Annotated in this window: 52 protein-coding genes (1 of these 52 running past the window's edge); 16 read left to right on the top strand and 36 right to left on the bottom strand. The window is 69.3% G+C overall.

Features of this window, described 5'->3' with window-relative positions; all coding sequences use genetic code 11:
• From ACGFH6_RS22390 to ACGFH6_RS22350, 9 genes are all read right to left on the bottom strand, one after another.
• Positions 1–1,568: the 5' portion of an ATP-binding protein gene (locus ACGFH6_RS22390; RefSeq protein ID WP_393386880.1), read on the bottom strand. The gene continues 1,492 nt to the left of window position 1, outside the view; the window shows 1,568 of its 3,060 coding nt (coding positions 1–1,568); the start codon lies at positions 1,566–1,568; its stop codon lies beyond the left edge, outside the window.
• Positions 1,569–1,601: 33 nt separating this feature from the next.
• Positions 1,602–2,768, bottom strand: a complete 1,167-nt coding sequence (locus ACGFH6_RS22385; RefSeq protein ID WP_393386877.1) for an NAD(P)/FAD-dependent oxidoreductase — start codon at positions 2,766–2,768, stop codon at positions 1,602–1,604.
• Positions 2,765–4,000, bottom strand: a complete 1,236-nt coding sequence (locus ACGFH6_RS22380) for an NAD(P)-binding domain-containing protein (RefSeq protein WP_393386876.1) — start codon at positions 3,998–4,000, stop codon at positions 2,765–2,767. The genes ACGFH6_RS22385 and ACGFH6_RS22380 overlap by 4 nt, the downstream gene beginning before the upstream one ends.
• Before the next feature lie 32 nt (positions 4,001–4,032).
• Positions 4,033–4,605, bottom strand: a complete 573-nt coding sequence (locus ACGFH6_RS22375) for an OsmC family protein (protein WP_393386873.1) — start codon at positions 4,603–4,605, stop codon at positions 4,033–4,035.
• 106 nt (positions 4,606–4,711) lie between these two features.
• Entirely contained in the window at positions 4,712–5,749 is a 1,038-nt protein-coding gene (locus ACGFH6_RS22370; protein ID WP_393386870.1) for a LacI family DNA-binding transcriptional regulator, read from the bottom strand.
• Positions 5,746–6,693, bottom strand: coding sequence for an NAD(P)H-dependent flavin oxidoreductase (locus ACGFH6_RS22365; RefSeq protein ID WP_393386867.1), 948 nt, complete (start codon positions 6,691–6,693; stop codon positions 5,746–5,748). Before ACGFH6_RS22365 ends, ACGFH6_RS22370 begins: the two co-directional genes overlap by 4 nt.
• A gap of 69 nt (positions 6,694–6,762) precedes the next feature.
• Positions 6,763–9,666 carry a preprotein translocase subunit SecA gene (gene secA / locus ACGFH6_RS22360; protein ID WP_393386864.1) on the bottom strand — a complete coding sequence of 968 codons (2,904 nt, stop codon included), beginning with the start codon at positions 9,664–9,666 and terminating at the stop codon, positions 6,763–6,765.
• 184 nt (positions 9,667–9,850) lie between these two features.
• Positions 9,851–10,999 carry a winged helix-turn-helix domain-containing protein gene (locus tag ACGFH6_RS22355; protein WP_393388736.1) on the bottom strand — a complete coding sequence of 383 codons (1,149 nt, stop codon included), beginning with the start codon at positions 10,997–10,999 and terminating at the stop codon, positions 9,851–9,853.
• A 100-nt stretch (positions 11,000–11,099) separates the two neighbouring features.
• Entirely contained in the window at positions 11,100–11,612 is a 513-nt protein-coding gene (locus ACGFH6_RS22350) for a ComEA family DNA-binding protein (protein ID WP_393386861.1), read from the bottom strand.
• A gap of 134 nt (positions 11,613–11,746) precedes the next feature.
• Here ACGFH6_RS22350 and ACGFH6_RS22345 point away from each other — a divergent pair, with 134 nt between their 5' ends.
• Positions 11,747–12,562 carry a S1 family peptidase gene (locus tag ACGFH6_RS22345; RefSeq protein WP_393386858.1) on the top strand — a complete coding sequence of 272 codons (816 nt, stop codon included), beginning with the start codon at positions 11,747–11,749 and terminating at the stop codon, positions 12,560–12,562.
• Between the two features lie 115 nt (positions 12,563–12,677).
• Here the strand turns inward: ACGFH6_RS22345 and hpf are convergent, their stop codons facing one another.
• From hpf to mtrA, 5 genes are all read right to left on the bottom strand, one after another.
• Positions 12,678–13,301: a ribosome hibernation-promoting factor, HPF/YfiA family gene (gene hpf / locus ACGFH6_RS22340; RefSeq protein ID WP_202873214.1), complete on the bottom strand. Its 624-nt coding sequence runs from the start codon at positions 13,299–13,301 to the stop codon at positions 12,678–12,680.
• Between the two features lie 249 nt (positions 13,302–13,550).
• Positions 13,551–14,240, bottom strand: a complete 690-nt coding sequence (locus tag ACGFH6_RS22335; RefSeq protein ID WP_393386855.1) for a ComF family protein — start codon at positions 14,238–14,240, stop codon at positions 13,551–13,553.
• Between the two features lie 67 nt (positions 14,241–14,307).
• On the bottom strand, positions 14,308–16,098 hold the full coding sequence (locus ACGFH6_RS22330) for an LpqB family beta-propeller domain-containing protein (protein ID WP_393386852.1): 1,791 nt from the start codon (positions 16,096–16,098) through the stop codon (positions 14,308–14,310).
• On the bottom strand, positions 16,095–17,753 hold the full coding sequence (mtrB, locus tag ACGFH6_RS22325) for an MtrAB system histidine kinase MtrB (RefSeq protein WP_393386850.1): 1,659 nt from the start codon (positions 17,751–17,753) through the stop codon (positions 16,095–16,097). Before mtrB ends, ACGFH6_RS22330 begins: the two co-directional genes overlap by 4 nt.
• Positions 17,754–17,872: 119 nt before the next feature.
• Positions 17,873–18,550: an MtrAB system response regulator MtrA gene (gene mtrA, locus ACGFH6_RS22320; protein WP_393388732.1), complete on the bottom strand. Its 678-nt coding sequence runs from the start codon at positions 18,548–18,550 to the stop codon at positions 17,873–17,875.
• A 245-nt stretch (positions 18,551–18,795) separates the two neighbouring features.
• Here mtrA and ACGFH6_RS22315 point away from each other — a divergent pair, with 245 nt between their 5' ends.
• Genes ACGFH6_RS22315 through ACGFH6_RS22295 form a run of 5 tightly spaced genes read left to right on the top strand, consistent with a single transcriptional unit; the run spans position 18,796 to position 23,865 of the window.
• On the top strand, positions 18,796–19,827 hold the full coding sequence (locus tag ACGFH6_RS22315) for a hypothetical protein (protein WP_393386847.1): 1,032 nt from the start codon (positions 18,796–18,798) through the stop codon (positions 19,825–19,827).
• Positions 19,824–20,462 carry a DUF4129 domain-containing protein gene (locus ACGFH6_RS22310; protein ID WP_393386845.1) on the top strand — a complete coding sequence of 213 codons (639 nt, stop codon included), beginning with the start codon at positions 19,824–19,826 and terminating at the stop codon, positions 20,460–20,462. The genes ACGFH6_RS22315 and ACGFH6_RS22310 overlap by 4 nt, the downstream gene beginning before the upstream one ends.
• A complete protein-coding gene (locus ACGFH6_RS22305; protein ID WP_393386842.1) occupies positions 20,459–21,601 on the top strand; it encodes a DUF4350 domain-containing protein in 1,143 nt (380 codons plus the stop codon). The genes ACGFH6_RS22310 and ACGFH6_RS22305 overlap by 4 nt, the downstream gene beginning before the upstream one ends.
• The gene (locus ACGFH6_RS22300) at positions 21,598–22,569 is read left to right on the top strand and encodes a MoxR family ATPase (protein WP_360438203.1); all 972 of its coding nucleotides are present in this window, start codon (positions 21,598–21,600) and stop codon (positions 22,567–22,569) included. Before ACGFH6_RS22305 ends, ACGFH6_RS22300 begins: the two co-directional genes overlap by 4 nt.
• Before the next feature lie 3 nt (positions 22,570–22,572).
• A complete protein-coding gene (locus ACGFH6_RS22295) occupies positions 22,573–23,865 on the top strand; it encodes a DUF58 domain-containing protein (RefSeq protein WP_393386839.1) in 1,293 nt (430 codons plus the stop codon).
• Positions 23,866–23,886: 21 nt separating this feature from the next.
• Here the strand turns inward: ACGFH6_RS22295 and ACGFH6_RS22290 are convergent, their stop codons facing one another.
• From ACGFH6_RS22290 to ACGFH6_RS22260, 7 genes are all read right to left on the bottom strand, one after another.
• Positions 23,887–24,705 (bottom strand): VOC family protein, encoded by an 819-nt coding sequence (locus ACGFH6_RS22290; protein ID WP_393386836.1) that lies wholly within the window; start codon positions 24,703–24,705, stop codon positions 23,887–23,889.
• Complete coding sequence (locus tag ACGFH6_RS22285; protein ID WP_393386833.1) at positions 24,702–25,037, bottom strand: ArsR/SmtB family transcription factor; 336 nt, start codon at positions 25,035–25,037, stop codon at positions 24,702–24,704. The genes ACGFH6_RS22290 and ACGFH6_RS22285 overlap by 4 nt, the downstream gene beginning before the upstream one ends.
• Positions 25,038–25,227: 190 nt before the next feature.
• Positions 25,228–26,175, bottom strand: a complete 948-nt coding sequence (locus tag ACGFH6_RS22280) for an ABC transporter ATP-binding protein (protein ID WP_393386830.1) — start codon at positions 26,173–26,175, stop codon at positions 25,228–25,230.
• Entirely contained in the window at positions 26,159–27,127 is a 969-nt protein-coding gene (locus tag ACGFH6_RS22275) for an ABC transporter ATP-binding protein (RefSeq protein ID WP_393386827.1), read from the bottom strand. The genes ACGFH6_RS22280 and ACGFH6_RS22275 overlap by 17 nt, the downstream gene beginning before the upstream one ends.
• Positions 27,127–28,011, bottom strand: a complete 885-nt coding sequence (locus ACGFH6_RS22270) for an ABC transporter permease (RefSeq protein ID WP_393386826.1) — start codon at positions 28,009–28,011, stop codon at positions 27,127–27,129. The genes ACGFH6_RS22275 and ACGFH6_RS22270 overlap by 1 nt, the downstream gene beginning before the upstream one ends.
• Positions 28,008–29,039: an ABC transporter permease gene (locus ACGFH6_RS22265; RefSeq protein WP_393386823.1), complete on the bottom strand. Its 1,032-nt coding sequence runs from the start codon at positions 29,037–29,039 to the stop codon at positions 28,008–28,010. Before ACGFH6_RS22265 ends, ACGFH6_RS22270 begins: the two co-directional genes overlap by 4 nt.
• The gene (locus ACGFH6_RS22260; RefSeq protein WP_393386821.1) at positions 29,036–30,832 is read right to left on the bottom strand and encodes an ABC transporter substrate-binding protein; all 1,797 of its coding nucleotides are present in this window, start codon (positions 30,830–30,832) and stop codon (positions 29,036–29,038) included. Before ACGFH6_RS22260 ends, ACGFH6_RS22265 begins: the two co-directional genes overlap by 4 nt.
• A 178-nt stretch (positions 30,833–31,010) precedes the next feature.
• On the opposite strand from ACGFH6_RS22260, the gene ACGFH6_RS22255 reads away from it, so the two are divergent.
• From ACGFH6_RS22255 to ACGFH6_RS22240, 4 genes are read left to right on the top strand one after another with little or no spacing between them, the layout of a single operon-like run.
• Positions 31,011–31,619: a TetR/AcrR family transcriptional regulator gene (locus tag ACGFH6_RS22255; protein WP_393386818.1), complete on the top strand. Its 609-nt coding sequence runs from the start codon at positions 31,011–31,013 to the stop codon at positions 31,617–31,619.
• A 2-nt stretch (positions 31,620–31,621) separates the two neighbouring features.
• The gene (locus ACGFH6_RS22250; protein WP_393386815.1) at positions 31,622–32,518 is read left to right on the top strand and encodes an ATP-binding cassette domain-containing protein; all 897 of its coding nucleotides are present in this window, start codon (positions 31,622–31,624) and stop codon (positions 32,516–32,518) included.
• The gene (locus ACGFH6_RS22245) at positions 32,515–34,104 is read left to right on the top strand and encodes an ABC transporter permease (protein ID WP_393386813.1); all 1,590 of its coding nucleotides are present in this window, start codon (positions 32,515–32,517) and stop codon (positions 34,102–34,104) included. Before ACGFH6_RS22250 ends, ACGFH6_RS22245 begins: the two co-directional genes overlap by 4 nt.
• 38 nt (positions 34,105–34,142) lie before the next feature.
• Positions 34,143–34,901 carry a DUF899 family protein gene (locus tag ACGFH6_RS22240; RefSeq protein ID WP_393386810.1) on the top strand — a complete coding sequence of 253 codons (759 nt, stop codon included), beginning with the start codon at positions 34,143–34,145 and terminating at the stop codon, positions 34,899–34,901.
• Here ACGFH6_RS22240 and ACGFH6_RS22235 read toward each other — a convergent pair whose 3' ends face one another.
• Together ACGFH6_RS22235 and ACGFH6_RS22230 are read right to left on the bottom strand one after the other, a co-directional pair.
• The gene (locus ACGFH6_RS22235; protein ID WP_393386807.1) at positions 34,902–35,669 is read right to left on the bottom strand and encodes a DUF1206 domain-containing protein; all 768 of its coding nucleotides are present in this window, start codon (positions 35,667–35,669) and stop codon (positions 34,902–34,904) included.
• Positions 35,670–35,699: 30 nt separating this feature from the next.
• Positions 35,700–36,695: a stage II sporulation protein M gene (locus tag ACGFH6_RS22230; protein WP_393386804.1), complete on the bottom strand. Its 996-nt coding sequence runs from the start codon at positions 36,693–36,695 to the stop codon at positions 35,700–35,702.
• Positions 36,696–36,775: 80 nt separating this feature from the next.
• Here ACGFH6_RS22230 and ACGFH6_RS22225 point away from each other — a divergent pair, with 80 nt between their 5' ends.
• Positions 36,776–37,711, top strand: coding sequence for an RDD family protein (locus tag ACGFH6_RS22225; RefSeq protein WP_393386801.1), 936 nt, complete (start codon positions 36,776–36,778; stop codon positions 37,709–37,711).
• A 54-nt stretch (positions 37,712–37,765) separates the two neighbouring features.
• Here ACGFH6_RS22225 and ahcY read toward each other — a convergent pair whose 3' ends face one another.
• Positions 37,766–39,202: an adenosylhomocysteinase gene (gene ahcY, locus ACGFH6_RS22220; protein ID WP_393386798.1), complete on the bottom strand. Its 1,437-nt coding sequence runs from the start codon at positions 39,200–39,202 to the stop codon at positions 37,766–37,768.
• A gap of 121 nt (positions 39,203–39,323) precedes the next feature.
• Here ahcY and ACGFH6_RS22215 point away from each other — a divergent pair, with 121 nt between their 5' ends.
• Complete coding sequence (locus tag ACGFH6_RS22215) at positions 39,324–39,683, top strand: MerR family transcriptional regulator (RefSeq protein ID WP_393386794.1); 360 nt, start codon at positions 39,324–39,326, stop codon at positions 39,681–39,683.
• A gap of 7 nt (positions 39,684–39,690) precedes the next feature.
• Here ACGFH6_RS22215 and ACGFH6_RS22210 read toward each other — a convergent pair whose 3' ends face one another.
• The 8 genes from ACGFH6_RS22210 to ACGFH6_RS22175 form a co-directional block, all read right to left on the bottom strand.
• Positions 39,691–40,650, bottom strand: a complete 960-nt coding sequence (locus ACGFH6_RS22210; RefSeq protein WP_393386791.1) for a cation diffusion facilitator family transporter — start codon at positions 40,648–40,650, stop codon at positions 39,691–39,693.
• A gap of 33 nt (positions 40,651–40,683) precedes the next feature.
• Complete coding sequence (gene manA / locus ACGFH6_RS22205; protein ID WP_393386789.1) at positions 40,684–41,856, bottom strand: mannose-6-phosphate isomerase, class I; 1,173 nt, start codon at positions 41,854–41,856, stop codon at positions 40,684–40,686.
• Entirely contained in the window at positions 41,850–42,926 is a 1,077-nt protein-coding gene (locus ACGFH6_RS22200) for an SIS domain-containing protein (RefSeq protein ID WP_393386786.1), read from the bottom strand. Before ACGFH6_RS22200 ends, manA begins: the two co-directional genes overlap by 7 nt.
• Positions 42,926–43,129, bottom strand: a complete 204-nt coding sequence (locus tag ACGFH6_RS22195) for a Trm112 family protein (protein WP_131352674.1) — start codon at positions 43,127–43,129, stop codon at positions 42,926–42,928. Before ACGFH6_RS22195 ends, ACGFH6_RS22200 begins: the two co-directional genes overlap by 1 nt.
• Positions 43,130–44,515 (bottom strand): phosphomannomutase/phosphoglucomutase, encoded by a 1,386-nt coding sequence (locus ACGFH6_RS22190; protein ID WP_393386783.1) that lies wholly within the window; start codon positions 44,513–44,515, stop codon positions 43,130–43,132. It lies immediately after the preceding gene.
• 37 nt (positions 44,516–44,552) lie between these two features.
• On the bottom strand, positions 44,553–45,296 hold the full coding sequence (locus ACGFH6_RS22185; protein WP_393386781.1) for a ThuA domain-containing protein: 744 nt from the start codon (positions 45,294–45,296) through the stop codon (positions 44,553–44,555).
• Positions 45,289–46,377 (bottom strand): Gfo/Idh/MocA family protein, encoded by a 1,089-nt coding sequence (locus tag ACGFH6_RS22180; protein ID WP_393386778.1) that lies wholly within the window; start codon positions 46,375–46,377, stop codon positions 45,289–45,291. The genes ACGFH6_RS22185 and ACGFH6_RS22180 overlap by 8 nt, the downstream gene beginning before the upstream one ends.
• 290 nt (positions 46,378–46,667) lie before the next feature.
• Positions 46,668–47,114 (bottom strand): metallopeptidase family protein, encoded by a 447-nt coding sequence (locus ACGFH6_RS22175; RefSeq protein WP_360438269.1) that lies wholly within the window; start codon positions 47,112–47,114, stop codon positions 46,668–46,670.
• A 31-nt stretch (positions 47,115–47,145) separates the two neighbouring features.
• Between ACGFH6_RS22175 and ACGFH6_RS22170 the strand changes: the two genes are divergently transcribed.
• The gene (locus ACGFH6_RS22170; protein WP_393386775.1) at positions 47,146–47,529 is read left to right on the top strand and encodes a DUF3499 domain-containing protein; all 384 of its coding nucleotides are present in this window, start codon (positions 47,146–47,148) and stop codon (positions 47,527–47,529) included.
• Here ACGFH6_RS22170 and ACGFH6_RS22165 read toward each other — a convergent pair whose 3' ends face one another.
• The 4 genes from ACGFH6_RS22165 to ACGFH6_RS22150 form a co-directional block, all read right to left on the bottom strand.
• Complete coding sequence (locus ACGFH6_RS22165; protein ID WP_393386772.1) at positions 47,530–49,005, bottom strand: DUF5719 family protein; 1,476 nt, start codon at positions 49,003–49,005, stop codon at positions 47,530–47,532. It lies immediately after the preceding gene.
• Positions 49,002–51,914 carry a glycosyltransferase gene (locus ACGFH6_RS22160; RefSeq protein ID WP_393386769.1) on the bottom strand — a complete coding sequence of 971 codons (2,913 nt, stop codon included), beginning with the start codon at positions 51,912–51,914 and terminating at the stop codon, positions 49,002–49,004. Before ACGFH6_RS22160 ends, ACGFH6_RS22165 begins: the two co-directional genes overlap by 4 nt.
• A 171-nt stretch (positions 51,915–52,085) precedes the next feature.
• On the bottom strand, positions 52,086–52,337 hold the full coding sequence (locus ACGFH6_RS22155) for a WhiB family transcriptional regulator (protein WP_020389877.1): 252 nt from the start codon (positions 52,335–52,337) through the stop codon (positions 52,086–52,088).
• A 352-nt stretch (positions 52,338–52,689) separates the two neighbouring features.
• Complete coding sequence (locus ACGFH6_RS22150; protein ID WP_393386767.1) at positions 52,690–53,946, bottom strand: hypothetical protein; 1,257 nt, start codon at positions 53,944–53,946, stop codon at positions 52,690–52,692.
• A gap of 114 nt (positions 53,947–54,060) precedes the next feature.
• Here ACGFH6_RS22150 and cofD point away from each other — a divergent pair, with 114 nt between their 5' ends.
• The 3 genes from cofD (at position 54,061) to ACGFH6_RS22135 (ending at position 56,812) form a co-directional block, all read left to right on the top strand.
• Complete coding sequence (gene cofD, locus ACGFH6_RS22145; RefSeq protein ID WP_393386764.1) at positions 54,061–55,038, top strand: 2-phospho-L-lactate transferase; 978 nt, start codon at positions 54,061–54,063, stop codon at positions 55,036–55,038.
• Positions 55,035–56,009: a coenzyme F420-0:L-glutamate ligase gene (locus tag ACGFH6_RS22140; protein WP_393386762.1), complete on the top strand. Its 975-nt coding sequence runs from the start codon at positions 55,035–55,037 to the stop codon at positions 56,007–56,009. Before cofD ends, ACGFH6_RS22140 begins: the two co-directional genes overlap by 4 nt.
• 125 nt (positions 56,010–56,134) lie before the next feature.
• A complete protein-coding gene (locus ACGFH6_RS22135; RefSeq protein ID WP_393386759.1) occupies positions 56,135–56,812 on the top strand; it encodes a DUF3105 domain-containing protein in 678 nt (225 codons plus the stop codon).
• Positions 56,813–57,413: the final 601 nt, after the last annotated feature.

Here is a 57,413-nt window from a genome sequence, read left to right as displayed (position 1 = left end):
GCGACCGTCGTGTCGGCCCCGATGACCATCCCAGAACGCTCGGCCTCGATCAGTACCGCCGGATCGCCCTCCGCGAGGCTCTCGGCCAGCCACCGTTCCGCCCGGGTCGGGATGACCGACAGGCGTTCGACCAGCGTTCGCACCGGAGCCGGGAGCTTGCCCAGGCGCGCCAGTACCGCGTCGCGGACCGTCTGCGGTACGTCGCCACCCCCACCGGCGGCGAGCACTTCGGTGACGAAGAACGGATTCCCCTGGGTGACCCGATGGATCTCCTCGGCCTGACTCGCGGTGGCGGGGCCGAGTTGCCGCACCGCATCGACGGTCAGCGGCGGCAGCGTCACCCGTCGTACCGAGGAACCGGTCAGGCTTCCGAGCAGCTGCCGCAGCGGGTGTCCCGGATCGATCCCGGTCTCCCGGAACGTCAACAGGAGCACGGCCGGGATGCCCGGGAACCTGCGGGCGAGGAAGCGGATCGCGTCGAGCGTCGCATCGTCGGCCCAGTGGATGTCCTCCACCACCACGACCGAGGGACGCTCGGAGAAGACGCGCAACAGCGCGCCGTCCGGCCGATCGGCCGACAACGCGGCCGCGAGCTCGGCGTCATGCTCGGCCATGTCGCGGAACGGCCCGAGGCTGCGTGGCGCGAGCAGGTCGTCACAGTCACCGATCGCCACGTTGACCGCAGGCCCCAGCCCGTCGAGGAACGCGTGCACCAAGGCCGTCTTACCGGCGCCCGCTTCCCCCGAGACCAGGATGACGACGCCGCGACCTTCGCTGACAGCCGCGCCGGCCGCGCCTCTGAGCTCCGCCAACTCGGCGTCCCGCTCGACCAGGGTCGAAGCCTGCGGTTCCGCGACCAACTCCGTCTGCTTCGACGGGGTCACGGACGTCAGAAGGCGTTCCCGCAGTACGACGGCTTCGGGACCCGGCGAGATGCCGAGCTCGGTGGCCAGGGCGCGTTCCATCCGGTCGTAGCGGCGGAGCCCGTTCGTTCGATCACCAGCCACGACCGCTTCGCGCAGGAGCTCGACGTGGGCCTCCTCGTTCGCGGGGTCCATCGCCAGGAGCTCCTCCCAGCGACCCGCGCACCGCAGCAGCCGCAGCACCCACAGCCGAAGCTGCTCGCGCGGTTCGTCCAGCCACGGCTCGGCCAGGTCGTCCGGTAGCAACTCACCAGCCAGGTCCAGAGCAGTGGTGCAGAGTTCGGGCGACGGCGGCTCGCCTGCGAGCGCATCCCTGGCGGCCGCTTCGAACTGCCCGGCATCGACCTCGAGAGACGCGTCGGGAAAGAGCGCGACGACCTCGTCCTTCAGTACGACGGCGTCCCGGTCGTCGAAGACGGCCCGGGCATAGTGGGCGGCCTTGTGCAGCCGCGGAAGGGCGGCATCCAGCGTGAGCTCCGGCCACAGCGCATCCACGACCCGGTCCCGGTGCAGTCTGCCGCCAGGTGCCAGCGCGAGCAGCTTGACCAGCGTGGCGGCCTGGCGGCGGCTCCATCGTGCGTTGGGAATCGGCGTGCCGTCGACAACGACGGTGAACCCGCCCAGCAGCCGAACGCTGACCTCCACATCTCGGATCGTAGGCGTCCGGACGAGCCCCAGCTACAGTCCGGCACCGCGGGCCTGAAGCAGGGCTGACGGCAGCGACTGCAGGTGTTCGACCTCGTCGCCCATCGCGGAGCTGACCTCCCGCAGCAGAAGCCGGACCTCGTCCATACTCCACGCGTACGACGCGACGCTCTCGGTGGCGTCGAAGAACCGGCGCGAGAGCTCGTCCCGCGTGGCCTGGTACTGCGTCAGCGCGACGGCCTCCGGACTCCGCAGGATCGCGGCAGTCAGTAGCTCGGCGTCCCGCAGACCGTCCGTCATGCCGTGCGTCGTAATCGGGTCCTTGTAGTAGCCAGCGTCCCCGACCAGCGCCCAGCCAGGGCCCCCGGACTGCCGCATGAACCCTGCGGCACCAGCCCAACCGTGCAGGCGGCCAGTCGGCTCTGCCGACAACACGCGCTCGGCCAGGCCGGTCTCCGTGAGCAGTGTGGCGAACGCTTCCTCGGCCCCGCCCCGGCGCAGAGCTCGCATCCGCACCGGAGTCGTCGCAACGAAGACGCAGGTCAGCTCCTCGTTGGTGGGCAGGAAACCGGCGCCCGCACCGGGCGCGTACGCCCACTCGAATCCCGCAGTCCGCAGCCCGGCGTAGTACCGATAGAGGATGGCGCTGCGCGACTCGCCCCGCCGTACGACGGGAGCGTCCACTGCGGACGCGACGACGGACCGGATGCCATCGGCGCCGATCGTCAACCTGGCCTGGAGATCCGCGGTACGCCCCGCACGATCCTGAACGTGAGCACCGGTGACGCGTCCGCTCTCGTCTCGCAGCAACATCGTGACCGCGGTTCGGTGCCGTACGTCGGCTCCAGCATCAGCGGCCGCGTCGACGAGGATCCGGTCGAGCACCTGACGGCGAGGTGCGTACAAGGCGTCCACACCACCCTTGGCACGGATCGTGACCTGCTGGGCCTCGCGATCGCTGTAGTGGAAGGTGGTCTCGCGGATCGGTGGTGTGCCGGCGGCGGTCAACGTGTCCAGCAAGCCCCACCTCGACAGCTGCAGAACGCCTGCGCGCATGAGGCCATGGGTGGAGACGGTGTCGCTGCCGTAGGCAGACCTCTCGACCAGAGCGACGCGTGCGCCTGCCCGCGCGAGCAGCATGGCGGTCGAGGCCCCTGCCACCCGTCCACCGACGACCAGGACGTCGTACGGCGTGCTCATCGCGCCGACTCCACCGTGCAGGCCGTCAGCAGATGCTGTACGACGGTGTGGGCGTCGTGACGAGCGCCGTCGATGAAGCCCGAGTCGCGCCGGTACTGGAATCGCTGCCCGACGACGTACACACCAGGAGCAGCAGTGATGCCGCGGTCCTGCTGGATGTAGCCGTCGGGACCGAGGATCGGCAACCGGAGCCACGGGTACTCGGGCCGGTAGCCGGTGGCGACGAGGACGGTCCCGATACCCGCCATCGACAGGTCGACGCTCTGCGCCGGTGCCACCAGGCTGGGTGGGCGGATGCCCGGCGGGACCTCGCTGGTGAGGCCGGTGCACGCGATGTACTCGTCGACCGCGTCGAGCAGCCGATGCATCCGCAGATCAGCGACCGCCGCACTGTCAGCCAGGTCCGGCCGAAACAGCGCCCGCGATCCGTCCATACCGTCGAAGCGGCCGAGCAGCTGAACCCCGGCGCCCTGCAGTGTCGCCAGGTCGACCTCGCGCGGCCGCTCTCCCGGCCGGTGCCCGATCAACTGCATCGACGGCTCCCGCCGAGCAGCCACCGGATCGGGTACGTCGTCGATCGTCCGGGCCAGCCGCCCGACGCTCTCCAGCCACCAGAAGATGTCCATGCCGCGGTAGCAGCGAGGCATCCTGGTGTGCCGGCCGACCGACAGGTGGACCTGCCGGCCGGCCCGGTTGAGCTCGTCGGCGATCTGCACACCGGACGATGAGGCACCGATCACCAGAACGCCTCCGGGGGCGAGCAGGCGCGGCGAGCGGTAGTTGTTCGCGGTCAGGACCTCGGCCGCGCCGAGTCCGGCCGGCACTCGTGGCACACCGTGCGGCCCGGTCGCGATCACGACATGCCTGGCTCGCCAGGTACCGCGATCGGTGACCACGCGATAACCCCCGGAGCTCGCTCGGGTGAGCTCCAGCACCGTTGCTTCGGACACCATCGGAGCACCGAACGATTCGGCGTACCGCACCAGATGGCGAACGAAGCGGCCGGCGCTCAGGTACCCGTCCGGATCGGGGCCGTCGTACTCCCAGCCCGGCAGCCGCAGCATCCAGTTCGGATTGACCAGCCGGAGCGAGTCCCAGCGCTCGGTGCGCCACCGCTCGGCGATCCTGCCCCGCTCGATCACCACGTGGTCGCGACCGGCCCCGGTGAGCAGCCGGCTCACCGCGAGCCCCGCGTGCCCGGCGCCGATCACGATCGTGTCGATGGTCCGCATCGTGCTCCCCCTCCCTGGCTGCGGCTGACGACTCAGCCGGTGACCACGTCGATCACGACCGACGTCGGGTTGGCGAGTACGTCGTACACGGCCGAACGGCGCCGGGACTGCTCGACGATGCCGCGCAGGGTTTCGTCGTCGGCGTCGCCCTCGACGGCGAGCGACACCCGGATCTGCTCGTACCCGTTGCGGACGGACCCGTCCGACAGCCCCAGGATCCCGAGCAGGTCGATGTCGCCCTCGACCGTCGAGGTGACCTTGGTCAGCTCGACACCCCGCGCCGCGGCGATGTTGGCGATGCCGGCCGTCAGGCAGGCGGCGATCGCGTGCAGCAGGTACTCCACCGGTGTCGGCCCGTTGTCCGTGCCGACGAGGACCGCCGGGTGGTCGAAGTCGAGCACGGTGTCGGACTTGTGCCGCAGTTCCTGCATCGCACCGAAGAAGCCCGACGCGGTCGAGCGGCTGTGCGTGCCGGTCTGCCAGGTGTTGCTCGCCCTGAACCGGAACTTCGCGATCTCGTTCTGCCCCTTGACCGCGTCGAGGGTGGCGAAGAGGGTCGCGGTGTCCACGCCGTTGCGGCGTGGCTTCTCGGTCGTCGTGGTCATGAATCCTCCCCTGATCGCGCCGGATCGTCCGGCGTCGTGGACAACTGCCGACGACGCTAGGAGGAGCACCTTCCCCGGACCTTCCCGCCGGCTTCCCGGCGGTTGCCTAGAGCAAACGGCCGGTCGACTCCCGGACGACGAGCTCGGTCGCCAGCTCGATGTGGGACGTGTCCAGGGCACGGCCGCCGACCAGGCGCATCAGAGACTCGAACGCGAAGGCGCCCATCTGCTGCAGGGGCTGTCGCACGGTGGTCAGCGGCGGCGTCGACGACTCGGCCAGGAACGTGTCGTCGAAGCCGACGACGCTCAGATCCGCCGGGACGGCGAGTCCCTGCAGCCGCGCCGCTTCGATCACTCCGATGGCGATCGGATCGTTGGCGGCGAGGACGGCGGTGGGCGGTCGCTCCAGCCCGAGCAGGCGCCGGCCCTCCGCGACACCGGTCGCGGTGATGTACAGACCGTGCGAGATGAGCTCTGTGTCGACGGGCAGACCGGCGTTCGTCATCGCCGCGAGATAGCCATGCAGCCGGGCCTGTCCACAGGACGACGACTCCGGCCCACCGACGAAGGCGATCCGCTCGTGCCCCAGTTCGATCAGGTGCTCGGTCGCACCCAACGCACCGGTTCCGTTGGTCGCGCCAACAGTAGCCACCTCGATCGAGGGAAGGCTCAGCGCATCGATCGCCACCAGGGGCAGGCCGGCACGGTCGACGGCAGCGCCCTGCACCTCGGTGAGTTCACAGGCGACAACGATCATCCCTTCGTGCCCGGCAGCGCGCAGTCGCCGTACCCAGGCATCAGACGACAGGCCGCCCAGGACGTCATCGAGCAGCGCGACCACCACATCGACCTCGGCCTCCGCGGCGGCACCGCTGACGCCGCGCAGGACTTCGACGGTGTACGGCGACAGCAGGTCGTCGCAGACGAGGCCGACAGTGCGGACCCGCGCCTTCTTCCGTGCTCTCCGCTGGCGTTGCGGGACGTACCCGTGGTCGGCGAGCGCTCGCTCGACCCGGACGCGGGTCTCCTGGCCGACATCGGGGCGAGCGTTCAGAACCTTCGACACCGTCGCCGTCGACACTCCGGCCGCTGCGGCGACAGTCGCCAGAGTCGTCCGCCCGGTGCCCGGTGCCGCCTGGTTCATTGGTTGCTCGCGGCCTGGAGGTAGGTGCGGTAGCCGGCGAACCCTTCGAGGACCTCGGCGGCTGTGGGTTGGCCGGTGAGGGCGCCGACGCCTTGGCCCGCGTAGATCGACGCGCGGGTGGGATCGGCAGCGCGGGTGCCCTCGACATAGTCGGCGTGACCGCTGTCCTGCGTCTTCAGTTCTTCCTCGCGGCCGACCCAGCTGTCGAAGAAGTCGTTACGCAGGGCACGGCCACCGAACTCGTCCGGCCAGCCCGCGCGCGACGCCGCGTCGAAGACGGTGCCGTAGACGGTGTCGGTCTCGTCCGCCTCGATCACCCGGCGGCGGACCGGCTCCGACGTCAACGCCTCGACACAGGTGAGGAACGCCGTACCGATCCAGCCGCCCGCGGCTCCAGCGGCGAGTACGGCGGCCAGCCCGCGCGGACCGGAGATGCCGCCGGCCGCGAGCACCGGGCGATCGGTGAGGTCGAGGATCGCCTGCAGCAGCGGGAGGGTGGCGACCTCGTTGCGGCCGTGACCGCCGGCCTCGGCACCACGCGCCACGATCACGTCGACACCGGCGTCGATCGCCTGCCGCGCGTCCGCGACGGTCCCCGCCTGGGTCGCGACGACGATGCCTTCCTTCTGCAGCGCCTCGACGTACGGCGTGTAGTCCCCGAAGCTGAGCGACACCAGGGCCGGTTTGAGCTCGAGCACGGCGTCGAGATGTTCGGGGCGCTCGTCCACCGACCAGGCCATCAGCCCGATGCCGTACGGGTTCCCGCCCGCGGCGGCCACGGCCCCCTCGGTCCGGATCCAGTCAGCGGTGACCGCCGACCCGGCCCCCAGCATCCCGAGTCCCCCGGCCGCCGAGATCGCGGCCGTCAGTTTCCCGCCACTCACATTCGCCATCGGCGCCCCCACCACGGGCACCCCCAGCCCGAACCGCTCCCTCAGCCACATGCGTCCACACCACCACAGCAGTGTGGCTCCCGCCAAGGCGGGAGCCACACTGTGCAGAACTCGAAGCCGTCAGAACTTGTATGCCTCAGACTGCGGGTCGCCGTGGCAGCGCTTGTACTTCTTGCCCGAGCCACACGGGCAGGCGACGTTGCGCGGGGTGCCGGCGTACATCAGGCCACCCTCGTCGCCCGCGTCCTGGTGGAGCGAGACCTCGTCGTCGCCGTCGATGGTCGGAGCGGAGTACGACAGGCGCTGCGGGCGCCGTTCACTCAGGCCCTTGACCTGCAGGCGCGGAGTGTCTCGCGGCCGCGGCGTGTCCTGCGGGCGGATCTCGTCCTGGAGCCGGCCCGGGAACTCCGCCACCGGGGCACCGGGAGTCAGGATGTCCTCGTCCTCGACGACGGCCTCGTCCGGTTCCGCGGAGAGCACCATCTGCTCCTGCATCGCCTTCACGTCGACGTTGAAGATGAAGGCGACCGACTCCTCCTTGATCGACTCCATCATCGCGGCGAACATGTCGTAGCCCTCGCGCTGGTACTCGACCAGGGGGTCGCGCTGCGCCATCGCGCGCAGCCCGATGCCCTCACGCAGGTAGTCCATCTCGTACAGGTGCTCGCGCCACTTGCGGTCCAGCACGCTCAGCACGACCTGGCGCTCGAGCTCACGCATCGACTCCTCGCCGAGCATCGCCTCGCGCCGCTCGTACGCCTCCTTGGCGTCGAGGACGAACCGCTCGATCAGGAAGTCCGAGGTCAGGCCGGCCTTCTCGCCGCCGGCCTCCTCGATCAGGTCGTCCTCGGTCACCTCGGTCGCGTACAGCGTCTTCAGCGCGGTGAACAGGGCGTCCAGGTCCCAGTCCTCGGCGAACCCGTCGGCGGTCGCGCCCTGCACGTACCCGGTGACGGTCTCCTCGAGCATGTCCTGCACCTGCTCGCGCAGGTCGGCGCCCTCGAGCACCCGGCGGCGCTCGTCGTACACGACGTGCCGCTGCCGGTTCATGACGTCGTCGTACTTGAGGATGTTCTTCCGGGTCTCGAAGTTCTGCGCCTCGACCTGGGACTGTGCCGACGCGATCGCCTTGGTGACGACCTTGTTCTCCAGCGGCTGGCTGTCGTCGTTGTTGCGCGACATCGCCCAGTCGACCATCTCGCGCTTGAACAGCCGCATCAGGTCGTCCTCCAGCGACAGGTAGAACCGGGACAGGCCCGGGTCGCCCTGCCGGCCGGACCGGCCGCGCAACTGGTTGTCGATCCGGCGGGACTCGTGCCGCTCGGTGCCGAGCACGTACAGGCCGCCCGCCTCGCGGACCTCCTCCTGCTCGTCCTTCACCTGCTTCTCGAACTGCTCCAGCATCGTCGGGTACGCCGCCTCGTACTCCTCGACCGCCTCGGCCGGGTCGATGCCACGGGCGCGCAACTCCTTGTCGGCCAGGAATTCGGGGTTGCCGCCGAGGATGATGTCGGTACCACGGCCGGCCATGTTGGTGGCCACCGTGACCGCACCCTTGCGGCCGGCCTCGGCGACGATCGCCGCCTCCCGGGCGTGCTGCTTGGCGTTCAGCACCTCGTGCGCGATGTTCTCCTTGCGCAACTGGGCGGACAGCCGCTCGGACTTCTCCACGCTGGTGGTGCCGACCAGGATCGGCTGACCGGTCTGGTGCACCTCGACGATGTCCTTGACCACCGCGTCGAACTTGGCGTCCTCGGTGCGGAAGATCAGGTCCCGCTCGTCGCTGCGGATCATCGGCTTGTTGGTCGGGATCGGGACCACGCCGAGCTTGTAGATCTTGGAGAACTCGGCCGCCTCGGTCATCGCCGTACCGGTCATGCCGGCCAGCTTGTCGTAGAGGCGGAAGTAGTTCTGCAGCGTGATCGTCGCGAGGGTCTGGTACTCCTCCTTGATCTCGACGTTCTCCTTGGCCTCGATCGCCTGGTGCAGACCCTCGTTGTAGCGGCGGCCGTGCAGCGTCCGGCCGGTGTGCTCGTCGACGATCAGCACCTCGTTGTCGACGACCACGTAGTCCTTGTCGCGGCGGAACAGGTCCTTGGCCTTCAGCGCGTTGTTCAGGTAGCTGATCAGCGGGGTGTTGGCCGACTCGTAGAGGTTGTCGATGCCGAGCCGGTCCTCGACCTTCTCGATCCCGCGCTCGAGGATCGCGACGGTGCGCTTCTTCTCGTCGACCTCGTAGTCGGCGACCGGGCGCTGTTCCTCCGGCACCTTGTCGTCGGCGATCCGCGGCTTCAGCGTGCCGGCGATCCGCGCCATCTCGACGTACCAGCGCTGCGAGTCCTCGGCCGGGCCGGAGATGATCAGCGGGGTCCGGGCCTCGTCGACCAGGATCGAGTCGACCTCGTCCACGATCGCGTAGTTGTGCTCGCGCTGGACGCAGTCCTCGATGCTCTGCGCCATGTTGTCGCGCAAGTAGTCGAAGCCGAACTCGTTGTTGGTGCCGTAGGTGATGTCCTTGGCGTACGCGACCCGTCGCTCGGCCGGGGTCATCTCCGGCAGGATCACGCCGTAGTCGAGGCCGAGGAAGTGGTACACCCGGCCCATCCACTCGGCCTGGAACTTGGCCAGGTAGTCGTTCACCGTGACCACGTGCACGCCCCGGCCGGACAGCGCGTTCAGGTACGTCGGCAGCGTACCGACCAGCGTCTTGCCCTCACCGGTCTTCATCTCGGCGATGTTGCCCAGGTGCAGCGCCGCGCCACCCATGATCTGGACGTCGTAGTGGCGCTGGTGCAGGGTCCGCTTGGCCGCCTCCCGGACCACTGCGAACGCCTCCGGCAGCAGCGAGTCGAGCGACTCCCCGTTCTCGTGCCGCTGCTTGAACTCCGCGGTCTGACCGCGCAACTCCTCGTCGGACATGCCGACGAAGTCGTCCTCGATCGAGTTGACCATCTTCGCGATGCCCTGGAGCTGACGCAGGATCTTGCCCTCGCCGATCCGCAGGACCTTGTCGATCACCTTCATGGTGGGGAGTTCTCTCCTTGCTGCTGAAGCCTGGGTTGCGGCATGAGCCGACAGGCGCGTCCCACCCACGGGCAGGCGCGCGTGACCCATGGTACGGGGCCGGGTGTGTCAAGCCACGCCCGCTGCGTGCCGTAGGGCTTACCCGACCCACGCTCCGGGAGCCCGAAAAGTTCCGGCTCCGCGCTCAGAAACCGCGGAGTGCGTCACTCAGCGCAGGCGAGAGGTCACCGCCACCGGCCACTCGGACCTGATCGAGGCCGAGCCAGCCCGCGAGCTGGACGAGCTCCGCGGCCAGCTCGTCCGGGGTCTCGACCGGCGCCTTCGGCTCCGCGTGCGCCGACTGGACCAGCAGTACGCCGGCCGTCCGGTCCGACTTCAGGTCCACCCGCGCGACCAGCCGGTCCCCGAGCAGGAAGGGAAGGACGTAGTACCCGTAGATCCGTTTCTCGGCCGGCACATAGATCTCGATCCGGTACCGGAAATCGAACAGCACCTCGGTCCGGGTCCGCTCGAACACCAGCGAGTCGAACGGGCTGACCAGGGCCCGCGTGTTCACCCGCCGTGGCAGCCGCGCGTCCCGGTGCAGGTACGCCTGCCGCTTCCACCCGTCGATCCGCACCGGCAGCAGCTCGCCCTCCTCCACCAGCTCCTGGATCGCCTGCACGGTCGGGTCCGGCGCGGTCCGGAAGTAGTCCCGCAGGCACTGCGCGGTCGCCACCCCATGCGCCTTGGCCGCGATCGACACCAGCCCCCGGTGCGCCTCCGCGTCGGACGGCGTCGGCGTCGCCAGCACGGCGGACGGCAGCACCCGCTCGGGTATGTCGTACTGCCGCTCGAACTGCTGGTTGCGGCGAGCCACCGTGATGTGGCCCGCGTAGAAGAGGAACTCGAGGGCCCGCTTGACGTCGGACCAGTTCCAGCCCCAGTTGTCCCGCTCGCGCTCGACGTCGTCGTCGATCTCCCGGGCGGTCAGCGGGCCGTGCTCGCGGACGTCGGCGAGCACCTGCTTGACCAGGTCCGGCCGCTGCTGCGCGATCGCGCGCGGGCCACCCCAGGCCTCGGTCATCGCGCGGTCCATCCGCCAGCGCATCAGCGGATGCGTCTCGACCGGGATCAGCGACGCCTCGTGCGCCCAGTACTCGACCAGGCGCCGGGGCGCCTTGCCGCTCGCCCGGTCGAGCAGCGCCCGCGGATACGGGCCGAGCCGGGAGTACAGCGGCAGGTACTGCGCGCGGCTGAGCACGTTCACCGAGTCGATCTGGATCAGGCCGATCCGGCCGAGCACGCGGGCCAGCGCCCGGGCGTCCGGCACTCCCTTCGGCCGTGGGTCCATGAACCCTTGGGCCGCCAAGGCGACCCGCCGCGCCTGCGCCGTCGACAACACCTGGGTAGTCACGTTCGAGATTCTGCCCGGCCGCACCGACAGAATCCGCTCAGCGCCGATCCTGCACCGGTACGACGACCAGCCTGTCGACCAGCTCCTTGCTCGGCGGGCCGGACAGCAGCCCTCGGGACCACAGCTCGTCGACCGACCGGAAGCGACCCGTCTGCGCGCGGCTCGACACGATGGCCGTCGCACGCTGCCGATCCAGCCCGGGCAGCGCCGACAACACGTCGGCCGATGCGTCGTTGAGGTCGACCAAGCCGCCGTCCTTCGGCCCGCCGATGACCAGCGCGGCCTGGATGCTGGCCACGCCCATGCTCGCCAGCAGCACGAGGACGACGGCGTCAGGGCTCGGGTGATCCGGCTCGCTGAAGCCGGGCACCCAGAAGGCGGCGGCCGTGCCCAGATAGACCAGCGCGGAGACGGCAAGCAGCAGACTCCGCCGCCGGACGGCCAGGATGCCGAACATGATCGGACTGCCGACACCGATCGTCACCAGCGGAACGGCGGCGCCGGCCAGCTTCAGCCAGACCGTCTTCCAGTTGCTCCGTGGCGCGCGCACGGCCGAACTGTAGTGGGAGCCCGGGCCATAACTCAGGAGTTACCGCAAGTGGGAGGTGCGCTACAGAGGGTGTTCGAGGGACGCTCCCAGCAGGCCACGCCGCCCGTGTGGCCCCTATCAACCTGGAGTGAGGCATGACAGGAAGATTGCAGTTGGTCCGTGCTGCCCTGGCAGCCGGTGTGCTGGCCGCGGCGTCCCTCGGTGCGGTGGCCGTGGCCGGCTCCGCATCGGCCGCGGAAGCGCCGGACGGACCCAAGACCCGGATCGTCGGCGGCACCATCGCCCACACCGCCGACACCCCGTGGGCCATTCAGCTGTCGAACAGCGGCTCCCCCGATCCGACCGGTGAGTGGTGCGGATCGACGCTGGTCGCGGCGAACAAGATCGTGACCGCCGCACACTGCGCCCAGGAGTCGGCGAGCACCTACACCGCGATCCAGGGCCGCGACGTACTGACCGACACGTCCAGCGGCAAGGAGTCCAGGATCAGCGACATCTGGGTGGACCCGGACTACGGCAGTGCGCCCGGTCACGACGTGGCCGTGATGACGCTGGCCACGCCGTTCGACGGCGTACCCACGCTGGCACTGGAGACCGACGCGGGGGCGGACACGGCCGGAGCACCGTCGGTGGTCTACGGCTGGGGCGACACCGAGGGCACCGGGCCGGCGGACACCTTCCAGAAGGTGGACGTGCCGGTGCTGGGTGACGCGTACTGCGAGCAGGCGTACGCGAGCGAGGGCTACACCGCCGACGGCGAGATCTGCGCCGGCTACGAGGACGGTGGCAAGGACTCCTGCCAGGGCGACTCGGGCGGGCCGCTGGTCCTGAACGGGCGTCTCTTCGGCGTGGTCTCGTGGGGTGTCGGGTGTGCGGACGCCGGTAACCCGGGTGTCTACGCGGAGGTCGCGACGTACGCCGCCGAACTCCAGTCCCAGATCGACGGCTAGCTGGCCGACGTTCGCAGGGAAACCGAAGGGGCCGGGCTGGTCAGCCCGGCCCCTTCGTTGTTGCGCTCCTCCCGGAACCTCGGAGGTCGGCCTCACGCGACCGGAGCGATGTGGATCAGACGGTCAGGCGGATCACGCCGTAGTCGTAGCCGCGGCGCCGGTAGACGACGCTGGGCTGGTTCTCGTCCGCATCCACGAAGAGATAGAAGTCGTGCCCGACCAGTTCGAGCTCGTAGAGCGCCTGGTCCAGGGACATCGGCTTGGCGGTGTGGGTCTTCTCGCGCATCACCAGGGGACCGTCCCCGGTGACCGTGAGGGATCCGAACTTGTACGTCGCCACTTCGTCGTCGGCGACTGTCTCCTCCACTGCTGGTGTGCCGTTGAGCGGCTGCTTCGCGTTCACGTGCCGCAGGCCTTCCGGCGAACGCTCACCGCGGTGCACCCGGCGCCGGTCCGCCGCCTTGCGGACCTGGGCCCGGAGCCGGTCGAGGCAGACGTCGAACGCCGCCTGCTTGGTCTCGCCGCAGGCTTCGGCGCGGACCACCGGCCCCTTGGTGTACATGGTGAGCTCGACACGCATCGCCCGATCGTGCTGTCGCGGGTTCTTCTCCTGGCTGACTTCTACCTCGCACCGCAGTACCCGGTGATCGACCTTCTCGATCCGCTCGAGTTTTTCCTCGACGTACTGCCGGAAGCGGTCACTGACCTCGCAGTGATGACCCTTGACAACGACGTCCACGGAAACCTCCATCGATCGGCGACTTCTTTTACGTCTCCGGACCCCCGCCAACTGGTGAAATCCACTCCGTCTCGCTGTGTCGGTTGCGGTTGGGGCGCCCGAAACGAGAACACCCGCCTCCACGCTCGTCGGACTCCGCGGTGAGGATTCCGGCTGATCCGGTCCTGCACCACTTCCCTGCCCGACAAGCCCGTGCGGGTGTCATAGGCCAACGCTAGTCGGCTTCGGCGAAAACCGGTAGGGAAGTTCTCATGAACCAGACGGCCGGTGCCGGCGGGTCGCGGCCAGCACCGCGCAGCCCAGCACCGGAACACCCCCGGTTTCCAAGGCGCGGCAGGCCTCGCTGAGCGTGGAACCGGTGGTGATCACGTCGTCGACCAGCAGGACCGGTTGATCGGTCAGCGTTTCAGCCCAGCGCGAACGAAGCGCGAAAGCCCCGGCCAGGTTGGCCGTTCGGCGTTCCGCGGACAGTCCGGCCTGGTCGTCAGGACGCCGTACGACCGACAGCGCGGGAGCCGGCCGGGCGTCGACGCCACTGCGCCGGAGCGCCCGGACGGCGGCCTTGGCGATCCTCGTCAACGGGTCGTGGCCACGCTGCCGGACCGTCGAAGGCGCCGACGGGACAGGGCAGATCCACACCCCCGGATGGTTGCCGAGAGCCGTGAGTACGGCGGTCGCCAGGACCTGCCCGAGCGGACGAGCAAGCGCGTACCGAGCCTCCTCCTTGTGCGCGATGATCAGCTTCCGCACCTGATCGGCGTACGGCGCTGCCGCTGTGGGTGGCGGCAGTCCGCAGGGACGCGGGTCGGGCCAGGCACGGTACGGAGTCAGTGAGGCCAGTAGCGCGCGGCAACCACCACAGAGAGTGACTCCGGGCCGGTCGCAGCCCGCGCAGCGCCCACCCAGGACGAGATCGGCGAACGCGTCCCGGACCGGCACCGCACCCACGATCGGCGACGCCGCCCGGCACCGCAACCACCCCGGCCCGGGCCTGTGGATATCTCCGTCAGCCCGGGTAGACCGGAATGAACGGTATGGCGTTCGCGTCGTCCTCCATCGCGGTCCAGGTCAGGTCGCGGGTCTGCCAGTGCACGTGCCCGTCGACGTCCTCGACCGCGGGGAGCGTGTCCTTGTTCGGGTTCGAGGCCAGCCGCTGGGTGATGAAGTCGGTGGACGCACCGGGCAGCAGTTGGAGCTTGGAGCCGTCCGGGTTGACCAGCCACGGCGCGCGGTCGGCGTTGCTGGCCGAGCCCGAGGCCCCGGCGACCAGGACACCTTGCTTGTTCCAGGCCGCGTCGGTCATGTCCGTGAGTGCGAGCTCGAGCTTGCGGAGGCTGCCGAGCAACAACTGCTTGCCGTCCGGGCCGGTCTGGATCGCCCCGGTCTCGACATACGTCTTGCCGGTGGCCTTGGAGCGCATCACCAGCAGCGCGCGGACACCGTCCGGCGCCATCCGCAGCACCAGCGGGGTGTCACCGCGGAAGCTGACCGTCACGGCGGTGAGCTTCCCGTCCCGGTTGCGGACCCGCAGCCGCGGCGTCGCCTTGTCGGCCCGGTCCATGATCCACAGGTTGTCGTCGTTGTCGTAGCTCGGCCGCAGCACCGTGCCCTGGGTCTTGATGCGGACAAGGTCGTCGGTCTTGTCGCTGTTGTCGGTGTTGTCCAGCGGACCGTAGGCGACCACCTTCTCGCCGTCGATGGTGGTCACGATCGCGCCGGAGTCGCCACGCAGGCTCACCGCGAACGACTCGGCGATCTGCCCGTGGAGCAGGCTGGAGTCCAGTGGCCGGGCCGCGATGTCGGACGCTCCGTCCAGCCCTTCGACGCGCTGCACCCGGCCCTGCCGCAGGCCGTACAGCGTGGTCATCGCGCCACCGGGGACGGAGGGGTCGTACTGGCTGAAGTTGGTGAACGGCAGTACGTCGGGATCGTCCGGAAGCAGCGGTGCGCCGCCGACCGTGATCCGGGCCCGGAGGTTGATCTGGTTGAGCGTCCAGACGATCTGCGCGGCGAGCAGCCGGCGGTCCTGGTCTCGCAGCGCGGCGGCCGTGTCGTTCAGCGCCACTGTGGCGACGCCGAACTCGACCGGGACGGACACCTGCACCTCGGTGCCCGGCGGGGCCAGCGACACGACGCCGTTGCCGAGGCTCTTGGTCGGGCCCTTCAACAGCTCCTGGATCAGCTGGGTCGCGGCCTGGCCCTGGGACTGGTTCACCGGCAGGTAGACCGGGTCCGGGACCAGCAACTCCCGGCCGGGGTTGAAGAAGTACAGATCACGCGGCGCCAGTTTGAGGTCCACCTGGTTGCTGCCCAGGTAGACCCCCGGCGGCACCGAAGCGACCCGCAGCTGGCCGTCGACCTTCGCCACCTTGAACAGGAAGTCGGCCCGGTCGGCGCCCGGCGCCGCCGGGATCCACTCGCCCCGTTCGTCGACGGTCGCGATCTTCCGGGCGGTCAGCTTCACCCCACTGCCTGATTGCGGGGACAGCGATCCGGGGCGCTGATCGTAGACGATCGTCCGCGTCTCGGGCTTCCAGGCCGCGGCCGCGTCGGCCGTCATGTACTGCCGGGCGACGTCGAAGGCCCGCGAGTCCGACATCGCCTCCAGGAACCCGTTCACCAGCTCCACCTCGGTGAGGTTGTCCCGCGGCGGCTTGGCCTCGACGCCGACCCCGATCCCGCCCTGGGTCAGGCCCTCGCGGCTGCCCTGGCGGATGTTCCCCTGCGTCGGCACGGTCGCGCAGCCAGTGACCAGCAACGTCAGCGCCAGTACGGCCCCGAGCAGTCTGCGCTTCACCGGTCCTCACCACCCGTCAGCTTCTGGTACGGCGCTCCAACGTCGACCAGCGACTTGTCGGGAACGACCCGGCTGGCGTCGGCGGGGCGGGCCGGCAGCGGCGATCCGGACAGCGTCACGTCGGGCCGGCGCGGCAGGGTGAGGCGGAAGTAGGCGCCTTCGCCCGGTGAACCCCAGGCGTCCAGCCGGCCACCGTGCAGCCGCGCGTCCTCCAGCGCGATCGACAGACCGAGGCCGGTCCCGCCGGTGGTCCGGGCCCGGGCCGGGTCGGCCCGCCAGAACCGGCTGAAGACCATCTCGGCTTCTTCGGCCCGGAAACCGACACCGTGGTCGCGGACCGCGACGGCGGCCGAGTCCTCGTCGTACGCCGTGCTGATCCGGATCGGCAGGCCTTCGCTGTGCTCGATGGCGTTGCCGATCAGGTTCCGCAGGATCCGCTCGATCCGGCGGGCGTCCACCTGCGCGCGGCACGGCTCCGGCATGTCCAGCTGCACGTCGCAGCCCTTGCGCCCAAGCAGGGTCTCGTGGTTCTCGAGCACCCGGTTGACGATGTCGCGCAGGTCCACGTCCTCCAGGTCCAAGGCGGCCGCCCCGGCGTCGAACCTGCTGATCTCCAGCAGGTCGGCGAGCAGCTCCTCGAACCGGTTGAGCTCGTTCTGCAGCAGTTCGACCGAGCGGCGGCTGATCGGGTCGAACTGGTCCCGGCTCTCGTGCAGCAGGTCGGCGGCCATCCGGACCGTGGTCAGCGGGGTCCGCAGCTCGTGCGAGACATCGGAGACGAACCGGCGCTGCAGCCGGGACAGCTCCTCGAGCCGCCGGATCTGCCGCTGCAGGTTGCTCGCCATCTTGTTGAAGGAGACCGCCAGCCGGGCCAGGTCGTCGGTGCCGCGGACCTGCATCCGCTCCTCGAGCTTGCCCGCGGCCAGCCGCTCCGCGATCCGCCGCGCCATCCGGACCGGGGTGACGACCTGACGGGTGACCAGCCAGGCCACCGCACCGAGCAGCACGACCAGCAGCAGGCCGGCGGTGACCAGCGCTCGCTGGACGACGTCGAGCGTCTCCTGCTGCGCGGTGAGCGGGAAGAGGAAGTAGACGGCGTACCGGTCGCCGGTGGAGTTCACCCGGAGCTGCGACCCCATCACCAGACCGGGGACGCTGGGCCCGTCGCGGTAGTTGATCAGCGTGTAGGTGTCCCACAGCTTGGAGTCGTCACTCATCACCGAGGAGGCCAGCGCCTGCGGGATGGAGTCGCTGTCGACCAGTCCGGTGTAGCGGATCGCGTTCGAGGTGGCCGTGTCGGTCGGCACGAGCAGGACGTCGTACAGGCCGGGGCGGTTGGTGCCGAGGACCAGCTCGGACAGCTGCTGGTTGATCGTGGTGGGGTCGGCGGCGTTGATGGTGTTGGACAGCGAGGTCAGCTGCGCCCGCGATTCCGCCTGCGCGCTGCCACGACGGGACTCCAGCACACCGTCGGTGACCTGGCTCATCATCACCCAGCCGACCAGGAGCAGTACGACGGTCGACATCAGCAGGGTGCCGGTGACGATCCGGGCCTGGATGGACCGGCGCCAGATGTCCGGCCAGTGCTTGGGATGCGTCCGCCACAGCGGCTGCGGGTAGGCAGGCCAATCAGCCGCGGCGGCGGTGAGCTCCAACTCCGTCCCGCGGGCCTCGGCCCTGTCCTGCTCGGGCAGGGCCGGCTGCTGCTCCGGCCCCGGCGTGGTTGCCGGGCCGTCGGCGACAGCCTGCGACTCCGGGTCGCGTCCGTACTCGATCAGTCCGCACCCGCCTTGTAGCCGACACCGCGGACCGTGACCACGATCTCCGGGTGTTCAGGGTCCTTCTCGATCTTGGAGCGCAGCCGCTGCACGTGCACGTTGACCAGCCGGGTGTCGGCCGCGTGCCGGTAGCCCCAGACCTGCTCCAGCAGCACCTCGCGGGTGAACACCTGCCAGGGCTTGGAGGCCAGACAGACCAGCAGGTCGAACTCCAGCGGAGTCAGCTGGATGGTCTCCCCGGCCCGCTTCACCGAGTGCCCGGCCACGTCGATGGTGAGGTCGCCGATGGTCAGCGACTCCGGCCCGGGCTCGTCCATCCGGCGCAGCCGGGCCCGGATCCGGGCCACCAGCTCCTTCGGCTTGAACGGCTTGACCACGTAGTCGTCGGCACCGGACTCCAGGCCCAGTACGACGTCGACGGTGTCGCTCTTGGCCGTCAGCATCACGATCGGTACGCCGGACTCGGCCCGGATCGCACGGCAGACGTCGATGCCGTCCATGCCCGGCAGCATCAGGTCGAGCAGCACCAGGTCCGGTTTGAACTCCCGGAACGCCGGTACCGCTTTGTCACCGGTTGCGCACAGATAGGTGTCATAACCCTCGTTGCGCAGCACGATGCTGAGCATCTCCGACAACGCGGTGTCGTCGTCGACGATGAGAACTCGGCCCCTCATCGTCCGGTTGCCTTCTGCCACGCCCTGCTCCTTGCCGTCCGATCGTTGTGCGCCCAGCGGATGCTGACCGTACGCACTACGGATAGTGTCCCATTCCCCCGGTAGTGCACACGCCGGATCGCCGAGTGACCCCGAGTTGGGCTGTGATCATGGTGCACTGCGGGTGTCTACGACAACTCCGGAGCCAAGCTTCTGGAGATCACACGTCGGTGTGCGGCCGATGGTTCAGCGGGGACGGGAGGTGGATGGTGGCCAAGCAGCCGGCCGGCGACATCACGCTGCACGAGGGTACGGCGACGGAGCCGCTGCGACCGTGGCTGCCCGCGGACCTGCTCGACAACGCGGCCCGGACCATCTCCGACAACAAGACGATCATGCTGGGCCTCCCGGTCCTCGCGGCGATCGCGCTGATCGCGATCCAGGCCGTGCTGACGGAGGTCGCCGTACCTGGGGGTCTGGGTGGGTTCTTCGGGTCCGACGACCCGTTCCAGCAGGCCGGTGCGGCGTTGCTGCTCACGTACGGCGTCCAGCTCGTGTTGTTCACCGTGGTGTCGAGCATGATGGCCGGGATCATCGCCCTCGCTGCCGTGCGGAGCCAGCTCGCACACCGGGTCGGCCCGCGCGAGCTGCTGCGGCTGGTCCGGCCGTCACTGCCCGCTCTGGCAGCTGTCGGGCTGATCCAGTCGCTCTCGTTCGTCATCCTGATCGCCGGTTGGGGTCTGGCGGTCTTCGGGATCGGCACCGGCACGGACGCGGCAATCTCCTCCGATGTGGCCGGTGCGGTCGCCGTGGTGCTGATGCTGGTCGGCGCCGTTCTCGTGCTGATCTTCGGCATCCGCTTGGTGCTGGCCGGAACCGTCGTACTGATGGAGGGCCGGCACGCACCCGACATCGGCCTCCACATCCCTGCCAGGGTGGGGATCTGGGGTTCGCTGAAGCGTTCCTGGCGGCTGGTGAGGGGCAAGTTCTGGCGGGTGTTCGGCATCCTGTTGTTCGCCGGTCTGGTGGTCAACATCGTCGGGTACGCCTTGCAATTCGGGGTGACCACGCTGGTACTCACAGTCGGCTCCTGGGCCGACAGCAGCGACGGCACCGGCGCGACGGTGGCCGCTGTCGTGATCGGTGTGGCGGCAGGCGTCGCGACTGCGATGACGCTGATCGCCAGTCTGGCCTTCATGTCCGCCGTCCAGGCCGTGATCTATCTGGATCTGCGGGTCCGGCGGGAAGGCCTCGACCTGTGGATGCGTCCGGTCCTGCGGCCAGGAGGTACTCCGTGATCGCTGTGTTCCTCGCGGAACCGCCGGTGGACGTCGGCCGGGACCAGGCCGCCGCCGAGGCGGCCGAGGAGTTGTCGAAGTCGGCGTACCGGCAGTCCGGCGGTTCTCTGATCGAGAAGGCGCTCAACAAGGTCATGCAGTGGATCGGTGACATGCTGGACAGCCTCAGCGGTTCCTCCCCCAACGGCCACGCCGGTCTGGTCATGCTGATCGTCCTGCTCGCGCTCGTCGTCGTCGTGGTGCTGTGGCGGGCCGGCGTACTCCGGACCAGTCATCGGGAGAAGCAGACTGTCTTCGACACCTCCAGACCGCGCACAGCGGCCGAGTACCGCGCTCAGGCGGAGCGGGAGGCGGCGTCCGGGGACTACGCGCACGCGATCCGCAGCCGCTTCCGTGCCTGCGTGGCAGAGCTGACCGAGCGCACGATCCTGGACGATCGCGCCGGGCGGACGGCGTACGAGGTGGTCGCCGACGCCGGACGCGCCACACCGGCGTTGCGGGAGCCACTGCAGCCGGCCGCGCTCGCGTTCACCGAGGTTGTCTACGGCAACCGTCCGGGCACGCCGGAGCGGTACGCCGCAGTCGTTGCAGCCGACGACGCGGCGCGGACTGCTCGGGTCATGGTGAGTGGATGAGTACTGCGGTTGGGCGGAGTGCTGGGGAGAGTTGGCGGGCGCTGCGGACGCCGCTGCTCGTGACCGGGTTGATCGTGCTGGCGGCGATCGTCGTACTGATCGCCACGACCGCACGGACCTCGGGTCCGTTCAGTCCGGACTCGACCGAGCCGGAGGGAGCGCGGGCGCTGGCGACGCTGCTGGGCAACCACGGGGTGAAGGTGACCGGCACCGACGTACTGGACGACGCTGTCCAGCCGGGCAGCGGCAAGACGCTGCTCATCGGCCCTGAAGGCCAGCTCGACCGCGACGACTGGCAGCGGATCGCCGACGCCGGCTGGAGCCATGTGATCCTGATCCGTCCCGGCACCAAAGCGCTGGACGTCCTGGCCCCGGGTGTGGAGGACAACGGACAGATCCTGTCCTCGGACAGCCGCCAGCCGAACTGCGACCTGCCGGCCGCGGTGAAGGCCGGCACGGTGACGGTCGGCGGCTCGACGTACTCCGCACCGGACGGCGCTCAGGCGTGCTACGGCGACGGCATCAACAACACCGTGATCCGGGTGGAGTCGAACGGCCGGATCGTCGACGTCGTGGGCACGACCCGCACGTTCACCAACGAGCAGCTCGCAGAAGACGGCAACGCGGCCCTGGCGCTCAACCTCATCGGCACCGACCGGGAGCTGACCTGGTACCTGCCGCAGTGGGAGTCCAGCGGCTTCGGCGACGACAACGAGGACAGCCCTCCACTGGTCCCTCCGGACATCCGCTACATCGGGTGGGCGTTGGCGTTCGCCGTACTCGTGGTTGCCTTGTGGCGGGGTCGTCGGCTCGGCCCGGTGGTCGCGGAGCGGCTGCCCGTCATCGTGCACGCTGCCGAGACCACAGAGGGCCGGGCGCGGCTGTATCGACGCTCACGCGCCAGGGACCGCGCTGCGGCCGCACTGCGCGAGTCGGCGCTCGGCAAGCTCCACAAGGCGCACGGCATCCCCCGGCGCGCCGATCCGTCGGCCGTCGTGGCGACAGTGGCGGCCCGCACCGGCCGGGACCCGGCCATGCTGTACGAACTCCTCTACGGCCTCCCACCGCTCAGCGACGCCGCTCTGATGTCCTTGTCCCATGAACTCGACGTACTGACGCAGGAGGTACGACACCCGTGACGACTACCGAGGTCAGCGCCGACCAGGCCAGGCGGGCGCTGGTCGCGCTGCGGACCGAGATCGGCAAGGCGGTGGTCGGCCAGGACACCGCTGTGACCGCACTGGTACTCGCCCTGCTCTGCCGCGGCCACGTGCTGCTGGAGGGCGTGCCCGGTACGGCGAAGACGCTGATGGTGCGCGCCCTGTCGATGGCGATGCGGCTGGACACCAAGCGGGTGCAGTTCACGCCGGACCTGATGCCCGGTGACGTGACCGGATCGCTGGTGTACGACGCGAAGAGCAGCGAGTTCGAGTTCCGGCCGGGTCCGGTGTTCACCAACATCATGCTGGCCGACGAGATCAACCGGACTCCACCGAAGACCCAGGCGGCGTTGCTGGAGGCAATGGAGGAGCGGCAGGTCACCGTCGACGGCGTACCGCGGATGCTGCCGGTGCCGTTCGTCGTCGCCGCGACGCAGAACCCGATCGAGTACGAGGGCACGTACCCGTTGCCCGAGGCCCAGTTGGACCGGTTCCTGCTGAAGGTCACGCTCGACATCCCGCCGCGGGACGCGGAGATCGCCGTACTCGCCCGGCACGCGCAAGGCTTCGACCCGCGTGACCTGGCTGCCGCCGGTCTGCGTCCGGTGGCCGGGCCGGAGGACCTCGCCGCCGGGCAGGCCGCCGTACGCCGGGTCGCGGTCCGGGAGGACGTGCTCGCGTACGTCGTGGATCTGTGCCGGGCGACGCGGCAGTCGCCGTCACTGCAGCTCGGGGTGTCGCCGCGAGGCGCTACCGCCCTGCTGGCCGTGTCCAGGGCGTGGGCGTGGCTGTCCGGTCGGGACTACGTGATTCCGGACGATGTGAAGGCGATGGCACGTCCTTGCCTTCGGCATCGGGTCCAGGTGCGCCCGGAGGCCGAGCTCGAAGGTGTCAGCGCGGACGCGGTGCTGGAGAGCGTCCTGGCGACCGTGCCGGTCCCCCGATAGCCCATGGTGCTCACCTACAGGGCGGCGCTGCTGGCCGCGGCCGGAGTCCTCTTCGTCGCTCTGGCGATGCCGAGCTGGGGTGGCGTCGGCCTGGTGATCCTGGTCGTTGTCCTGGTGTGCGTGGTGGACATGCTGCTGGCCGGTTCGCCTCGGCGACTCCAGCTGAGTCGCGAGGGCGACACCGCCGTACGACTGGGTGAGCACGCCGCGGTGAACCTGCTGGTGGCCAACCCCGGCCGCCGGGTTCGTGGTCTGCTGCGTGATGCGTGGCCGCCGTCTGCCGGCGTACTGGACCCGCCACACAAGTTGAACCTGCCGCAGGGCGAGCGCCGGCGGCTGACGACCAATCTGCTGCCGACGCGGCGCGGGGACCGGCAGGCAGATCGGGTGACGATCAGATCGATCGGTCCGCTGGGTTTCGCCGGTCGGCAGGGGTCGCACCGGGTGCCGTGGACGGTGCGCGCGTTGCCGCCGTTCAAGAGTCGCAAGCACCTGCCGTCGCGGCTGGCCCGGTTGCGGGAGCTGGACGGGCGGACCGCGTTGCTGGTGCGGGGTCAGGGCACCGAGTTCGACTCGCTGCGGGACTATGTGCCGGGGGACGACGTACGCAGCATCGACTGGCGTGCCACGGCCCGCCGCGGCAACGTCGTACTGCGGACCTGGCGGCCGGAGCGCGATCGCCAGGTCGCCATCGTGATCGACTCCGGCCGGATGTCGGCCGGACGGGTCGGCGACGCACCCCGGCTCGACCACGCGATGGACGCCGCCCTCCTGCTGGCCGCGCTCGCGACCCGGGCCGGAGACCGGGTTTCCTTACTGGCTTGCGATTCCGCGGTCCGGGCCGACGTACGACGTCCTGCGCCGGAGGACGTGCTGCCGTCGTTCGTGAACGCGTTGGCGAACGTCGAGGCCGAGCTCGTCCAGACCGACTTCCGCGTCGTCGTCTCGCAGGTGCTCGAACGGCTCGGCCAGCGTTCGCTCGTCGTACTGCTGACCGGCCTGGACCCGGCGGTGATCGAGGAGTCCCTCCTCCCGGTGATCGGCCCACTGCTCCGCCGCCACGTCATCGTCCTGGCGTCGGTCGCCGACCCGCGTCTCACCGAGCTCGAGTCCACCCGCTCCGACCTGCTCGAGGTCTACGGCGCCGCCTCCGCCGCCCGCACCCGCCTCGACCGCGAACGCGTCACCGCCGTCCTCACCCGAGCCGGCGTCACAGTCCTCGACGAAAACCCCGAAACCATAGCCCCCGCCCTAGCCGACACCTACCTCGCCCTGAAGAAGGCCGGCCGCCTGTAATACCCCACCCGTCGAGGTACGTCACCGCTGGGTTGGGCGGGCTTGGGTGAAGGTCCAGTGGTGGCCTTCGAGGTCTTCGGCCTTGTAGGAGCGGTAGCCGTGCTGGTCGATGTCGGACAGGATCTTGGCGCCGTTGGACTGGGCGTGGGCGAAGTGCGCGTCGAGGTCGTCGACGTACACCCAGACGTCGTGGTCGGCCGCCGGAGTGGCCTGGTCGGTGCGCTTGAAGAGGAGGACCGCGGCTGAGCCGACGTGCAGCTCGATCCAGGACGGGTGCTCGCCCTCGGCGGGGATCGTGTCCCAGGAGTCGAGGCCGAAGACCGTGTGCAGCCAACGGGCCGCGGCGGCCGGATCCTCGTAGTACAAGCCGATGGCGAGCCGGTCGAGCTCACGCGGGGTGTGCTGCGCGGTGTCGCGGCGGGCGACCCAGGCGGGAATCCAGCGGATCACGTTCGGCCAGAAATAGAAGGCCTTGTCGCCACCCTCGACCAGCGACTGTACGACGGTCACGCGAGTACCGCCGTCGATCGCGGCGAAGCTGACCCGTGTCTCGGTGTCGTCCACCGAACTGCGGTACGCGAGCAAGTCACCCGGCTCCCAGACCGAGATGATGCCGAGCTCGAGCGCGTCCTCCGGCTCGGTCCGGTAGACCTCCAGGATGCGGCCGCCGACGCCCGGCTCCAACCGCATCGCGATCACCCGGCCCGAATCCCAGAAGTTGATCGGACTCCGCAACCACCACAGATCGATCTCCTCGGTGAACACCCGGAACGCGGTCGCCGGATCAACGGCAACCTCAACCGAAGCCGTAGCCGACGGCTTCACAGACTCCTGCGTCACGATGACTCCTTCTGCTCGACGTGGCGTTTGAACGAGGTGAGTTGGTCCCGCCAGTGGGCTTGGACCTGGTCGAGCCAGGCCTGTACTGCGACGACGGGCTCCGGGTTGAGGCGGAAGATCCGGACGCGGGCGTCGTCGGGACCGCGTTCGTCGGCGACCAGCCCGGCCGCCAGGAGGATGCGCAGATGGCGGCTCATCGCCGGCGACGACGAGCCTGTCGCTGTGGCGAGTTGTCCGGCGCGCTGTGGTCCGTCGCCCAGCAGCCGAACCACTTGCCGCCGAGTCGGATCGGCCAGCACCTCGAAGAACCGATCGACCTGATCTTCCACCATGCGGCAATAGTTCTACTTCCGGTTAACTATTGTCAACAGGTGGAAGGGACTCCCGGCGGCTGTACCTAAGGACGGGTAGTACCGACGCAGACGTAGTGCACCTGAGCGCAGGTTGTGCTCCGTGTACGGCGTATCGGAGGTGCACTACCCGTCCTTATGCACATTCACCTGAGGGACGAGCCGGGGTTGATCAGGTGGTAGTGCGTCCTGGGGAGAGGTGGCAGGCGACTTGGGAGGTGTTGGCGGCGGGGAGGATCGGGAGGGGTGTGGTTTGGCAGGCGGGGGTGGCTTGGGGGGTGGCTGCTAGTTGGCAGCGGGGGTGGAAGCGGCAGCCGGTGGGGATTCGGGTGGGGTCGGGGGGTTCGCCGGTGAGGACGATGCGTTCCGGGGACTCGGGCAGGACCGACAAGAGGGCCTGCGTGTAGGGGTGCTGGGGATTGGTCAGGACGTCCTCGGTGGGGCCGGACTCGACGATGCGGCCGAGGTACATGACCGCGACCCGGTCCGCGATGTTCCAGGCGAGGCCCAGGTCATGGGTGACGACGAGCGCGGCCAAGCCCAGGTCGTCGCGGAGCCGTAGCAGCAGCGACAGGATCTCGCCCCGCACGGAGGCGTCCAGCGACGCGACCGGCTCGTCGGCGACCAGCACCTTGGGACTCAGCGCCAGCGCACCGGCGATCACCACGCGCTGCCGCTGACCGCCCGACAGTTCGTGCGGGTAGCGCAGGAAGAACCGTTCCGGCGGCCGCAGCCCCGCCCGCGACAACGCGTCCGCGACGACCTTCTCCTCGTCCGGCAACCCGTGGATCCGCGGCCCTTCGGCGACCGCCTCGTACACGGTCTGCCTCGGGTTGAGCGACCCCATCGGATCCTGCAACACCAACTGCACCTGCCGCCGGAACGCGCGCAGCCGGCGCCCCGTGTAGCTCAACGGCGTCCCGTCGTACGAGATCTGGCCGGACGTCGGAAGTTCAAGGCCGAGCAAGGTACGGGCGAGTGTCGTCTTGCCGCACCCGGATTCGCCCACCAGCGCGACGATCTCCCCCGGCGCCACCGCCAGGTTCACTCCGTCCACCGCCCGGGCCCGGCGCCCACCACGACCGGCGAACTCGACGTGAACATCAGTTGCCTCTAGCAAGATCACTCCCCACGAGCAGGCAGGCGGCCGTCCGGCCGCGACCGGCCGGACGCAGGTCGACGGCAGCCGTCGAGCAGTCGTCCAGAGCCACCGGGCACCGCGGATGGAACGCACACCCGCCAGGCAGGTGCTGCGGATCCGGCGGATCGCCGGCCAGCCCGCGTGGCGCGAGCCGCGACGCCGGATCACCAACCGTCGGGAACGCGGCCGCCAGCGCCTGGCTGTACGGGTGCCGGAAGTCCCCCGACGACGGACCCGCCTCGACCAGCCGGCCGGCGTACATGATCGCCAGGCGGTCGCACACGTCAGCCAGCACGGACAGGTCATGCGAGATCATCAGCAGCGAGATGTCATGCTCGGCGATCAACTTCCGGATCAACGTCAGCACCTGCGCCTGCACCATCAGATCCAGCGCGGTGGTCGGTTCGTCGGCGATGATCAGCCGCGGCGAACAGGCCAGCGCCATCGCGATCATCACTCGTTGCCGTTGGCCACCACTGAGTTCATGCGGATAGCTCTTCGACCGCCACGTCGGCAGCCCGACCTGTTCGAGCAGCTCCCGCACCTTCGACGAGGCCTCCGACGGTGTCGCCAGCCTGTGCACAAGCAACGGCTCGGCGATCTGGTCACCGATCCGCTGCACCGGATTCAGCCCGTGCTGCGCACCCTGGAACACGATCGACGCCTCCGACCAGCGGACCGCGCGCAGCCGGCCCCACTTCATCGCCAGGACGTCCTCGCCGTCCAGCAGGATCCGCCCGTCGACCCGCGCCGACCGCGGCAGCAACCGCAGCAACGCCATCGCCACCGACGACTTGCCGGACCCCGACTCACCGGCCAGCCCGACAGCCTCCCCCGCCTCCAACGACAACGACACTCCGCGTACGGCGGGAACGTCGCCGGCGGCAATGCGATACGTGACGGACACCTCGTCCAACTCGAGAAGACTCATCACGCCGCCCTCGTCCGCAGCCGGGGATTGAGCACGGACTCCAAAGCCCTTCCACACAAGGTGAATGCCATCACCACGAGCACGATGCACAGACCGGGTAACAGGATGTACCACCACGCTCCCGCAGTGGCCGCACCCCAGTCGTAAGAACCGCGCAACATCGTCCCCCACGAGGTCTTGTTCGCACTGACACCGAGGAACGCCAGCGTGGACTCGGTCACGATCGCGCTCGCCACCTCCAGCGTCGTACTTGCCAGCAGCAACGGTGCGACGTTCGGCAGCACGTGCCGGGTGGTGATGTGCCAGTGCCCGGCACCGAGAGCGAGCGACCGTTCGATGTACGGCCGCGCCTCGACCGCCAGCGTCTGCGCCCGGATCAGCCGGGCCGTCGAAGGCCACGACGTCACGCCGATCGCGACGATGATGGTCGCCGTACTGCCGCCGAGGATCGCGGCCAGCACCAGCGCGGTGACCAGCGACGGCAGCACCAGGAACCAGTCGGTGATGCGCAGGATGATCGCGCCGACCCAGCCCCGGAAGTGCCCGGCCGCGATACCGAACACGGTCCCGATCACCATGCTGAGCAGCGCGGCCAGGAACCCGATCAGCAACGAGGTCCGCGATCCCCACCAGATCATCAGCAGCACGGACCGCCCGGACTCGTCGGTCCCGAGCGGGTCGTCGAGACTCGGCGGCGCCAGCTTCTCCCGGGTCCCACTGACCACGTTCGTCACCCCGGCGTCGATGAACAGCGGCGCGATCAGCGCGAGCACCACGGCGACCAAGAGGATGGCAAGCCCCACCATCCCGGCCTTGTGCGTGCGGAACTCCGACAAGAACCGCTGCAACGCCCGCTGTCGCCGCGCCCACGTCACGCTGCTCATGCCGACCTCACCCTCGGGTCAAGGACGTGGTAGACGACGTCCGCCAGCGTGTTCATCACGATCACCGACACCGTGATCAGCAGGAACGTGCCCTGCATGAGCGTGAAGTCCGGCACCCGGATCGCGTCGTAGAACAACTGCCCGAGCCCCGGCCAGCTGAAGATCGCCTCGACCGTCACCGCACCCCCGACCACGAACCCGATCCGCATGAACACCAGCGTCACCGTCGGCAGCAACGCATTCGGTACGGCGTGCCTTCGCCGGATGTCGTCGTCACGCAACCCCTTGGCGCGCGCCGTGGTGATGTAGTCCTGCCCGACCTCGTCCAGCACCGACGACCGCATCACCAGCAGGTACTGCGCATACACGACCGCGACCATGGTCAGGCAGGGCAACACCATGTGCTGCGCGACGTCGAGCACGTACCCGAATCCGTCCGGCGCGTCCACGCTGGAGATACCGCGGGTCGGGAAGACGCCCGGGATCGGTCCGATGCCGGCCGCGAACACCATCAGCAGCAGGAGTCCGAGCCAGAACGTCGGCACCGACCACAGCACCAGCGAGATCGCGGTGGAGAACTTGTCGAACCGGCTGCCCGGTTTCCAACCGGCTCGAGCGCCTTGCCAGATCCCGAGGCTGACCGCCATCACCAGCGCCGTCCCCGTGAGCAGCAGCGTCGAGCCGATCCGCTCTCCGATCAGATCGATCACCGGCCGCTTGTATTCGTAGGAGGTCCCGAGGTCGAACTGCAGCGTCTGCTTGACGAAATGCACGAACTGCTCGGGGATCGACTTGTCCAGACCGAGCCGGGTCCGTTCCAGATCGAGTTGCTCCGGTGTCATGTTGCGGCCCTGGGCGAGTGCCCGCACCGGATCGCCGGGCAGCAGCCGGAACAGGAAGAACGTCGCGACGATCACCATCGCGATGCTGAGCAGGGCCCCGCCCGCCTTGGCCGCCGCGTAGCGCAGCAGACCGGAGCGGGCCGGGCTCTCCTCCAGAGCCTCGACGGCCGGCTGGGTGACCGTCATTCGCGCTCGTCGGCGACGTCCTGGCGGCGGCGCATCATCACGAAGGCGCCCAGGGCAACCACCACGGCACCACCCGCGACGCCTCCGATGATGCCGGCCAGCTCCCCGCCGCCGATGCCGTCTTCACCACCGTCGGCCGTGACCGTGTCGACCGTGTAGAACGGCCAGTAGCCGCTGCCGCCGTACAGCAGGCCGTTGTCCTCCGGGATCGGCGTGATGCTGGCGATCCGGTCCTTGCGGTAGCCCTCGAGGTCGTTCGGGTAGTAGAGCGCGATCACCGGAGCATCGGTGTAGAGCCGCTCCTCCATCTTCTTGATGATCGCGGCACGCTTCGGCCGGTCGAGCTCCTTCTGCTGCTGCAGGTACAGGTCCTCGTACTGCGGGTCGCAGTAGAACGACTCGGTCCCGCCGCCCTGGCCGGACGCGGTCGGACGCCGGCTGCACAGGTGCGTGCCGAGGACCTCCTCCGGGTCCGGGTTGACCGACCAGCCGCTGATCGCGATGTCGAACAGCGCGGTGACGCCGGTCTCCTCGGTGAACTTGGTGGAGTCGAGCCGCTTGGTGCTCAGGCCGATGCCGATCTCCTTGAACCAGCCGGTCAGGTACTCGGCCAGCTTGTCCTCGATCGGTGTGTCGGTGTGGATGCTGAACCGGAACTGCAGCTTGCGCGACCCGTCCGGCATCGTCCGGATGCCGTCCGGCCCCTTCGTGTAGCCCGCGTCGTCGAGGATCTTGTTGGCCTTGGCAACGTCGTACGTCACCTTCTCGCCGCCACTGGCCTCCCAGAAGAAGTCCTTGTACAGCGGCGGGATGATCGAGCCGTCGGCCGGCTTGGCCAGCCCGTTCTGCACCTCGTCGACCAGCTTCTGCTTGTCGATCGCGTAGTGCAACGCGGTCCGCACCCGCACGTCCTTCAGTGCCGGGTGCCCGTCACCGATCGGCTTGTCGTCGGTGGTGGTCGCGCCGTGGTTGATCTGCAGGTACGACGCCCGCCGGCCCTGGGTGTTCCACTGGACGATGTTGCCGTCGCCCTCGAGCGCCTCGAAGTCCGGCGGGTTCAGCCGGCCGATCAGGTCGATGTCGCCCTTCTTCAGACCGACGATCGCGGCGGCCGGGTTGTCGTAGAAGATCACCTGCAGTTCGTCGATCTTCGGCCGGCCGCGCCAGTAGTCCGGGTTCGCCTCGAGCCGGACGAACTGGTCCTTCTTGTACTCCACCGCCTTGTACGGGCCACTGCCGACGGTCGGGAACTCGTCGGCCTCGTACTTCGAGATGTCCTTGACCTTCTCCCAGATGTGCTTGGGCATGATCGGGACCGGGTTGTCCAGCATCGACGCCTGCGGGGTCTTGAGCTTGATCGTCAGTTCCTGGCCGTTCGCTGTCACGCTCGCGAAGTTGGCCACCGCCGGACCGTTGCCGAACTTGGCGGCGTCGTCGGTGATCATCTTGTTGAACGTCCAGGCCGCGTCGTCGGCGGTGATCGGCTGCCCGTCGGACCACTTCGCCTGCCGGATCGTGAAGGTCCAGGTCAGCCCGTCCGGCGACGTCTTCCAGGACTCGGCCAGGTCCGGGCTGGGCTGCAGCGTCTTCGAGTCCGGCACGGTCAGGAAGCCGTACATCAACCGCTGGATGGCCCCGGTCACCAGCCGCACGGCCAGGAACGGGTTCATCGAGTCGACCGACTGGGTGACCCCGACCTTCACGACCTTCTTCGCCGGCTCGGCGGCCTGCGCCGTACCGGGAGACACCACCAGCAGACCCAGCGCCGCGATCGCCGCGAACAGCTTCCTCATCCGCCCCACCTTCCACCCTGCGTGTTGGTTTGGTGACGAAACCACACCAGCAAGCGCTCTCCTGTCAACGAGATGCGGAATTTTGTCACAGATCTGTTTCCAGAAGTCGTAATCATTTTCCACTTGACTACACGCTCGTGTAGGAGTTTGCTCTTGTGTGTAGCGAGAGAGGAGCACCATGGACCGTCGGATCGACGACCTGACCGCGCGAGCCCGGATCCGGGACGCGGCCATCCGCCTGTTCGGCGAGCGCGGCATCGAGGGCGCGAGCATCCGCGACATCGCGGCGGAGGCCGGCGTCTCGTCGGGGCTGGTGCGGCATCACTTCGGGTCGAAGGAGGCGCTGCGCGACGCCTGCGACCAGTACGCGAAGGAACGGATGATGGAGGTCGGCGAGGAGCTCACCGATGCGGGTGGAGTCGCCGCCCTCGACCCGGCGACGCTGCATCCCCGGGTGTTCCCGCTGCAGCTGTACCTGGTCCGCTCGATGATGGACGGCTCGGAGACCGCGGCCGCGCTGTTCCTCGGCGCCGTCGACAGCATCGAGGAGTGGTCCACCGCCTACGGGATCCATCCCACCGACCGCCGGGCCTACGCGGCGGCGATGGCCGCGATCAAGCTGAGCGTCTTCGTCTTCCGCGACCAGGTCTCGAAGGCGCTGGGCGAGGACATCACCACACCGGCCGGGTACGCCCGGATCGGCCAGGGGCTGATGGAGGTCTTCACCATCCCCCTGATCACCGAAGAACAAGCCGAACAACTACGGAAGAAATCTGAGGAGAACTGATCATGCCGGCTGCGATCAGCACCGAAGGTCTGGTCAAGACCTTCGGGCGAGCCCGCGCCCTGGACGGCCTCGACCTCACGGTGCGAACCGGTGAGGTGCACGGCTTCCTCGGCCCCAACGGCGCGGGGAAGACCACCACGATCCGGATCCTGCTCGGGATGACCCGGGCAAGCTCCGGCACCGCACGGCTGCTGGACAGCGATCCGTGGTCGGACGCCACCGAGCTGCACAAGCGGCTCGCCTATGTCCCGGGCGATGTGACGCTGTGGCCGAACCTGTCCGGCGGCGAAGCGATCGACCTGCTCGGCCGGATGCGCGGCGGGCTGGACAAGAAGCGCAAGGCAGAGCTGCTCGAGCGGTTCGACCTCGACCCGCGCAAGAAGGCCCGCACCTATTCGAAGGGCAATCGGCAGAAGGTCGCACTGGTCGCGGCGCTGGCCTCCGACGTCGAACTGCTGCTGCTCGACGAGCCCACCTCGGGCTTGGACCCGTTGATGGAGGAGGTGTTCCGCGAAGTCGTCCAGGAGGTCAGTGACCGAGACGGCCGGACGGTCCTGCTGTCCAGCCACATCCTCTCCGAGGTCGAGGCCCTCTGCGACCGGGTCACGATCATTCGGGCCGGCCGCGCCGTCGAGAGCGGCACCCTGTCCGAGCTGCGGCACCTGACCCGGACCTCGATCCGGGCCGAGCTGGTAGGCGCGATGAACGGACTCGCCCAGCTCGACGGCATCCACGACCTGCGCGTCGAGGACGGCCTGGTCCGGTTCGACGTCGACACCGACGAGATCAACCCGGTACTGCGCCGGCTCACGGAGATCGGCGTACGGAGTCTGGTCAGTCAGCCGCCGTCGCTGGAGGAGCTGTTCCTGCGGCTGTACGAACCGGAGGCGGCGAAGTGAAGACCCTCGCCGGCACCGGCGGTCTGATCCGGCTGATCCTGCGCCGGGACCGGATCATCCTGCCGATCTGGATCGTGGTGCTGTGTGCGATCCCGATGAGCTACGTCAAGCAGTACGGCGAACTGTTCCCGACCGCGCAGTCGCGCCTCGACTACGCGAACAACGCCGGCTTCATCACCTTGTACGGCGAGCTGTCCGGGACGAGTCTCGGTGAGTTCGTCACCTGGCGACTGGGCTTCGTGCCGGTGATGGTCGGGCTGATCAGCCTGCTCACGGTGATCCGGCACACCCGCGTCGAAGAGGAGAGCGGCCGCAGCGAGTTGCTCGGCTCGAGTGTGATCGGCCGGCACGCTGGACTCGCGGCCGCCCTGCTGGCGACGTTCGGTGCGAACCTGGTCCTCGCCGTACTGCTTGCCCTGGGCATGCACAGCCAGGACCTGCCGTGGTCCGGATCCGTTGCCATCGGCGCCGAATTCGCCACCACCGGCTGGTTCTTCGCGGCGGTCGGTGCGGTCGCCGCGCAGCTGTCCGCCAACGCCGGAACGTCCAGGGGTATCGCGATCAGCGTGCTCGGGGCGGCGTACGTACTGCGGGCCGCGGGCGACACGAGCGCGCACACGGACGGGCCCTTGGCGTGGCTGTCCTGGTTGTCGCCGATCGCCTGGGCGCAACGCATCCACCCGTACGGCGAGAATCGCTGGTGGCTGGCCGTGGTGATGCTCGCGGCAACCGCCATACTCGTTGCCGTCGCCATCAATCTCGCCGTACGGCGGGACGTCGGGGCCGGGCTGCTGCCGGCCCGATTGGGACCGGCCGAGGGCAAACTGGGATCGCCGTTGGGACTGGCGTGGCGGTTGCATCGCGGACTGCTGGCGGCGTGGACGATCGGATTCGCCTTGCTGGGCTTGCTGTTCGGCGGTGTGGCCGAAGGGGTCGGCGACATCCTGCGCGACGAACCGAAGGCCAAGGAGATGTTCGAGCGGCTCGGTGGTTCGGCCGGGTTGATCGACTCGTTCTTCGCCGGGGTGATGACGATCCTCGGGCTGATCGCGTCCGCGTACGCCGTCCAGGCGACGCTGCGGTTGCGGGCGGAGGAGACGAGTGGACGGGTCGAGCCTGTGCTCGCCACCGCGACCGGTCGGCTGCGGTGGGCCGCGAGTCACCTGCTCTTCGGGGTGCTCGGTCCGGCGCTGGCGCTGTTCGCCTCCGGGCTCACCGCGGGGCTCGCGTATGGGCTGGCCGTTGACGAGGTCGGGAAGCAGATTCCCCGGCTGATCGGTGCGTCCCTGGGTCAACTGCCGGCCGTGTGGTTGCTGGCTGCGATCGCCCTCGCGATCTTCGGCCTCTTCCCGCGCATCTCCCCGGCGGCGTGGGCCGGTCCCGGTATCTGCATCCTGATCGGCTTCACCAACGCCGGCGTCCAACTCGCCGACTGGCTGAACGACATCTCTCCGTTCACCCACCTCCCCCGCCTCCCCGGCGGTTCGCTCTCCGCAACCCCACTGATCGTCCTGCTGGCGATCACGGTCGTCGTCGGCTTCATCGGCCTACTCGGCTGGAGACGACGCGACGTCCCGATCGGCTAGCGGTCGAGGAACCGGGTACTGGTTCCGACGTGTCCAGCATGAGAACGAACCAGAGAGACATCGACGAGGAAACGGCGCTCCCGGAGGTCGTCGATCGAGAGACGTTCCAGAAGGACCTGGAGCAGTTGCGGGTTCGCGAGAAGGCGCACACGCGGGAGGGTGACGCGATCGCGGCCGCCCGGCGACGGCTGCCGATGGTCGAGGTCGACCCGGGGATCACGGTGACCGGTCCGGACGGACCGGTCACCCTGCTCGACGCCTTCGAGGGGCGCAAGCAGCTGATCGCCTACTACTTCATGTGGCACCCCGGTCACCCGGCCGCCGAGCAGTGTCAGGGCTGCACCTGGTGCACCACCCAGGTCGCCGAGCTGGCCTACCTCCACTCGCGCGACATCACGTACGCCGTCTTCGCCCAGGGTCCGTACGACGAGAGCCGCCGGTACCACGACTTCATGGATTGGACGATGCCGTGGTACTCGGCGGTGGGATCGCTCGATCGGCTGCTGGTCGGGCGGAACATCGGGCAGATGTACCTGGTCTGCTACGTCCGGCAGGGCGATCGCGTCTTCGAGACGTACTGGACGACCCTGCGTGGTGTCGAGGCGATGGACTACAGCTACGCCCTGATGGACCTCACCGTGTACGGGCGGCAGGAGCCGTACGAGGATTCGCCCGCGGGCTGGCCTCAGCAGTGGGCCACCGAGGAGCCCAAGCTGCCGAAGACGATCAACGGGCGGCCGATCGCGCAGTGGTCGCGGATCGGGGGCGGCCGTTCGGACGACCTGACCGGCGGGTGATCACTTGCGGGCGTTGCGGGACCAGATGAACGCGTAGAGGGCGAAGGCGGCCAGGCCGAGGGCGAGGATGGTCAGCAGGACCGGGCCGAACGGCTGATCCTTGACCGTGCGGAGAGCGGTGTCGAGGCCGCCGGCCTTCTGCGGGTCGTAGTCGATCGCGGCCCAGGCGAACAGGATGCCGACGATCACGAACGCGATGCCCTTGGCGGCGTACCCGATCCGGCCGAGCAGGATGGTGGTGTCGGAGACTCCGCCGACCAGGTCCTCGGTGAACTTCTTCGTCACCGCCTTGTACAGCTGGTGTACGCCGACGGCCACGATGCCGATGCCGATCGCGATGATCAGTACCCGGCCGGCGTCGTTCCCCATCATCCGGGCGCTGAAGGTGCGCTGCTGACCGGAGCTGGAGCTGCCCGAGCCGAGCGCGACCTTGACTGCGCTCACGCCGAGGACCAGGTAGACGATCGCGCGCCCCACCGACGACACGGTCTGCGAGAGGTCCAGGTCGCCGTACGCGAGGTCGAGGGCACGCCAGATCACCAGCGCGAACAGGCCGATCGCGACGACCCACAGCAGTACGCCGCCGAGCGGTTTGCTGGCGAGTTCCTGGAGTGCGCCCTGCTGGGAGGCCTCCTCCGACGACTTGCCCCAGGCGAGTTGCAGCGCGATCCACGCGATCAGCAGGTACACGACGCCGTAGGCGATCAACCCGACGGTGATCGCGACGCCGTACCACTGGCTCGTCCTGACTTCTTCGGCGGTCTTCACGCCCACCCCGGTGCCCAAGGGCCAAACGGGTCAGGCGGAGACGGGCGCGGTCGCTTCGCGGTCGGCTTCGTCGATGTCGCCGTACTCGCCGGAGCGGGCGGCGCGGCGGCCGAGGGTCCACACGTACACGAAGAAGCCGAGCTCGGCCAGGATGCCGATCGTGATCCGGACCGGGCCCGGGAGGAACGGTGTGACGAACGCTTCGATCACCCCGGTGACCAGCAGGATCGCGGCCAGGCCGATGGCCATCCCAACGGTCGCGCGGCCGGTCTGGGCGAGTGCCTGCATCCGGGTCCGCGCGCCGGGCACGATCCAGCACCAGCCGAGCCGGAGACCGGCCGCGGTGGCGACGAAGACCGTGGTCAGCTCGAGCAGTCCGTGCGGCGTGATCAGGCTGAAGAACAGGCCGCCCCGGTCGTGGCTGATCATCAGCCCGGCGCTGACGCCGAGATTGAGCGCGTTGTCCCAGAGGATGAAGACGGACGGGATCAGGAAGATGCCGAGCGCGAGCACCGCGGCGCTGATGGTCGCGTTGTTGATCCAGACCCGCAGCGCGAAGTCCTGCGCCGGGTTCTCCGAGTAGTAGGACTCGAAGTCGTGGTCGACAAGTTGCTGGATCTGGTCCGGCGTACCGATGGAGTCGACCACCTCGGGGTGGGCGATGATCCGCCAGGCCGACCAGGCCACGACGACGTAGAAGATCAGGCCGATCGTGACCCACCAGCGTCTGGACGCGTACAGCGCGGCCGGGAAGCTGACCAGGAAGTACTTCGAGATGTCGCGCCAGACCGGTGCTTGCGCGCCGGTGACGGCACCCCGGGCGTCCGCGATCAGGCCGGACAGCCGTCCGATGGAGACCGGGTCGGCGCCGGCGGCCCGGAGCGCGGCCAGGTGCGTGCCGACGCGCTGGTACAGCGTGACCAGCTCCTCGGCCTCAGCACCGCTCAGACGCCGCTGACGGCGCGTGAGGTAGGCCAGCCGGTCCCACTGCGGCTGGTGCACCGAGACGAACGCCTCGACGTCCACAGCGCACCTCCTCCCCTGACTGGCTCCTTGCGCTGGCAGACTAGCTCGACACGGTGTCGGGACAGGGAGGGGGCGACGGAGTGTCTCAGCTGGTTACCGGGGAGGCGGTCGTCCTCCAGGTGCGGATCGCGCGGATGCCGACGCGGGCGCTGGCGTGTGCGATCGACGTACTCCTGCAGCTCATCGTGCTGAGCGTGCTGATCTCGCTGCTGGCCGGCTTCCTGATCGGTGGGGATGCGAGCGAGGCGCTCGCGGTGTCGCTGATCTTCATCGTCATCCTGCTGGTCGCGGTCGGCTACCGGGTGGTGATGGAGACGCTGACCCGCGGCCGCACGCTGGGCAAGATGGTGCTCGGGCTCAAGGTGGTCCGCGACGACGGCAGCTCGATCCGTTTCCGGCACGCGCTGGTCCGGACACTGTTCTGGTTCTTCGTCGACTTCGCGCCGTGGTTCGCGGCCTGCCCCGGGATCGTGGCGAGCCTGATGAACAAGCAGGGCAAGCGGATCGGGGACATGGTCTCCGGCACCGTGGTGATCCGCGAGCGGCACCAGCCGATGACGTCGCCGCCGCTGTTCGTGGCCGGCCATCTGGTGCAGTGGGCGCAGTCGCTGGAGCTGTCCAGGCTGTCCGACGAGCTCGCCAACACCGCCCGGGACTACCTCGGGCGCTTCACCGAACTACAGCCGGACGCCCGGATCGCATTGGGTGATGCGCTGGCCTATCGCGTCAGCCAAGTCACCGCACCCGCTCCACCCGTGCCGCTCATCGCTCCGGCGTACCTGTCCGCCGTACTGGCCGAACGTCGCCGCCGGGAGCTGAACCGCCTGGCAACCGCCCGCCCCGCCCACACCGGTCCCTTCGCGCCTTACGCCCCACCAAGCCCGTACGGCGTCCTGCCCCCGCCGGCACCGGCTCCTCCAGGCCCCTTCGCCGTACCCCGGCCGGTCCTGGACGCGCGTCCCGCGGCAGTCAACGCTCAAGGCTGGGCAGCGCCCGGCAGCAACGAGTGGTCCTAGCCAACGAAAAGGCGCCCCGCCGGGTGGCGGGGCGCCTTTCGTGGGGTGGGGGGATCAGTAGCGGTAGTGCTCGGCCTTGTACGGGCCCTCGACCGGAACACCCAGGTAGTTGGCCTGCTCCTTGGAGAGCTCGGTCAGCTTGACGCCGAGGGCGTCGAGGTGGAGGCGGGCGACCATCTCGTCGAGGTGCTTGGGCAGCACGTACACCTCGGTCGGGTAGTCGGCCGTCTTCACGAACAGCTCGATCTGGGCCAGCACCTGGTTGGTGAACGAGTTCGACATCACGAACGACGGGTGGCCGGTCGCGTTGCCGAGGTTCAGCAGACGGCCCTCGGACAAGATGATGATGGTGTGTCCGTCGGCGAAGCGGAACTCGTCGACCTGCGGCTTGATGTTGACCCGCTCGATGCCCGGGACCTTGTACAGGCCGGCCATGTCGATCTCGTTGTCGAAGTGGCCGATGTTGCCGACGATGGCCTGGTGCTTCATCGCGGCCATGTGGTCGGCGGTGATGACGTCCTTGTTGCCGGTCGTGGTGACGAAGATGTCGGCGATCCCGACCACGTCGTCCAGGGTGGTCACCTGGTAGCCGTCCATCGCCGCCTGCAGCGCGCAGATCGGGTCGATCTCGGTGACGATCACCCGGGCGCCCTGGCCACGCAGCGACTCCGCACAGCCCTTGCCGACGTCGCCGTACCCGCAGACGACCGCGACCTTGCCGCCGATCAGGACGTCGGTGGCGCGGTTGATGCCGTCGATCAGCGAGTGCCGGCAGCCGTACTTGTTGTCGAACTTCGACTTGGTCACCGAGTCGTTCACGTTGATCGCCGGGAACAGCAGCGCGCCGGCCTTGTGCATCTCGTACAGCCGGTGCACGCCGGTGGTGGTCTCCTCGGTGACACCCTTGATGCCCTGACCGACGGTGGTCCACAGCTGCGGGTTCTCGGTCAGCGTGCGGGTCAGCAGCTTGAGGACGACGGCGTACTCCTCGGAGTCCGCGGTCGACGGGTCCGGTACGGCGCCGGCCTTCTCGAACTCGGTGCCCTTGTGGACGAGCATGGTGGCGTCGCCGCCGTCGTCCAGGATCATGTTCGGGCCTTCTTCACCGGGCCACTTCAGGGCCTGCTCGGTGCACCACCAGTACTCCTCCAGCGTCTCGCCCTTCCAGGCGAACACCGGGACACCGGCGGGGGCGTCCGCCGAGCCGTTCGGCCCGACGACGACCGCGGCGGCCGCGTGGTCCTGGGTCGAGAAGATGTTGCAGGAGACCCAGCGCACCTCGGCGCCGAGCGCCGTCAGCGTCTCGATCAGCACCGCGGTCTGGATCGTCATGTGCAGCGAGCCCATGATCCGCGCGCCGGACAGCGGCTTGCTGTCGCCGTACTGGGCGCGCATCGCCATCAGGCCGGGCATCTCGTGCTCGGCCAGCCGGATCTCCTTGCGGCCGAACTCGGCCAGACCGAGGTCCGCCACCTTGTAATCGAACGTCATACCGTTCCCGCTCCCCTGAAGACTGTTGATTGCTTCCTGCGTGCCAGAGCCTAGAGCCCCGAACCCTACCGATTGATCGCCTGTGGCGCGTTTCTAACACCGAAATGTCAAGATTGTCCCCATGCGCATCACCGAGGCCGCCAAGCGACTGGGCACGACCCCCCGGATGCTCCGGTACCGGGAGGCCCTCGGCCTGCTTCCCCGCTCACGCTCCGGGCAGACCGCACAACGCCAGTACGACGACCGCGACCTCGCCGCCGTCCAACTCGCCCTGGACCTGGAACGCCGGTACGACGTGACGCCGGCGGCGCTGGCGTTCGCCCTCAGGGCCCTGGCCGAACCGTCCGTCGCGGCCGACATCCGCAACCTCGGCTACCGCACCGGACGGCTCACCACACCGCCGACCCAGTCCCAGATCGACCGCGACCGCGCGCTGCGCTGGCTCGGCCGCTCCGGCGTCCTCCCACCCCGCCCGCGCTGACGGGACGTCAGTGCGACGGCGCCTCGGGGACCGCCGGGCGCTCGTCGGGGACGTGGTTCTCCTCGTAGATGTCGGGCTCGAGGTAGATGTGCACGGCCATCGGCTCGGCCGCGCGGATGGCGCGTTCGGCGGCGTCGATGGCCTCGGCCACGACCGCGGCGTCGGCGGTCGGCTCGACGCCGAGCTTGGCGGCGACCAGGACCTCCTCCGGGCCGAGGTGCAGGGTCTTGATGTGGATCAGCCGCTGCACGCCGCTGGTGTTCTGGATCGCATCGACGATCTTCTGCTGTGCCTCACGGGTCGCGGACTCGCCGAGCAGCAGCGACTTCATCTCGATCGCCAGGAAGATCGCGACACAGACCAGCAGCGCACCGATCGCCATCGAGCCCAGGCCGTCGAACACACCGTTGCCGGTAGCAAGCGTCAGGGCGACGCCGATCAGCGCCAGCACCAGACCGGTCAGCGCGGCGAAGTCCTCCAGCAGGATGACCGGCAGCTCGGGCGCGCGGGCGTTGCGGATGAACCGCGGCCAGGACACCGGCCCGCGTAGCTTGTTCGCCTCCATGATCGCGGTCCGGAACGACAGCGACTCCATCACGATCGCGACCAGCAGCACCGCGACCGGGACCCACTTCCAGTTGTCGATCGGGTGCGGATCGTGGACCTTGTGGTAGCCCTCGTAGAGCGCGAACAGGCCGCCGACGCTGAACAGCACGATCGCGACGATGAACGAGTAGACGTACCGCTCCCGGCCGAACCCGAACTGGTGCAAGTCGTCGGCCTCGCGCCGGGCCCGCTTCCCACCGACCAGCAGCAGGACCTGGTTCCCGGCGTCGGCGACCGAGTGGATCGCCTCGGCCAGCATCGAGGCCGACTGGGTCAGCGCCCACGCGGCGAACTTGGTGACGGCGATGCCGGTGTTCGCCAGCAGCGCCGCGACGACGGCCTTGGTTCCGCCACCAGCCATGTTGTCCAGGTCCTCCGTAAACAGTCAGTGGTTTCAGCGCGCGGACACGACGAACGCCGTGCCGGAACCACGCAAGATACAGGGTCCTTCGGGTCCCGACGCGAACGCGGACTGACCGGCGGACAACGTCACGTCCGACTCGGTGCCTCCGGCCCCTACTTCGACCGATCCCGCCACACAGCAGACGATCCGCGGACCGACACCGGCCACCGTCCGTTCGCTGTCGTCCAGGTCGATCCTGTGGACGGCGAAGTACTCGGCACCGGTCTCGTACGTCGCCACGCCGTCAACCACCGGGGGCGCGGTGAGCACCGGATCGGTCAGCGGCTCGAAGTCCACCACTGACACCAGTTCCGGTACGTCGATGTGCTTGCTGGTCAGGCCGCCACGCAACACGTTGTCGGAGTTGGCCATCACCTCGAACCCGAATCCGGACAGGTACGCGTGCACGTTCCCGGCCGGCAGGTACACAGCCTCGAACCGCTCCAGCCGCACCCGGTTGAGCAGCAGCGCCGCGAGTACGCCGGGATCGTCCGGGAAGTCCGCGCAGAGCTTGGCCAGCGTCTCGCGCTCGACGGCGAACGCGTCCCCGGCGTACTGCGCACAGGCCTCACCGAGCGCCGAGACCAGCGGACGGATCGTGTCCCGGTCGCTGCCCATGAACTGGGTGAAGGCGTCCTGGAGCTTGCCGTTGCGCAGCAGGCTGGTGAGCTCCTCGAAGCCCACCGGCGCCAGCGCCTCGAGCAGCGCGACCGTGCCGTCCAGCGGCCGGAACCCGACCAGCGCCTCGAACGGCCCGAGCGCGATCAGGATCTCCGGTTTGGGCCACGCGTCCTTGTAGTTCCGGTCGGCCGCGTCCCGCGGGATCCCGGCGGCCTCGTCCCGTGCATACCCGTCGATCGCCTGCTCCCGCGAGGGGTGCGCCTGGATCGACAGCGGCTGCTCCGCGGCCAGCAGCTTGGCGAGGAACGGGAACCGCCCCTCGAACCGCTCTGTCGTCTCCTGCCCGAGTACGTCGGCCGGCCCGGCGGACACCACGTCGTACAGGGAATCGCCCCACGGCAGGACGGACGACGCGGACTCGTGGGCGCCCATCCACAGCTCGGCCTGCGGGCGGCCGTCCGGCTCCACGCCCATCAGCTCGGGGAGCGCTGTCCTCGAACCCCAGGCGTAGTCCCGGATGGTGTTCAGCAACGGCGCTACCACGCTGGATCCTCCGCTGGATTCCCCGGCTCGTCCGGGGCGGCGTCGACCGGAGTGCCGTACCGACCCAGGCCGATCCCCAGGTACGCCGCGGCGTACCGGCCGTGCTGCGACAGAGCGGCGTACCGGGCGATGTCCGTGCCCTCGGCCTGCGTGACCACGTTGACCCGCACGTCGTGACGCGCTGCCTTGTCCTCCAGCTTGTGCCGGTGCTCGGTGACCCCGGGGTCGTCCGTGCCGTCGTCCAGGATGACCAGAGCGGGCCGCAGCTCCTCCGGCTTGTCGAACGGGTCGGCGAACAGGTCGCGCGGCGGCTGGTTCAGCACCGGCAGCAGGTGCCCGGCGTCAGCGGCCAGAGCAGGCCGGCCACTCGCCAGCCGGATCGCCTCGACCACCCGGCGTGCGGCACGTGCGGCGAGGACGGATCCACCCCACACCAGCGGCAGCGCGTCGGCCAGGATCAGCGCGAGGTCCTTCGCCGGGTTCGAGGCGACGTCGGTGTTGGGCGAGCACTCGATCGCGACGTCGTCCAGGATCGACGCGACCGACTTGGCGTCCACCACCGGACCGAGCTCCATCTGGTGCAGCCCCTGCAGTACGGCGACCGCCGAGGCCAACTGGTCGTCGGACTGCGACGGCAGCCGGATGGCATGCCGCGACCCTGCGGACGCGCGCGCGACCGGGGAGTCCGGCGGAGCTGCGACCATCAGGCCGGTCCCACGCCGCTCCGCCTCGGACGCGGCCGACTCCGCGTCGGAATCGGGGCCGAGACCACCGAGGACGATCACCAGGTCGAGCGGACCCGCCCAACCGGGCAGACCAGGACCGGGCCAGGCCACGAACGGCACCGGGCAGACCGGCTCCAGCACGGCACGGACCAGTCGGGCGTCGCGGCCCGCGGCCAGCACCGCACGCGGCCGGAACCCGTCATTGTCGACCTTGGACAGGGCCTCCTCGGCCGCTTCCAGCTCGGCCCGGACGCGCGCACCGGCCATCGCGAGGCGCCGCAGCAGGTGATCGGTCGCCTCGAGCGCGGCCGGGTCGTCCAGCCGCGAGTCGTCGAAGGAGCTCATCAGCTGTCCGCGGATTCGGTGTCTCTCGTGTCCCGGGCCTCGTCGATCAGCAGCACCGGGATGTCGTCACGGACCGGGTAGGCCAGGGCGCAGGCGGCGTTCGTACAGACCAGTTCGTTCGCCTCGTCGTCCACGCGGAACTCCGAGCGGCACTTCGGGCAGACCAGGATGCTCAGCAGGTCCGGGTCCAGGTTGACAGCCATTCAGTTCTCCTCCACCGATGCACCGGTGATCAGGGCCAGTACTTCGTCACGGACGCGTTCCATCGTGGACCGGTCCGCGGCCTCGACGTTCAGCCGTAGCAGCGGTTCCGTGTTCGACGCACGGACGTTGAACCACCACTGTGGCGCCGACACGGTCAGACCGTCCAGATGGTCAACGGTAATGCCGGGCTTGTCGCCGTAGGTGTCCTCGATCGCCGCGACCGTGGCCGCGGCGTCGTCGACCTTGTTGTTGAGCTCGCCGGACGCGACGTACCGCTCGTAGTCGGCGAACAGCTCACTGGCCGGCTTGTCCTGCTCACCGAGCGCGGCCAGCACGTGCAGCGCGGCCAGCATGCCGGTGTCGGCCCGCCAGAAGTCCCGGAAGTAGTAGTGCGCCGAGTGCTCGCCGCCGAACACCGCGTCGGTCTCGGCCATCTTCTGCTTGATGTAGGAGTGCCCGACCCGGGCCCGGACCGGCGTCCCACCGTGCTCGGTGATCAGCTCGGGCACGGCCCTGGACGTGATCAGGTTGTGGATGACCGCCGAGCCCGGGTGCTTGGCCAGCTCCCGGACGGCGACCGCACCGGTGATCGCGCTCGGCGAGATCGGGTCGCCCTTCTCGTCCACCACGAAGCAGCGGTCCGCGTCGCCGTCGAAGGCCAGGCCGAGGTCGGCACCGGCCTCGCGGACCTTGGCCTGCAGGTCGACCAGGTTCTTCGGGTCCAGCGGGTTGGCTTCGTGGTTCGGGAAGTTGCCGTCCAGCTCGAAGTACAGCGGGATGATCCGGACCGGGCCGGAGGCGAACACGGCCGGGACGGTGTAGCCGCCCATGCCGTTGCCGGCGTCGACGACCACCGTGAGCGGGCGGATCCCGCTCAGGTCGACCAGGTCGTTGAGGTGGTCGGCGTACGCGGTCAGCAGGTTCTTGCGGGCCACCTTGCCCGGTACGGCGACCGGCGCCGGGCCCTCCGCGACGGTCTTGGCGACCAGGTCCGCGATATCGCGCAGACCGGACTCCGAGCCGACCGGGGACGCGCCGGCGCGGCACATCTTGATGCCGTTGTAGCGGGCCGGGTTGTGGCTGGCGGTGAACATCGCACCGGGCAGCTGGAGCCGGCCGGACGCGAAGTACAGCTGGTCCGTGGAGGCCAGGCCGATGTCGACCACGTCCGCGCCGGTGCTCGTCACACCCTCGGCGAACGCGGCCGCCAGCGCCGGGCTGGACGGCCGCATGTCGTAGCCGACCACAACCGCCCCCGGGGACGCGAGGACGTCCAGGACCTCGACGAACGCCGCCCCGGTCGCCCGGGCCACCGACTCGTCCAGCTGGTCCGGGACGACCCCTCGTACGTCGTACGCCTTGAAGATCGCCGCAACGTCAACCATGCGTGGACCCTATCCGGCCCACCGGCAAAGTCGTATTTCAGGCCTTGTCGAACCAGCCGATGTCCTTGCGGTGGTGGACCTCGGGGAGCTGGCGCGGGCTGGTCGGCGCGGCCCACTTGGCCGCGTTGGCGATGATCTGCTGCACCTCGGGCTGGTGGTACGTCGGGTACTCCTGGTCGCCCGGGCGGAAGTAGAACACCCGGCCCTGGCCGCGGCGGTAGCAGCAGCCGGAGCGGAACACCTCGCCGCCGGTGAACGAGCTGACGAACACCAGCTCGTCCGGCTGCGGGATGTCGAACAGCTCGCCGTACATCTCCTCGCGCTCGATCACCAGCGGGTGCGGGATGCCCTGCGCGATCGGGTGGCCGGCCGCGACCGTCCAGATCAGCTCACGGTCGTTCTCGGCCCGCCAGTCCAGCGAGCAGGTGGTGCCCATCAGCTTGATGAAGATCTTGCTGAAGTGCGCCGAGTGCAGCGCGATCAGGCCCATCCCGGACAGCACGTGCTTCTGCACCCGCTCGACGATCGCGTCGTCGACCTCGCCGTGAGCCGCGTGACCCCACCAGGTAAGTACGTCGGTCTCGGCGAGCACCTCCTCGGTCAGGCCGTGCTCGGGCTGCTGCAGCCACGCGGTCCGGACCACCACGTCCTGGCCCAGCTTGGCCCGCAGCGCGGCCGCGATCGTCTCGTGCATCGTGTCCGGGTAGACCTTCTGCACCGAGGCGTCGCGCTGGTCGTGCACGTTCTCGCCCCAGACGGTGACACGAATCGGATCAGTCATGGAGAACAACCTCTCGTCCCGCCTTCGCCGAGGCGTAGCAGGCGTCGATGACCTCGGTCCTCAGCAGCGCCTCGGACCCGTTCTGACCTTCCCAGTCGCCACTGCGGACGACCCGGACGAACTCCCGCACCACTCCGCGGTGGCCGAGTCCCGCACCGGTCGCGGGCTTCACCTCGGCCGGGATGCCGGCCACGTCGGTGAAGATCCGCAGCGTGTCCTCGGTGGTGTAGTTCTGCACCTCGATCTTGGCGCCGCCCTCGGTGCCGAACAGCTCGATGCCGAAGTTGTCGCCCGGCGCCCGGTAGGTGGCCCAGCTGGTCTCCAGCTGCAGCGCGCCGCCGCCCTCGAGCCGCAGGTACGCCGTGGCCAGGTCCTCGACCTCGAACTTCGAACCGAGCGTGTCGACCGTCGGCCGGATCGCGCTGCTGACGCTGCCGCGACCGCGCGGACCGAGCTCGGCGAACGTGTTCGCCGAGACCGTGGTCACCGACGGCTCGCCCAGCAGGTGCAGCGCGAGGTCGAGGATGTGGACGCCGAGGTCGATCAACGGGCCGCCGCCGGACAACTCGCGGTTGGTGAACCAGCCGCCCATGCCGGGGATGCCGTTGCGGCGCATCCAGTGCGCCTTCGCGTAGTAGATCCGGCCCAGCTGCCCCTCGTCGATCTGGTGCTTCAGCGCCGCGACGTCACCGCGCTCACGGTGGTTGAAGACGACCTTCAGCACCCGGCCGGCCTGCTTGGAGGCCTCGACCATCGCGGTGCCCTCGGCGACCGTCCGGGCCAGCGGCTTCTCGGACAGCACGTGCAGGCCCTTCTCCAGCGCCTTCAGCGCGATCGGGGCGTGCAGCTGCGTCGGCGTACCGATGCTGACCGCTTCGAGACCCTCGGTCTCGAGCAGGTCTTCCCAGTTCTCGTAGAGGTGCGGTACGCCGTGCTTCTCGCCGAGGCTGGTCAGGAGGTCCTTCTCCAGCCCGGCCAGCGCCACCACCTCGACGTCCGGCAGTTCCGAGAACGCCTCGAGCGCCGTACGCCCGGCGAAGCCCAGCCCGACAACACCGACCCGCAGTTTTTGATCGTTCACACCCACGATCCTCTCGCACTGACAACGACGGACACAAACCGCTTCCCACAGTACGAAACATGTTCGAACACCGACGCCCCACCGGGCCTGTCGCGCCACGCCCCCACCCCGGCCACACCCGGCCCACACCCCGCCGCCCCGCCCTCCACCCCTCAGCACACGAGGGGATATCCGTCCGAGTGGTGGGTTCTCCCCTCGCACAAGAGCAGCGAACCCACCACCCGCGGGGATATCCCCCCCGAAGCCGGGCAGTGGGTCAGGCACGCTGACAGGTGGTGGAGGGTGGTGGGTCAGTCGTCGTCGGGGTCGAAGTCGGGGTCGATCTGCTCCGGGGAGAGCGCCAGTACGTCGGCCAGTTCGAGCACCAGCGCGGACCGGACCAGCCAGGCCAGGCTGGTCGCGGAGCGTTCGGCCCGCAGCTCGATCGGGCGGCGGAACACCACGATCCGGTACGGCTCGTGCGACGTGCCCCCGGTGGAGTGGGTGAGCGGGATCTCGCGCGCATCCAGGTCCAGGTTCGGGACGTCCTCGATGGCGAACTCGACCCGGGCGACGACCTGCGGCAGCCGCTTCTCCAGCCGGGTCACCTCGATCGCGACCACCTCGTCGAACTGCGCGGCGCCGGAGCGCTGCAACGGCAGACCGCGTGGCGCGAACCGGCTCGGCCGGCTGATCGGGCCGAGCATGCCGCGGCCATGGCGGTCGATGTGCCTGCGATGACGGCGAGCCTCGGTCACGCGCTCAGCCTAGTGGGCGTAATGTCTGGTCGTGAGCATCGCCAGGATCTGTTCGCGCGCCGCCTGTCATCAGCCGGCCGTGTCGACGCTCACCTATGTGTACGCCGACTCCACCTGTGTGCTCGGCCCGTTGGCGACGTACGCCGAACCGCACTGCTACGACCTGTGTGCCGACCACGCGGACCGGCTGACGGCTCCGAACGGCTGGGAGGTCATCCGGCTCGCTCCGGACCCGGCCGCGGCGGGACCGTCGTCGGACGACCTGGAGGCGCTGGCCAACGCGGTCCGTGAGGCCGCCAGGCCGCTACCGCCCCCGGGGCCAGGTGCTGGTACGCCGGGCGCACCCGTGGAGGTCGCCCGTCGCCGACACCTGCGGATGCTGCAGGACCCGGGCGCCAACACCTCCGAGGGCTGACTACCTCAGCGCGGCCCGCGCATCCGGCTCGGCGCCCAGTTGCGCCCGGAACACCAGTGACGTCGTCAGCGGCCAGGCCGCCACCTGTGCGATGTCGTCGTCGTCCGGCTTCGCGGCCGGCATCAGCGTCACCCCGGCCACGATGTCCCCGCGGGCCTGCTCCACCATCAGGTACGTCGGCCGCGGCTGGGCCTTGAACGGGATCTGGCTGGTGGCGCCACCGAGGACGTCGAGCGTCCGCGTGCTCAGCACCCGGCCGGCCGCGTCCCGCAGCTCGAACTTCACGCTCGCGGGCTTGCCCGGCGCCGTCACCTGCAGCACTGTAGGCTGCCGATGCGCCGGCAGCACCAGGTACGCCGGTCCGGTCAGCGGCTCGGCCGACCCGAGCGACGCGAAGTCGCTCCCACTCGCGTCCACCATCCGCATCGCGGCGGTCACCGGCTCGTCCGACGCCAGCGTGATCGCACTGGGATCACCATGCAGGACCGGGTCCAGCCTGACCGTCTTCACCGCCCCGGCCGGGACCTGCACGGTCTCCAGTCCGGCCGGCTTGAACGGACCGTTCAGCCCGTTCACGGTCAGGCTGACCGTCGCCTGCAGGTCGGTCGGGTTCGCGATCGAGAGGATCCGCAGTCCGGCACCGGGCGCGGCAGCCGGCACGTACACCTTCGTCGCCGGCGGGGCGGACGGGCTCAGCCAGTCCACACCGCCGGGCTCGCCGTTCGTCTTGGTCGCGTTGCTCCGCAGCGACGGCGATACCCGGCCACCGGTCGACTGGACGTGCAGCGCGACGTCCTTCGCGTTGGGCGCGATCTGCCGGAGGTACAGCGGGATCGTCCCGCGCGCCGGCACGACCAGACCGCGGGCGTTCGGGAGGTCCAGCTGGCCGTTGCTCGAGAAGACGGTGACGTTGACCTCGGCGTTGATGCTGTCCAGGTTCGTCAGCACCAGTACGTCGCGCCGGTCCGTGCTCGCCCCGGCGAACCAGAAGTCGGAGCCGGGCACCTGGCACGGCGCACTCGCCATGCCGAGGTTCACACCTTCGGCGGAGACGGTCGTACTGGTGCCGACCGTGCCCGCGGCGAGCGGACCGGTGCCCTGGATCGACAACTCCGCCGGTTTGGTGACCGCACCGGTCGAACCGACCTTGCCGCGGACCAGCACCGACCCGACCGGATTCGCGGTGCTCGGCAGCGGCGTGATCTGCAGCGGCACCTCCTTGCCCGCCGCGACGGGCGTGCCTTCCGGAAGGGTCGGCGACACCGCGCTCACGATGCTGGACGTCTGCCCGCCGGGGGCCAGCGCCGGGCAGGACAGCGCCGTACGGTTCACCACCGAACGCGCGGGTTCGGTGACACCCTCGGCCCGGGCCTTCGGCTCCTTCGCGTGGGTGACCACACCGAGCCCGCCGATGGCAGCCATCGCCAGCACACAGGCTCCGACCCGGACGCGCACGTCCGACAGCAACCGGCTCACCGGTCCCTCCTCGCGTGGGTGCCGTGCGGGACCGCGACAGTACGCCGTACGGTCGGCAGGCAGAAGATCAGCGCGATGATCCAGGCGATGATGCCGAGGATCCGCCACAGCGTGTGGGTCTGGTCGTGCAGCGGTGTCTCGCCCTTGATCTTCGACCGGTCCACCAGCCAGGACGCGTCGCCGTCGGCCGCACTGGCCCGGGTCAGACCGGGCAGGGAGTCCAGCGTCGACTGCAGGTTCTGGTCGACCGGAGCGGGCAGGTACACGTAGTCGATCGCCAGTCCGGCCAACTGCCGTCCCTCTTCACCACTACCGCCACCACCGAGCGTCGACAATACGTCGGTGATCGGCTTGGACTGCTGCGCCGTCGGCGCCGCCTCCAGCGCGCCCATCCGCGGGCCACCGTCCTTCACCAGCGAGTACCGCATCGCGTTCCCGGGGTCCTTGCGCACAACCAGGATCGACGCGTTCTGTGGCGGCGCCTGCGACGACGCCAGGTACGCCGGCAGGTCCTGCGCCGGGCCACGCCACAACGGGCCGTCGGCGCCACGCACCAGCCAGAACCCGGCCGTCACGATCGTCGTCACCAGCACGATCCCGAGCACACCCTGCACGATGACCTCGGTCGACTTGCCGACCGAGTCCCAGGCCACTGCCACCGCGACGATCCAGCCCGCGGTCATCAGGAACATCAGCGGTCCACTGCCACCACCCAGCCGGCTCGCGATCAGCGTCCCGGTCAGACCGGCCAGCGCGGCGAACCAACCGAGCAACTCGTACCGCTGCCGCGACTGCCGCAGCAGAGCGACCAACGCCACCAGGATCAGCGGTACGGCGAACCACCACGGCGCGGGCGCACCGATCGGCGTACCAGTCAGCAAGTGCGCAAGGCTGTCGCCCGGGCCGATGGAGGCGGTCGGTGGACCACCGGCCTCCTGACCCAGCCGCGCCGGATGCAGCACCAACTGGATCGTCCACGGCAAGACCAGCAGCAGACCCAGTACGACGGAGAAGACAAGCTGGCGACCCTGCCGACGCCAACCGAGCCGGAGCACACCGCCGAGCACCAGAGTGATGCCGACGAGCAGACCCAACGCCGGTGTGAACGCGAACAGCACGGCCTGGCAGATCCCCGCGAACCACGCGGCCCGCCAGCTGCCTTGGACGACGACTCGACGCCGCCGGGCGATGGTGTGGACGGCGGCGCCCAGCAGCGGCAGCACAATCGCGGCCACGCAGGTCCCGATCCGGCCTTGCGAGACAGCGCCATTGGTGAAGACAGCCAGTCCGTACGCCGCCGCGCCCCAAGCTCTCGCCACCCGGTCGACGACGAACGCACGCAACAGCACCCAGGCGGCCAGAGCAGCTAGCGGGACCGCACCGAGGAGCAGGATGTTCGCCGCGCCGGTCGGACCGAACATCACGGTGGAGAAGGCCCAGAACTGCGCCAGCCAAGCAGGAGGCGTGACCCCCGGTGGCGCGGCGGAGGCCGCATGCCACAGCGAGGCAAGGCTTTCGTGCGCCGGCAGCAACACGTTGGAGCGCAGGACACCGCCACCGATCAGACTGCGGGCAGCGATCAACGCCCCGAGCGCGAGGACGACCCACGCGACCAGGAACGGCCGGCGGATCAGCTGACGGCGCCAACGCGGCTTGTCGACGGCCACGCGGGCGGTCGACTTCGCCCGCCGCGCAGTGGTGACGACCTGCTCTTCCGGCTCGTCCGCCCAGGCTTCGCGGATCCGCTCGGAGATCGTCCCGGTCGTCTCCTCCAGGTTGTGCCGCAAGGCGTGCACGGACCGGGAGAACAGTCCCTTGATGTCGTCGTACGGGACGCGATCGAGGCTGCGGCGATTCTTGCGCGCCTGCGTCCAGCCGCCGGCCAGCAGTGTGCCGAGCAACGCGGTCCACTCGTCGACCGCACCGGACGGCGTCTTGCCGATGACGAACCAGATCGAACGAAGGATCGTCCCGAGGAGGAAACGCAGGATCAGCAGCGGCAGCAGCTTGCCTGGCGCGTTGGCCAGGACGGTGTAGTACGCGTGTGCACGGTCGAGTTGGTAGGCATGTCGTCGCGTGCCGGCCAGCGCACGCTCACCCGTCGCGGCGGCCTGTGCGTGGTAGATGACCGCGTCGGGTGCGACGCCGACCTGGAAGCCGGCCCGGCTGGCCCGCCAGCCGAAGTCGATGTCGTCGCGGAACATCGGCAGCCGCGGATCGAAGCCGTGCAAGGCTTCCCAGACATCGCGGCGGACCAGCATGCCGGCCGAGCTGACCGCGAGGACGTTGCGCGGCTGGTCGTGCTGACCCTGGTCGAGCTCACCGCTCTCGATGCCGGTGTCGCGGCGGCCGCCGAGCGACGTGGTGACGCCGACCTCGAGCAGTTCGCGGTCCCGCGGCCAGAGCCGCAGCTTCGGGCCCCAGACACCGACGCCCGGTGTAATAGTGGCCTGGAGCAACAATTGCTCGAGCGCCTTCGGGGCCGGTGCGCAGTCGTCGTGCAACAGCCACAGCCACTCGACCACCGGCATGTGACCGTCGTCGCCGTACGGGCCGACCGCGGACGGTATCGGTGCGAAGCCGACCGCCTCCAGGCCACGGGCGACGGCTACGCCGAAACCTGTCCGCGCGGACACGCTGACGACCGGTTCGACACCGGGCATCGCGGCCAGCAGTTCGGCCGTCTCGTCGGTGGAGCCGGTGTCGACCGCGATCAGCCGGTCCGGGCGCGGGTTCAGCGCCCAGAGCGCCTCGGACAACCGGGGCAGCCAAGCGGCGCCCTCGTGCCCGACCACGACCGCGGTGACGACGTGCCGGACTCGCGGCCGACCCATCGGGTCGTCGATGTGGTCGGTCGGGAAATCGACGGAGTCGAAGAATTCCCAGCCGGCCGGAGCTTCTTGTTCCATGCGGAGCTGTGACCTCGATGGTTGCGGAATACCTCACCACGACCGGAGTCGTAGCGAGGACTCACCATACAGCCGTCGGCCCAGCCCCCGGACAGCCGCGGGCCCCGGCGACTGTACGTCGGCGGGGCCACGCGGAAAGTCCTGATGATGTTGTGTGCCGGGTTTCGACCGTCAGACGGCCTTCTTCTTCAGCTTGCGGCGCTCCCGCTCCGACAGGCCGCCCCAGATCCCGAAGCGCTCGTCGTTCTGCAGTGCGTACTCGAGGCATTCGCCCCGCACGTCACAGCCGAGGCACACTTTCTTCGCCTCGCGGGTGGAACCGCCCTTCTCCGGGAAGAAAGCCTCCGGGTCGGTCTGGGCACACAGCGCCCTTTCCTGCCAGTTCGGCTCCTCCTCGATCGCCTCACCGTCGACAATCGCCATCAGCTCTGTCACGGTACGACCTCCTCGACCCTGTTCGTTCCCCTGTACATGTGGGTTTGCGGTCCACATGCCTGACCTCGTCCGTCCTGCGCTCTGCAACGGTCCCCGATACCGAGTGTCCAACGAACGACACGGTTGAAATTACATTCCTGCAATCCACGAAAGTCAAGCCGTGGTCTGCTATTGGCATCATCCGCAACACGGCTGCAAAAGAACGAGAGGCCTGTCTGCACAGGCCTCTCGTCTTCGTGTGCTACTGCGCGAACCGGGGTGAAGAAATTTCGCCACCAGCTCGGTAAGGGCTTGCTGCCTTGTCAGCAAGGCGTTTTCAGCCCCCGCTGGGACCACCAGCTCAGGACGGCTGGGACCACCAGCCCTGCTGACCCTGGCCCTGCTGGCCCTGATCGTCCTTGTCGGACTCGGAAACCCGCGGATCCACGCGGGTTTCGTCGGCAGCGGCCTCGGTCGCCTGCGGCTGCTCCGGCTCCGCGCTGGGCGCCGGCTCGGCGGCCGGTGCCTCTTCGGCCTGCCAGGACTGCTCACCCGGCTGCCAGGACTGAGCCTCCGGCTGCGCCGGCTCGTGCTGGCTCTGCTCCTGCGGGGCCGGCCAATCCGGCTGCGCCTGCTGGCTGTACTCGTCGGCGGCCGGCTGGGCCTGCTGGCCGTAGTCCTGGCCGGACCACTGCTGCTGACCGGCGTCTGCGCCGCCCCACTGCTGCTGCTCCTGCGGCCATTGCTGGCCCTGGTCCTGGCCGCCCCACTGCTGCTGGCCTTCGGAGCTCCACGCCTGGGTCGGCTCGGCACCCTGGGCCTCGGCGGCAGGCCACGCCTGCTCAGCCGGCTGCTGCCCGGCCTGCTGCGCCTCCGCTTCACCAGCGGACCAGTTCTGCTGCTGCTCTCCCTGGTTCCAGCTCTGCTCCTGCGGCCACTGCTGCTCGCCCTGCGCCGCCGCGTAGCCACCGACCGCACCGGCACCACCAGCCGCGCCATAACCGCCGTACTGGCCCTGGGCCTGGCCCTGGTCGTAGCCGTACTGGCCTTGCTGGCCCTGCTGCTGGCCGTAGCCACCCTGCTGCTGACCGTACGGCGCCTGCTGCTGGCCGAACTGCTGCTGCGGGTACTGGCCACCCTGCTGCTGGGCGAACTGGCCCGGCTTCGGCGCGCGGACCGGCACCGGGAGCGCCTGGAAGGTCTTCATGACGTAGAGGCCGACAGCGCCGTACAGGGCGAGGCCGGCGAGTGCGTAGACGAAGCCGACGATCTTGAGGCCGGCGGTGCTGGTCTCGGCGAAGCCCGCGAAGGCCGTGATCAGGCCGATCAGCAGGGCCACACCGGTGATCACGAGCGCGACCAAGGTCACGGTCCGGGCATTCGCTGTCCGTTCACCTGCCTCGTTCACCAGCCAGACCGCAGCGGTCAGCGCCAGCAGTAGCAGCACTGCGCCGAAGGACGGCGGGGTGAGAATGCTCTGCACTCCACCGGCGGCCGCGGTGAATCCGGCGCCGCCGACGAACAGCCGGATCAGCGATGCCAGCACGATCAGACCGGCGAATGCGAGCAGGATGTACGCGACCGGCTCTCTGAGCTTCTTGGTTGCGTCGGTGACCACGAGGGCTCCTCGGGATGTTGGGGGCCGTACAACTGAGCTGTGCGGATGTTCGGACCCACCGCAGCATAGTCGTGCGGTGGTTCGATGCATTGACGACTCGTGCAGACTCTTCCCATGCGATTGACAGTGCTGGCCGGTGGCGTCGGCGGTTCCACCTTCCTGCGTGGGCTGCTCAAGGCTCGCCCGGATGCCGAGATCACCGTGGTGGGGAACACCGCGGACGACATCACCCTGTTCGGGCTGCGGGTCTGCCCGGACCTCGACACGGTGATGTACACCCTCGGTGGCGGTATCTCGGCCGAACGCGGCTGGGGCCGCGAGGACGAGACCTGGGTGATCAAGGAGGAGCTGGCCGCGTACGGCGTGGAGCCGACCTGGTTCGGTCTCGGCGACCGGGACGTGGCGACCCACCTGGTCCGGACCCAGATGCTCGACGCCGGATACGGCCTGACCGCGGTGACCGAAGCCCTGTGCCAACGGTGGAAGCTGCCGGTCCGGCTGCTGCCGATGAGCGACGACCGGGTCGAGACCCATGTGGTCGTCGACGACCCGGACAACCCCGGCCGGCGCAAGGCGATCCACTTCCAGGAGTACTGGGTCCGCTGGCACGCCGAGATCACCGCGCACCAGATCATCGCGGTGGGCCAGGAGAAGGCGAAGCCGGCCCCCGGTGTGCTGGAGGCCATCGCCGACTGCGACGTACTGATCGTGCCGCCGTCGAACCCGGTGGTCTCGGTCGGCACCATCCTCGGTGTCCCTGGGATCCGCGACGCGGTCCGGGAGACGTCCGCACCGGTCATCGGCCTCTCGCCGATCATCGGGAGCGGCCCGGTGCGCGGCATGGCCGACAAGGTGCTGGCCGCCGTCGGTGTCGCCTCCACCGCCTCGGCGGTCGCGCGGTACTACGGTTCGCGCGCGTCCGGCGGTGTCCTGGACGGGTGGCTGATCGACCTGTCGGACTACGCCCAGCAGGATTCGATCGCGGGAGCCGGAATTCACGTGCAGGCGGTGCCGTTGTGGATGACGGACGAGACGAAAACCGCCGCGATGGCTGACGCGGCACTGAACCTCGCGGAGGCCGTACGGCGATGAGGAAGCACCTGGAAGTCTTCCCGGTGACCGGTCTGCCCGAGGTGGCGGCCGGAGACGACCTGGCGGAGCTGATCGGCCAGGGGGCGGACCTGCGGGACGGTGACGTGGTTTCCGTCACGTCCAAGATCGTCAGCAAGGCGGAGGGGCGACTGACCCACGGCACCCGGCAGGAGGCGATCGACGCGGAGCTCGTGCGCGTCGTGGCCCAGCGTGGCGAGACCCGCATCGTGCAGACCCGCCACGGCCTGGTGATGGCCGCCGCCGGCACTGACACGTCCAACACCGCGCCCGGCACGGTCCTGTTGCTTCCCGTCGACCCGGATGCGTCGGCCCGGCAGCTGCGTGAGGCCCTGAAGCAGCAGTACGACGTCAACGTCGGCATCGTGGTCACTGACACGCTCGGCCGCCCGTGGCGCAACGGCCAGACCGATCTGGCGATCGGCGCCGCCGGTGTGCGCGTGGTGGAAGACCTCCGCGGTACGACGGACAGCCACGGCAACGTGCTCGCGGTGACGGAGCCGGCTCTGGCCGACGAGATCGCCAGTGCCAGCGAGCTGGTCAAGGGCAAGGCGGACGGAGTACCCGTCGCCGTACTGCGTGGACTGGGCGACGTCGTACTGCCCGTCGGCGAGCACGGTCCGGGCGCGCGGGCGTTGGTGCGGGATGCCGAATCGGACATGTTCAGCCTGGGGACCCGGGAGGCCGCGCGGGCCGCCGTACTGGACCGGGTGGCGCCCGCTGGTCCGCGTGAGGTGGACCCGGCGCTGTGGGACGGGTTGCTGGACGAGGTCGAGGACATTCACCTCGAGGTGCTTGACAACGCTGTCACAGTATTCGGCGACGAGCCGGTCGCGGTCGGCGTGATCGCGGAGCGGCTCGCGGTGCTGTTGCACGCCGAGGGGTACGGCGTCTCCGTACGGACCGGGCCGGGCAGTGAGGCGACGGTCACGTTCGGCTCACGACCGAGGTAGTTTTCTAGGCAACCTCTCAGGGTCGCTGCGTACACTGCATCCGCACGGCGGCGCGGTGGCCGCCCCGATCCGGGAAGACCAACACTGTGGGTAAAGCGTCGTCGCAGAAGCAGTCGCGCCGCGAAATGATCGAGAAGATGCAGCGGGACCAGGCTCGCCAGGACAAGCGGCGGACCATGCTCATCGTGATCGCCTCGATCGTCGTTGGCCTGGCCATCATTGCCTACCCGGCGATCCGGCTGATCCAGGACTCCCGGACCAAGAACCAGGCCGTCACCGACTTCGGGGTGGCCGCCTCGGCCGCCTCGTGCGATGCGCCCACCAACGACGAGGGCGGCGGCACCCAGGACCATCGGCCGGACGGCGAGAAGATCGCCTACCCGGTCTCCCCGCCGTCGTCCGGCCCGCACTACGCGGTCTGGGCGCCGTTCGGGAAGAAGTTCTACACCGTCGACGACCGGCCGCCGGTGGAGAACCTCGTGCACAACCTGGAGCACGGCTACACGCTGATGTGGTACCGCGACACGTTGCCGAAGGACCAGATCGACGAGATCGAGAAGATCTCCAAGGCGAAACTGCCGGACGGCTCGATGGGCAAGTTCATCGCGGCGCCGTTCAAGGAATCCGACGGCAAGCCCTGGCCGGACGGCAAGTCGGTCGCCTTCGCGCACTGGAGCGCCCCGCAGTCCGACAACAAGTCCTTCGGCCACCGCCAGTTCTGCGGCTCCGTCAGCGGCGAGTCCCTCCAGCAGTTCATGGACAAGTACCCCGCCTCCGACGCCCAGGAACCCAACGGCGGCTGACCCACCCACCGCACCAGCCGCCGCCGAACGGAGACCACCTTTCGGCGGCGGTTGCTGTTGTTTCAGCGCGTGCGCCTGCCCAGGGCAGAGAGACCGGACACTTTCTGGTGGCCGCGAACTCGTCCTGCACTGTCCATCGCAACCGGGTGCTGTTCACGTCCCCGACACTCTGTCGCTCAGATGCCCGAGACCACACGCAGCACGCACGCGCGACGCCTAAGAACCCGACGGCGGCCGGTCCCGCGAGACAGTTGTCCTCGGGGGATATCCCTTCACGTAGGGGGTTACCCCGTCGTACACGAGCAGAGAACCCACAACCCGAGCGGACAGGCAGTGCGGTTGAGCGGCCGCGTCCTGTGTACGACGATCACAGGTGCACTACCCGCCGATCGGCGCACCCGCCAGCCGTCCCCACCGATCCGCGCGGGCATTTGACCGGATAACCCCTCAAATGGACGGTTCTCTGCCCGGAATACGAGGGGAGAACGCGCAACCTCAGGGGTTAACCGGCTCTCCTGACGCATGTGTGGGTGGTTTGTGCGTGGCTGGAGTGGCGCACGCCGTTCCCTGTCTAGGTTTCTGAGCTGTCTGGGAACAGGAA

This window comes from Kribbella sp. NPDC049227 (assembly GCF_043197265.1).
GTDB lineage: Bacteria > Actinomycetota > Actinomycetes > Propionibacteriales > Kribbellaceae > Kribbella.
Note: the sequence above shows the minus strand (reverse complement) of the source record. Positions and strands in the feature narration are given on the sequence as shown.

Bases quoted from the DNA above. Each gene is read 5' to 3' on its own strand.
- ACGFH6_RS22315 (WP_393386847.1), top strand. From the start codon at position 18,796: ATGGTGGCCAAGCAGCCGGCCGGCGACATCACGCTGCACGAGGGTACG.
- mtrA (WP_393388732.1), bottom strand. From the start codon at position 18,550: ATGAGGGGCCGAGTTCTCATCGTCGACGACGACACCGCGTTGTCGGAG.
- ACGFH6_RS22270 (WP_393386826.1), bottom strand. From the start codon at position 28,011: ATGAGCAGCGTGACGTGGGCGCGGCGACAGCGGGCGTTGCAGCGGTTC.
- ACGFH6_RS22140 (WP_393386762.1), top strand. From the start codon at position 55,035: ATGAGGAAGCACCTGGAAGTCTTCCCGGTGACCGGTCTGCCCGAGGTG.
- ahcY (WP_393386798.1), bottom strand. From the start codon at position 39,202: ATGACGTTCGATTACAAGGTGGCGGACCTCGGTCTGGCCGAGTTCGGC.
- ACGFH6_RS22155 (WP_020389877.1), bottom strand. From the start codon at position 52,337: ATGGCGATTGTCGACGGTGAGGCGATCGAGGAGGAGCCGAACTGGCAG.
- ACGFH6_RS22355 (WP_393388736.1), bottom strand. From the start codon at position 10,999: ATGGACCCACGGCCGAAGGGAGTGCCGGACGCCCGGGCGCTGGCCCGC.
- ACGFH6_RS22195 (WP_131352674.1), bottom strand. From the start codon at position 43,129: ATGGCTGTCAACCTGGACCCGGACCTGCTGAGCATCCTGGTCTGCCCG.
- ACGFH6_RS22285 (WP_393386833.1), bottom strand. From the start codon at position 25,037: ATGGTGGAAGATCAGGTCGATCGGTTCTTCGAGGTGCTGGCCGATCCG.
- ACGFH6_RS22260 (WP_393386821.1), bottom strand. From the start codon at position 30,832: ATGAGGAAGCTGTTCGCGGCGATCGCGGCGCTGGGTCTGCTGGTGGTG.
- secA (WP_393386864.1), bottom strand. From the start codon at position 9,666: ATGAAGGTGATCGACAAGGTCCTGCGGATCGGCGAGGGCAAGATCCTG.
- ACGFH6_RS22345 (WP_393386858.1), top strand. From the start codon at position 11,747: ATGACAGGAAGATTGCAGTTGGTCCGTGCTGCCCTGGCAGCCGGTGTG.
- ACGFH6_RS22385 (WP_393386877.1), bottom strand. From the start codon at position 2,768: ATGAGCACGCCGTACGACGTCCTGGTCGTCGGTGGACGGGTGGCAGGG.
- ACGFH6_RS22240 (WP_393386810.1), top strand. From the start codon at position 34,143: ATGAGAACGAACCAGAGAGACATCGACGAGGAAACGGCGCTCCCGGAG.
- ACGFH6_RS22255 (WP_393386818.1), top strand. From the start codon at position 31,011: ATGGACCGTCGGATCGACGACCTGACCGCGCGAGCCCGGATCCGGGAC.
- ACGFH6_RS22185 (WP_393386781.1), bottom strand. From the start codon at position 45,296: ATGACTGATCCGATTCGTGTCACCGTCTGGGGCGAGAACGTGCACGAC.
- ACGFH6_RS22365 (WP_393386867.1), bottom strand. From the start codon at position 6,693: ATGTGGCTGAGGGAGCGGTTCGGGCTGGGGGTGCCCGTGGTGGGGGCG.
- ACGFH6_RS22375 (WP_393386873.1), bottom strand. From the start codon at position 4,605: ATGACCACGACGACCGAGAAGCCACGCCGCAACGGCGTGGACACCGCG.
- ACGFH6_RS22380 (WP_393386876.1), bottom strand. From the start codon at position 4,000: ATGCGGACCATCGACACGATCGTGATCGGCGCCGGGCACGCGGGGCTC.
- ACGFH6_RS22305 (WP_393386842.1), top strand. From the start codon at position 20,459: ATGAGTACTGCGGTTGGGCGGAGTGCTGGGGAGAGTTGGCGGGCGCTG.
- ACGFH6_RS22135 (WP_393386759.1), top strand. From the start codon at position 56,135: ATGATCGAGAAGATGCAGCGGGACCAGGCTCGCCAGGACAAGCGGCGG.
- ACGFH6_RS22265 (WP_393386823.1), bottom strand. From the start codon at position 29,039: ATGACGGTCACCCAGCCGGCCGTCGAGGCTCTGGAGGAGAGCCCGGCC.
- ACGFH6_RS22295 (WP_393386839.1), top strand. From the start codon at position 22,573: ATGGTGCTCACCTACAGGGCGGCGCTGCTGGCCGCGGCCGGAGTCCTC.
- ACGFH6_RS22215 (WP_393386794.1), top strand. From the start codon at position 39,324: ATGCGCATCACCGAGGCCGCCAAGCGACTGGGCACGACCCCCCGGATG.
- ACGFH6_RS22190 (WP_393386783.1), bottom strand. From the start codon at position 44,515: ATGGTTGACGTTGCGGCGATCTTCAAGGCGTACGACGTACGAGGGGTC.
- ACGFH6_RS22200 (WP_393386786.1), bottom strand. From the start codon at position 42,926: ATGAGCTCCTTCGACGACTCGCGGCTGGACGACCCGGCCGCGCTCGAG.
- ACGFH6_RS22250 (WP_393386815.1), top strand. From the start codon at position 31,622: ATGCCGGCTGCGATCAGCACCGAAGGTCTGGTCAAGACCTTCGGGCGA.
- ACGFH6_RS22210 (WP_393386791.1), bottom strand. From the start codon at position 40,650: ATGGCTGGTGGCGGAACCAAGGCCGTCGTCGCGGCGCTGCTGGCGAAC.
- ACGFH6_RS22160 (WP_393386769.1), bottom strand. From the start codon at position 51,914: ATGGAACAAGAAGCTCCGGCCGGCTGGGAATTCTTCGACTCCGTCGAT.
- ACGFH6_RS22275 (WP_393386827.1), bottom strand. From the start codon at position 27,127: ATGAGTCTTCTCGAGTTGGACGAGGTGTCCGTCACGTATCGCATTGCC.
- ACGFH6_RS22370 (WP_393386870.1), bottom strand. From the start codon at position 5,749: ATGAACCAGGCGGCACCGGGCACCGGGCGGACGACTCTGGCGACTGTC.
- cofD (WP_393386764.1), top strand. From the start codon at position 54,061: ATGCGATTGACAGTGCTGGCCGGTGGCGTCGGCGGTTCCACCTTCCTG.